The 57,671-nt window shown below is 54.3% G+C and carries 57 protein-coding genes, 2 tRNA genes and 2 rRNA genes (1 of these 61 running past the window's edge); 53 read left to right on the top strand and 8 right to left on the bottom strand.

Going from position 1 to position 57,671, the window contains the following annotated elements:
- From rplS to VHE10_01565, 3 genes are all read left to right on the top strand, one after another.
- Positions 1-93: the end of a 50S ribosomal protein L19 gene (rplS, locus tag VHE10_01575; protein ID HVU06461.1), read on the top strand. 324 nt of this gene lie to the left of the window's left edge; 93 of the gene's 417 nt are visible here — the last part of the coding sequence; the start codon falls outside the window, past its left edge; the stop codon is at positions 91-93.
- A 72-nt stretch (positions 94-165) separates the two neighbouring features.
- A tRNA-Leu gene (locus tag VHE10_01570) sits at positions 166-247 on the top strand.
- A 52-nt stretch (positions 248-299) separates the two neighbouring features.
- Positions 300-370, top strand: a tRNA-His gene (locus VHE10_01565).
- A gap of 79 nt (positions 371-449) precedes the next feature.
- On the opposite strand, the gene VHE10_01560 is transcribed toward VHE10_01565, so the two are convergent.
- Complete coding sequence (locus VHE10_01560; protein ID HVU06460.1) at positions 450-1,076, bottom strand: hypothetical protein; 627 nt, start codon at positions 1,074-1,076, stop codon at positions 450-452.
- Between the two features lie 264 nt (positions 1,077-1,340).
- Here VHE10_01560 and VHE10_01555 point away from each other — a divergent pair, with 264 nt between their 5' ends.
- A complete protein-coding gene (locus VHE10_01555) occupies positions 1,341-1,889 on the top strand; it encodes a hypothetical protein (GenBank protein HVU06459.1) in 549 nt (182 codons plus the stop codon).
- A 77-nt stretch (positions 1,890-1,966) separates the two neighbouring features.
- Here VHE10_01555 and VHE10_01550 read toward each other — a convergent pair whose 3' ends face one another.
- Positions 1,967-2,272: a hypothetical protein gene (locus VHE10_01550; GenBank protein HVU06458.1), complete on the bottom strand. Its 306-nt coding sequence runs from the start codon at positions 2,270-2,272 to the stop codon at positions 1,967-1,969.
- A 70-nt stretch (positions 2,273-2,342) separates the two neighbouring features.
- Here VHE10_01550 and VHE10_01545 point away from each other — a divergent pair, with 70 nt between their 5' ends.
- The 18 genes from VHE10_01545 to VHE10_01460 all read left to right on the top strand — a co-directional run bounded on the left by VHE10_01545 (position 2,343) and on the right by VHE10_01460 (position 14,584).
- Positions 2,343-3,338, top strand: a complete 996-nt coding sequence (locus VHE10_01545) for a hypothetical protein (GenBank protein ID HVU06457.1) — start codon at positions 2,343-2,345, stop codon at positions 3,336-3,338.
- On the top strand, positions 3,335-4,705 hold the full coding sequence (locus tag VHE10_01540; protein ID HVU06456.1) for a hypothetical protein: 1,371 nt from the start codon (positions 3,335-3,337) through the stop codon (positions 4,703-4,705). Before VHE10_01545 ends, VHE10_01540 begins: the two co-directional genes overlap by 4 nt.
- Before the next feature lie 102 nt (positions 4,706-4,807).
- Complete coding sequence (locus VHE10_01535; protein ID HVU06455.1) at positions 4,808-5,578, top strand: DUF817 family protein; 771 nt, start codon at positions 4,808-4,810, stop codon at positions 5,576-5,578.
- 65 nt (positions 5,579-5,643) lie between these two features.
- Positions 5,644-6,108, top strand: a complete 465-nt coding sequence (locus tag VHE10_01530; GenBank protein ID HVU06454.1) for a hypothetical protein — start codon at positions 5,644-5,646, stop codon at positions 6,106-6,108.
- A 264-nt stretch (positions 6,109-6,372) separates the two neighbouring features.
- Positions 6,373-6,561, top strand: coding sequence for a DUF6496 domain-containing protein (locus VHE10_01525; GenBank protein HVU06453.1), 189 nt, complete (start codon positions 6,373-6,375; stop codon positions 6,559-6,561).
- Positions 6,561-7,019 (top strand): hypothetical protein, encoded by a 459-nt coding sequence (locus VHE10_01520; protein ID HVU06452.1) that lies wholly within the window; start codon positions 6,561-6,563, stop codon positions 7,017-7,019. Before VHE10_01525 ends, VHE10_01520 begins: the two co-directional genes overlap by 1 nt.
- A complete protein-coding gene (locus VHE10_01515) occupies positions 7,003-7,485 on the top strand; it encodes a peptidoglycan-binding domain-containing protein (GenBank protein ID HVU06451.1) in 483 nt (160 codons plus the stop codon). The genes VHE10_01520 and VHE10_01515 overlap by 17 nt, the downstream gene beginning before the upstream one ends.
- Positions 7,486-7,488: 3 nt before the next feature.
- The gene (locus VHE10_01510; GenBank protein HVU06450.1) at positions 7,489-8,580 is read left to right on the top strand and encodes a DUF2914 domain-containing protein; all 1,092 of its coding nucleotides are present in this window, start codon (positions 7,489-7,491) and stop codon (positions 8,578-8,580) included.
- A 41-nt stretch (positions 8,581-8,621) separates the two neighbouring features.
- The gene (locus VHE10_01505; GenBank protein ID HVU06449.1) at positions 8,622-9,221 is read left to right on the top strand and encodes a hypothetical protein; all 600 of its coding nucleotides are present in this window, start codon (positions 8,622-8,624) and stop codon (positions 9,219-9,221) included.
- Between the two features lie 91 nt (positions 9,222-9,312).
- Positions 9,313-10,368, top strand: a complete 1,056-nt coding sequence (queA, locus tag VHE10_01500) for a tRNA preQ1(34) S-adenosylmethionine ribosyltransferase-isomerase QueA (GenBank protein ID HVU06448.1) — start codon at positions 9,313-9,315, stop codon at positions 10,366-10,368.
- A gap of 12 nt (positions 10,369-10,380) precedes the next feature.
- A complete protein-coding gene (locus VHE10_01495) occupies positions 10,381-11,256 on the top strand; it encodes a bifunctional 5,10-methylenetetrahydrofolate dehydrogenase/5,10-methenyltetrahydrofolate cyclohydrolase (protein HVU06447.1) in 876 nt (291 codons plus the stop codon).
- A gap of 10 nt (positions 11,257-11,266) precedes the next feature.
- Positions 11,267-12,052, top strand: a complete 786-nt coding sequence (locus tag VHE10_01490) for an SIMPL domain-containing protein (GenBank protein HVU06446.1) — start codon at positions 11,267-11,269, stop codon at positions 12,050-12,052.
- A gap of 91 nt (positions 12,053-12,143) precedes the next feature.
- Positions 12,144-12,329, top strand: a complete 186-nt coding sequence (gene secE, locus VHE10_01485) for a preprotein translocase subunit SecE (GenBank protein ID HVU06445.1) — start codon at positions 12,144-12,146, stop codon at positions 12,327-12,329.
- Position 12,330: 1 nt separating this feature from the next.
- On the top strand, positions 12,331-12,876 hold the full coding sequence (nusG, locus tag VHE10_01480) for a transcription termination/antitermination protein NusG (GenBank protein ID HVU06444.1): 546 nt from the start codon (positions 12,331-12,333) through the stop codon (positions 12,874-12,876).
- A 19-nt stretch (positions 12,877-12,895) separates the two neighbouring features.
- A complete protein-coding gene (gene rplK, locus VHE10_01475; protein ID HVU06443.1) occupies positions 12,896-13,318 on the top strand; it encodes a 50S ribosomal protein L11 in 423 nt (140 codons plus the stop codon).
- Positions 13,319-13,434: 116 nt separating this feature from the next.
- A complete protein-coding gene (locus VHE10_01470; GenBank protein ID HVU06442.1) occupies positions 13,435-13,707 on the top strand; it encodes a hypothetical protein in 273 nt (90 codons plus the stop codon).
- 85 nt (positions 13,708-13,792) lie between these two features.
- Positions 13,793-13,969, top strand: a complete 177-nt coding sequence (locus tag VHE10_01465) for a hypothetical protein (protein ID HVU06441.1) — start codon at positions 13,793-13,795, stop codon at positions 13,967-13,969.
- Positions 13,970-14,062: 93 nt separating this feature from the next.
- The gene (locus VHE10_01460) at positions 14,063-14,584 is read left to right on the top strand and encodes a cytidine/deoxycytidylate deaminase family protein (protein HVU06440.1); all 522 of its coding nucleotides are present in this window, start codon (positions 14,063-14,065) and stop codon (positions 14,582-14,584) included.
- Between the two features lie 41 nt (positions 14,585-14,625).
- On the opposite strand, the gene VHE10_01455 is transcribed toward VHE10_01460, so the two are convergent.
- Both VHE10_01455 and VHE10_01450 read right to left on the bottom strand, forming a co-directional pair.
- Positions 14,626-15,069, bottom strand: a complete 444-nt coding sequence (locus VHE10_01455; protein HVU06439.1) for a hypothetical protein — start codon at positions 15,067-15,069, stop codon at positions 14,626-14,628.
- 60 nt (positions 15,070-15,129) lie between these two features.
- Positions 15,130-16,425 (bottom strand): FAD-dependent thymidylate synthase, encoded by a 1,296-nt coding sequence (locus tag VHE10_01450; protein ID HVU06438.1) that lies wholly within the window; start codon positions 16,423-16,425, stop codon positions 15,130-15,132.
- A gap of 26 nt (positions 16,426-16,451) precedes the next feature.
- Here VHE10_01450 and glyA point away from each other — a divergent pair, with 26 nt between their 5' ends.
- The 16 genes from glyA to rpsR all read left to right on the top strand — a co-directional run bounded on the left by glyA (position 16,452) and on the right by rpsR (position 34,514).
- Complete coding sequence (gene glyA / locus VHE10_01445; GenBank protein ID HVU06437.1) at positions 16,452-17,621, top strand: serine hydroxymethyltransferase; 1,170 nt, start codon at positions 16,452-16,454, stop codon at positions 17,619-17,621.
- 1 nt (position 17,622) lies between these two features.
- Positions 17,623-18,324 carry a dTMP kinase gene (gene tmk, locus VHE10_01440; protein HVU06436.1) on the top strand — a complete coding sequence of 234 codons (702 nt, stop codon included), beginning with the start codon at positions 17,623-17,625 and terminating at the stop codon, positions 18,322-18,324.
- A complete protein-coding gene (dut, locus tag VHE10_01435; protein HVU06435.1) occupies positions 18,324-18,758 on the top strand; it encodes a dUTP diphosphatase in 435 nt (144 codons plus the stop codon). Before tmk ends, dut begins: the two co-directional genes overlap by 1 nt.
- Position 18,759: 1 nt before the next feature.
- A complete protein-coding gene (gene argS, locus VHE10_01430) occupies positions 18,760-20,481 on the top strand; it encodes an arginine--tRNA ligase (GenBank protein HVU06434.1) in 1,722 nt (573 codons plus the stop codon).
- Positions 20,482-20,519: 38 nt separating this feature from the next.
- Positions 20,520-21,053, top strand: coding sequence for a hypothetical protein (locus VHE10_01425; protein ID HVU06433.1), 534 nt, complete (start codon positions 20,520-20,522; stop codon positions 21,051-21,053).
- A gap of 54 nt (positions 21,054-21,107) precedes the next feature.
- On the top strand, positions 21,108-24,632 hold the full coding sequence (locus VHE10_01420; GenBank protein ID HVU06432.1) for a class I tRNA ligase family protein: 3,525 nt from the start codon (positions 21,108-21,110) through the stop codon (positions 24,630-24,632).
- Between the two features lie 12 nt (positions 24,633-24,644).
- Positions 24,645-25,145, top strand: a complete 501-nt coding sequence (locus tag VHE10_01415) for a recombination protein O N-terminal domain-containing protein (protein ID HVU06431.1) — start codon at positions 24,645-24,647, stop codon at positions 25,143-25,145.
- Positions 25,146-25,165: 20 nt separating this feature from the next.
- Positions 25,166-27,085 carry a hypothetical protein gene (locus VHE10_01410; GenBank protein HVU06430.1) on the top strand — a complete coding sequence of 640 codons (1,920 nt, stop codon included), beginning with the start codon at positions 25,166-25,168 and terminating at the stop codon, positions 27,083-27,085.
- 13 nt (positions 27,086-27,098) lie between these two features.
- Positions 27,099-28,448, top strand: a complete 1,350-nt coding sequence (locus VHE10_01405; protein HVU06429.1) for a glycine--tRNA ligase — start codon at positions 27,099-27,101, stop codon at positions 28,446-28,448.
- Positions 28,449-28,471: 23 nt separating this feature from the next.
- Positions 28,472-29,740: a pitrilysin family protein gene (locus VHE10_01400; protein HVU06428.1), complete on the top strand. Its 1,269-nt coding sequence runs from the start codon at positions 28,472-28,474 to the stop codon at positions 29,738-29,740.
- A gap of 12 nt (positions 29,741-29,752) precedes the next feature.
- Positions 29,753-30,880, top strand: a complete 1,128-nt coding sequence (locus VHE10_01395; GenBank protein HVU06427.1) for an AI-2E family transporter — start codon at positions 29,753-29,755, stop codon at positions 30,878-30,880.
- A 12-nt stretch (positions 30,881-30,892) separates the two neighbouring features.
- Positions 30,893-32,338 (top strand): methionine--tRNA ligase, encoded by a 1,446-nt coding sequence (metG, locus tag VHE10_01390; GenBank protein HVU06426.1) that lies wholly within the window; start codon positions 30,893-30,895, stop codon positions 32,336-32,338.
- A 7-nt stretch (positions 32,339-32,345) separates the two neighbouring features.
- Complete coding sequence (locus VHE10_01385; GenBank protein ID HVU06425.1) at positions 32,346-33,143, top strand: TatD family hydrolase; 798 nt, start codon at positions 32,346-32,348, stop codon at positions 33,141-33,143.
- 147 nt (positions 33,144-33,290) lie between these two features.
- A complete protein-coding gene (gene rpsF / locus VHE10_01380) occupies positions 33,291-33,752 on the top strand; it encodes a 30S ribosomal protein S6 (GenBank protein HVU06424.1) in 462 nt (153 codons plus the stop codon).
- 56 nt (positions 33,753-33,808) lie between these two features.
- Positions 33,809-34,279, top strand: coding sequence for a single-stranded DNA-binding protein (ssb, locus tag VHE10_01375; protein ID HVU06423.1), 471 nt, complete (start codon positions 33,809-33,811; stop codon positions 34,277-34,279).
- A gap of 31 nt (positions 34,280-34,310) precedes the next feature.
- On the top strand, positions 34,311-34,514 hold the full coding sequence (rpsR, locus tag VHE10_01370; protein ID HVU06422.1) for a 30S ribosomal protein S18: 204 nt from the start codon (positions 34,311-34,313) through the stop codon (positions 34,512-34,514).
- 31 nt (positions 34,515-34,545) lie between these two features.
- Here rpsR and VHE10_01365 read toward each other — a convergent pair whose 3' ends face one another.
- From VHE10_01365 to VHE10_01350, 4 genes are all read right to left on the bottom strand, one after another.
- A complete protein-coding gene (locus tag VHE10_01365) occupies positions 34,546-35,136 on the bottom strand; it encodes a hypothetical protein (GenBank protein HVU06421.1) in 591 nt (196 codons plus the stop codon).
- A 234-nt stretch (positions 35,137-35,370) separates the two neighbouring features.
- Positions 35,371-36,432 carry a recombinase RecA gene (gene recA / locus VHE10_01360; GenBank protein ID HVU06420.1) on the bottom strand — a complete coding sequence of 354 codons (1,062 nt, stop codon included), beginning with the start codon at positions 36,430-36,432 and terminating at the stop codon, positions 35,371-35,373.
- A gap of 1 nt (position 36,433) precedes the next feature.
- Positions 36,434-36,757, bottom strand: coding sequence for a hypothetical protein (locus tag VHE10_01355; GenBank protein HVU06419.1), 324 nt, complete (start codon positions 36,755-36,757; stop codon positions 36,434-36,436).
- A 66-nt stretch (positions 36,758-36,823) separates the two neighbouring features.
- Positions 36,824-39,163, bottom strand: coding sequence for a DNA translocase FtsK 4TM domain-containing protein (locus VHE10_01350; protein ID HVU06418.1), 2,340 nt, complete (start codon positions 39,161-39,163; stop codon positions 36,824-36,826).
- A 233-nt stretch (positions 39,164-39,396) separates the two neighbouring features.
- Here VHE10_01350 and VHE10_01345 point away from each other — a divergent pair, with 233 nt between their 5' ends.
- From VHE10_01345 to rrf, 15 genes are all read left to right on the top strand, one after another.
- Complete coding sequence (locus tag VHE10_01345; protein ID HVU06417.1) at positions 39,397-40,251, top strand: hypothetical protein; 855 nt, start codon at positions 39,397-39,399, stop codon at positions 40,249-40,251.
- 563 nt (positions 40,252-40,814) lie between these two features.
- Positions 40,815-42,701, top strand: coding sequence for a peptidoglycan-binding domain-containing protein (locus VHE10_01340; protein HVU06416.1), 1,887 nt, complete (start codon positions 40,815-40,817; stop codon positions 42,699-42,701).
- Positions 42,702-42,804: 103 nt separating this feature from the next.
- Positions 42,805-43,806: a hypothetical protein gene (locus VHE10_01335; GenBank protein ID HVU06415.1), complete on the top strand. Its 1,002-nt coding sequence runs from the start codon at positions 42,805-42,807 to the stop codon at positions 43,804-43,806.
- A gap of 45 nt (positions 43,807-43,851) precedes the next feature.
- Positions 43,852-45,126 (top strand): lamin tail domain-containing protein, encoded by a 1,275-nt coding sequence (locus VHE10_01330; GenBank protein ID HVU06414.1) that lies wholly within the window; start codon positions 43,852-43,854, stop codon positions 45,124-45,126.
- A gap of 35 nt (positions 45,127-45,161) precedes the next feature.
- Positions 45,162-45,293, top strand: a complete 132-nt coding sequence (locus VHE10_01325) for a hypothetical protein (GenBank protein ID HVU06413.1) — start codon at positions 45,162-45,164, stop codon at positions 45,291-45,293.
- Positions 45,294-45,492: 199 nt separating this feature from the next.
- Positions 45,493-47,739, top strand: coding sequence for a hypothetical protein (locus tag VHE10_01320; GenBank protein HVU06412.1), 2,247 nt, complete (start codon positions 45,493-45,495; stop codon positions 47,737-47,739).
- A complete protein-coding gene (locus VHE10_01315) occupies positions 47,730-49,028 on the top strand; it encodes a S41 family peptidase (GenBank protein HVU06411.1) in 1,299 nt (432 codons plus the stop codon). Before VHE10_01320 ends, VHE10_01315 begins: the two co-directional genes overlap by 10 nt.
- A 213-nt stretch (positions 49,029-49,241) precedes the next feature.
- Entirely contained in the window at positions 49,242-49,760 is a 519-nt protein-coding gene (gene rplJ, locus VHE10_01310; protein HVU06410.1) for a 50S ribosomal protein L10, read from the top strand.
- Between the two features lie 22 nt (positions 49,761-49,782).
- Positions 49,783-50,163: a 50S ribosomal protein L7/L12 gene (gene rplL, locus VHE10_01305; protein ID HVU06409.1), complete on the top strand. Its 381-nt coding sequence runs from the start codon at positions 49,783-49,785 to the stop codon at positions 50,161-50,163.
- Between the two features lie 112 nt (positions 50,164-50,275).
- Positions 50,276-50,899, top strand: a complete 624-nt coding sequence (locus tag VHE10_01300; GenBank protein ID HVU06408.1) for a hypothetical protein — start codon at positions 50,276-50,278, stop codon at positions 50,897-50,899.
- Positions 50,900-51,005: 106 nt separating this feature from the next.
- Complete coding sequence (locus tag VHE10_01295) at positions 51,006-51,695, top strand: hypothetical protein (GenBank protein HVU06407.1); 690 nt, start codon at positions 51,006-51,008, stop codon at positions 51,693-51,695.
- 99 nt (positions 51,696-51,794) lie between these two features.
- Positions 51,795-52,196 carry a DoxX family protein gene (locus VHE10_01290; protein ID HVU06406.1) on the top strand — a complete coding sequence of 134 codons (402 nt, stop codon included), beginning with the start codon at positions 51,795-51,797 and terminating at the stop codon, positions 52,194-52,196.
- A gap of 86 nt (positions 52,197-52,282) precedes the next feature.
- Positions 52,283-53,581: a hypothetical protein gene (locus tag VHE10_01285; GenBank protein HVU06405.1), complete on the top strand. Its 1,299-nt coding sequence runs from the start codon at positions 52,283-52,285 to the stop codon at positions 53,579-53,581.
- Positions 53,582-54,005: 424 nt separating this feature from the next.
- Positions 54,006-57,308, top strand: a 23S ribosomal RNA gene (locus VHE10_01280).
- Between the two features lie 63 nt (positions 57,309-57,371).
- Positions 57,372-57,486 (top strand): 5S ribosomal RNA (gene rrf, locus VHE10_01275).
- Positions 57,487-57,671: the final 185 nt, after the last annotated feature.

The following is a 57,671-nucleotide window of genomic DNA, read 5'->3' as shown; positions in this document are numbered from 1 at the left end:
GTCCGTCGCCAGATGCGAAACCTCCGTACGGCAAAGGAAGAGCCTGTGCCTCTTGCAGAGGCTCCGAAGGCGGAAGCGGTTCCGGCAAAGTAACAAAATCCCGCGCATCGCGCGGGATTTGATTTTGAGGACGCTCTCGGCTATTATGGCCACGCGGTCATAGATGCGCGGATGGTGGAATTGGCAGACACACTACCTTGAGGTGGTAGCGCCGCAAGGCATGGAGGTTCAAGTCCTCTTCCGCGCACACGGAAAAAGCACCGAGCGGTACGTCCGTTCGGTGCTTTTCCAAAAGAATGGTGCCTATAGTTTAGTGGTAAAACGCTGGATTGTGGTCCCGGCGTCATGGGTTCGATTCCCATTAGGCACCCAACTAATAAGAAGGTTTAGGAGGGGGGTGATACGCTATTCCGATATAAAAAAGATCGACCGAAGTCGATCTTGAGACGCTAGGACGATGTTGTCGCGTATTTCGTGGCGAACGCGGCGTGTTCCTTTATCCATTCAACGGGAGGGACGAATATCTCGTAGGAGCTTTTGTCGGGATTTGCGGCTTTCCAAGAACGCTTGATCACAAGCTTCAGCCGCCAATCTCTCACGGGAATGTTGAACCAATGGGTTCCGAATTCGCCGCGGCATCTTCCCGCATAGAGATCTCGGATAGTTTTCAAGAGTTCCGTCACAGACACATCGCTCTTTATGGCCGTGAAGTGGGCATCCATTCGCTGGGCGTGGCAGACTTGCCCGAACTCCTGGTCTCCTATGAGCATGAACATGCTGCCGTCGCTTACGAACTTTGGGGCGAAGCAGGTGTGCTTCATGTAGGCTGGCTCGAGCTCCCCTGAGAAGAGTTCCTTTGACGGTTCATCCAGTGTCCACCGCCCTTTCTCCTCAAGATCGAGGGAGGCGAAGGGTCGGGGAGCCACGAAGTCGATTTCTCTTGAGATGATCTCAAAATAGTCCTCACCTGGCTTGATTAGATGGCTTACGAATCCATACGGACCGCCGAGCCGGGGGTTAATCAAACCGCCGATTTGGAACTTGGCGTGATATTCAACGAGCTTTTGTCTTTTCATCTGCAATCCTTTCGTATAGAGAGGTTTTGGACCCAGGATATACCTGGTACGAATCCGAGGTAGAAACTACTCCTTTAGCGCTTTTTATGCAAATAAGTCGATGAAACTCAGCTTCTCTTTCAAAACACTCAAATATCTAACATCATTGAATATTCCCAGAATAGCCGACCTGTCTCCACCAATGTTTTATACCTTTACAGGTAGGCATATTTTATGATATAAATCTGCCGAGACAGCAAACCAAAACTCCAGAAGCCCTTTGTTATGAAGATCAAAAAAGTCGTTAGCTTGATCGCTCTGGCGATTAGCCAGTTCGTAGTCGTGACTCTATCGCGGGCTGATACTCTGGCTTCCGAGACGGAGGCCATCGCATTCAAGATCGGTAAGACCTTCGGAATTCCCGGCACGGTCGATAATTGGAAGTCCGCAGGCGACGAGCTCTGTCGGTGGCAGGATGAAAAAAAGCTCGCGATCGACAAGATCGAAGCGGTCTACGCAAGGGAAGCAACCGACAAAGCCTCTATCATAGTCGTGACTGGCTTCAAAGTGTTCTATCAAAAGAACGTTAGTCAGCCGACTCAGATCAGGCAACTGATCATACCGCTAGACCAGCCGTACCAAATCGACAAGAAGCTGAATCTCGGCAAAGCCCTGCAGTTTGTCGAGAACGGTTACATGGAATGGCTTGCTTCGGTGCAAAAGCATAATCCGATCCGGCCTCTGGTCCACGCCCCGATCATCGATCGGGACAGCCGCCTTCTCGCCATGTGGACCTTATCCGTCGTCGGCGAAGGCGGTTCTGCCCGAAAATAGGCCTGAGCCTTTCGAACTCCCGTATAGCGCGGGAGTTTTTTAATCCACTTTCCATTTGAGAGTGGGACGAATTATACTTAGTAAAGCTCTAAGCCGTTAAAGCGCATGATGATATCACAAAGATCAGCCTCTTTTCTCTCGATACTTCTTGCATGCGCCTCTGCTGTCGGCTTAGCGGTCGGGATTGTTGCGTATCCAGTTTCGGGCGCCACATTGCCGGCAAATAATGATATTTTCATCTCAAGGTCTTGTATCATCTCAAAAAGTCCCGTAACAGTGACGCTCCTGCCTATCCATTCCCTTGTTTCAGGAGATTCGGCGATATTCTCAGGAAGCATCCGCAATTCGGCGCTTGCCCCTGTAACGGACGGTTCTCTTGTCATTCGAATAGAAAAGATAGCCCAGAGCCAGGGATCTTTCTACGCCAAGACCCCGGATGTCGTGTATAGGGCGGTGCCCTTTACGAATATCCAGGTTCTTGGCGGAGCATCGATCCCTTTCTCTTTCGCGTGGAAAGTCCCTGCGGAGCTCGTCAGCGGGACGTATAAGGCGAGCACTTTCCTCATATCAAGCGGCGAGTTGGAGCTTGCCGGAGCGGAGCAGAGCGATAGGGAAACGGGCGCCAGCACGCTCTTTACCGTTACCTCTTCGGCTTCCCGAGCTTCCTTCATCGATCCTTCATCGATACGGGTGAATGAAAAGCCTCTTGATCCCAATCGCATGCTTTCTCTTTCCGCATCCCGTTCAGCGACGACGACGCTTAGCCTGATATCGACCGATATGACGACGCACGGCGCCTCGATTTCTTGGAAGGTCTATCGATCGAACGTCATCGACGATTCTCAGCTTGTAAGCTCTGTCGATCAAGACATCCGATTCGTATCCGGAAAAGCCGCAGCCTCGTTCGCGATCCCGGCCTTGGCGGATCCTCTCTACCATGTTCTTGTCGAAATGAAGGACGGCGGCAAGAATTCGTACTACTCATACCGGATCTTTAACAGAGATGCGCCGTATGCGACGTTTATCTCTTTGAGCCTCGGTTCTTTCCCTCTCGAAAAAGGCAAAGTCGTAAAGGTATCGGGATGCGCTTTCACCGACCATGCCATCGCGGAGGATCGCGATTATTTGGTGCATCTCTCGCTTTTAAAGCCTGACGGCAGCGTCTTTGCCGATATTGGCACGCTCAGCGGCATCTCCGTGAGCGGCTTTTCCGGTTTTTTGACGCCTGACGCGGACTATAGCGGAGACCTTATATTAAAGGGTGATATCCTGAAAGCATCGAGCACCATCGAAAACGCGCGCGTGCTTTACTCGCTCTCTCGGCACGGCGAAGCCGGTTCCGTGCCGAGCACGGCGGCCTTGTCCTTTATCGTTATCGTCTCGGCGACCCTAGTCTATGCGCTCTCGGTACGGATATCTCGGACTAAAGCGCATATTAAAAAGATATGACACGAAAATTTCAAGAGAGGCGTTCGTTGAGGGCGGCCCTGATCATCTTCACCCTCTTTTTCTTCAATGTGGCCATTCTGCGGGTGAATGCTCAATACTCAAGCAGTGATTTCCATCTCGACGGATTTGATAGCGACACTTCCGAAGGTTGCAGGAGTTTTGACGATGAGTGGAGACCTATCGGAACGGGAACCCTCGACTGCGGCAGCTATTCTGGCATCACCGATTTTTACTATGAGTACTCTGGCGAACCCGCAAATCCAGAAGTCGGCTCTGGCGGAGGTTCCGGCAATCCCGTCGACATATGCCCTAACGTTTCAGGAAATCAGGATTCCGTGCCTCCTGGTATGGTCAAAGACGCTGCGGGCAACTGCGTAGATCAGCCGCCGGTCACTCATACCGATCCTAATAATCCTCAAGGCTGGCTCGATTCCGCATCGTGCGATTCGTTCAATGGCTGGGCATCGGATGCTGACGACCCTAATGCCGCCATCGATGTCCACTTTTATTCAGACGGCGCATTCGTGGGAGCGGCTCATGCCGACGGCTATAGGGGAGACGTCGGCAATCACGCCTTTTCTTTCCCGACCCCGGTGTCCGTCAAAGACGGCTCGGCCCACGCGATCGACGCATACGGGATCAATATAGGCGACGGCGGTAACGCCGCTCTTTCCGGAAGCGGGAAATCTTTGAATTGCGCTCTTGTGGTGCAACCGCCTGCCGTCTGTTCCGATCCCGCGGCGATTAATTATGGAGAGGCGGTCAATTGCGCCTATCCTCTATCGGCTTGTCAGGATTCGAATGCTTTAAATTACGGCGGTCTTCTTCCGTGCTCGTATCCTCCCGTAAATGTCTGCCAGGATGCGGCTGCGGTTAATGTCGGCGGTCTTCTTCCGTGTGACTATGCTCCTGGCGGGAATGGTAGTGACAATACCGATGGCGGAGGCGCCAATGATGGCGGTAACGTCTCGAGCGGGTTCACGCTCGATGGAGACGCGTCTGTTTCGGCGAAATTCTCTTCGAATCTGGACGGCACGAGCCCAGTGAAGGATCTAGAGGTCAACCCGTTCGGCTCTTTTGATCAGAGTGTCGTTGTCAGGGTCGATTCGACCACATGCTCGAACGTCTCTTATTCATTCGACGGAGCGGATTTTGAGGCGGCGCCCCAGGCTGTCATGACGTTCGACTCGGCGGGGAACTACAGAGCTCCTTCCGGAAGGATAGGCCTCTCCGTTCAGCTCAAATTCTCGGCAGGGGTCAACGCATCCTGTTCGGTTATATTCATCGCGTCGGGCGGAGGGCAGACAGATAGCCATACCCTTTGGGTCTCTTCTCAGACTCTCATCCCTAATTTCCAGGAGTTCTAGAGGCCAAGAGATGTGCCGCCGCTCTCGCAAGTCCTAGAGCGACGTGCTCTATTGAATATTTCCAATGGACACTTTGTCTCTTCAGCGGTGGTTATAGATTCTGTGATTTCCGAGTTTTTTATCTTCATAAGGAAACAAGCCTCATGCTCGCTCTTCGGCGGGCTGATGCTGTTTTTCCTTTTAGCCACGAAATACGCGTCGGTGCCGGGGATAGAGAGGTATGACCTCTTGTTCATATTGGCCGTCGTCACGCAGGTCGTCCTCATCGTCGCGAAACTGGAAACGCCCCGCGAAGTCATCGCCATCATCGTCTTCCATATCTGCGCCATGTGCATGGAGATATTCAAGACGTCGCCCGGAGTGGGGTCGTGGGCATATCCCGAACATGCCGTGCTCGCGATCGGCACGGTGCCGCTCTTCACGGGCTTTCTCTACTCAGCCGTCGGCTCGTACATGGCACGAGCGTGGAGGATAAACGAATTCGTATTCACCGATATGCCGAGCAAGATCGTGCTGTCGCTGGCTGGTCTTCTTATCTATATCAATTTCTTCACGAACCATTACGTCCATGACGTCCGTTGGCTCATCTTCGCTCTGCTCATAGTCATTTTTTGGAGAACCAAGCTCCGCGTCGAGCTCACGGATAGGCGATACACGTTCCATCCTCTCTTCACTAACGCCTTGCTCGCGCTGTTCGTATGGCTCGCCGAACAGATCGGCACCTTCGCGCGCGTCTGGGTGTATCCGAATCAGGCTGTCAGCTGGAACCCTGTTTCATTCCAGAAATTCACGTCGTGGTACATGCTCCTGATCTTCTCTTTCATCCTCATCATGCTTTTGCACAAGGAGGCGCGTATAGGAGACGGGAAGTAATATTGACTTTATATATGTTTATGTTATAATGCAAACCAGATAGTCAATTCAACGAAAGGCTCTCTTTGAAAGGAAAAACGGTCAGATACGAATCGTCGGGAGGTTTTCTTCCTCTCAACGAAGTCGTGTATGTGATATATGGTCGGCAGATCGTGTTCAGCGGTCTGCATTCGGCTAAAGAGGGACGGGTCGGGTCTACCATCAATTTCGCCGAGCAGATCATTGCTGCTATCGCGAAGGCGGAGAAGCTCGATCCGAGGCGGCACCAGTTCCTCGATCTCCAGACCCATAAGGGGTATGGACGCTACAAGCCGGGGAATTTTGCGTTCAATCTCCTTAAGCCAATCTGGCAAAAGGGGTGTGAGCTCCCTGTCGGAATGAGTTGGTGCGAAGGCCATCCTGATCTCAAGGTGATAGAGGATTTCTCGGAATGCATTTGGGGCGACAACTCCAGATCAACGCCGAGGAACCTGCCTGTTGCTTTTGGAAGCTTGAAGTCGTTTCGCGAGTCATGTCCTGTAATTAAATAATCCTGCCCGTGCGCGAATGCGCACGGGCTTTTTTTCGGAAAGAAATTCTTTCCCCATGCGTATAGATATACAAGAGCCGATCATCGCAACACCCTCATGTCGGCTCTTCTTAACCTTAAACCCAATCAATATGAACGATAAGGACACAGAGAAGAATTAGCTTGATGGTAATCAAATAGCGCATCGTGAGTAAAAAGCCGCTGAGCACCCCTCGTGCGGCTTTTTACGTACTATCTTCGGTTACTGGGTAATCCGAAAACGAGTATGGCACGAAAATACGGCAAAAAATCGCAGGCAAAAGTGAAAAAGGCTATGCTTGAATACAAGCGCAGCGACCTGAAATCGGGGCGAAGCGGCAAAAAGGTGACCAGCAGGAAGCAGGCGATAGCGATCGGCCTCTCCGAAGCCCGCAAAGCGGGAGCCAAAGTGCCGAAAAATCCGCATCAGAAATAGTGAACAGGGACAAACGCGCATTTATCATGACTGGCGGGGTATTCATTGCGGCTTTTGCGTTGAGCCTTCGATATTCGTTGATGCGCGACGGCCTGTGTCTGCCGTATTTCGGCTGCAATGCAGGCATATTCGGATATGACGGATTCCTCCATATACTGAACGGTCTCGCTCTGCCGTTCGGATTCGCATGGCTCGGCAAGGGCCGGGTCAGAAGCCCGCTCTATCTATTATCTCTGGTCGCGCTCGTCGCCGTCGGATGGGAAGCGGCTGAATTCGCGTATGACCATATCCGTATAGTCCTTTTCCATATAAATCTAACGGATCCGAATCAAATGGCGCAGCCGACTAATACCGATACCATGGGCGATCTTATTCTTGAAACCTTAGGGGCGATTCCGGCGATTATCTCTCTAAAAGCGGGAAATCTGCTAGAATGCCTTCATGGAAAAGAAGAATAAGATATTCAGGAATTCGGTCATCGCAGCTAGCGTCGTCATTCTTATAGGTGCCGCGTTCCTGTATTTTGGCCCGCATATGGCGCAGGCTCCGTTCTGTTTCGATTTCGTTCACGATACCCAGTTCGGCGATAGGAAAGTCGAGCACCCATCGAATATCGGCTTCGGCGGTCCCGGCGGCGTCATGTATTATCTCCCCGAAGTCCCGGCCCTTCAGAAGGCTCTCGAAAAGCAGGGCTTCTATATCGATCCGTATGAGACGACCGGAGGGAAAGTCTACGCCGGCGCGTTCTTCGGTCCGTCCACTCGCGCCGCCGTCATGGAGTTCCAGAAAGATCACGGCCTCTCGGAGACGGGCGAAGCGACGAACGATGTCATCGATATCCTCGCGCCTCTCTATGCATGCCCGAAGGCCGCGGCGACCTCGACCGAAACCTATACGCTCGGGACAACGACCCCGAAAAAGTAATCAATGTTCGAACGAACCAGGGCATTTTTCAAGAAGTACGAAAGGTACGTTTCGCCCGTCACCTTGGTCATCGGCTTTACCTTCGACAGCCTTACCCTGCGCAGGATAGACGTCTTCTATAGCAACTTCCTCCTCATCAGCTATCTGGTCCTGTCGGCGGGTTCGATCATGCTCCTCAATTTCCACGAGCATCGCCGCATGACCCGCGGGCAGATGGAGAGGTCGGAGACGATCCACATGCTGTCGGTGTTCACCATGCAGTTCTGCCTCGGCGGTCTCTTCAGCGCGTCCTTCCTGTTCTATTCGCGGTCAGGCTCGATCATAGCGAGCTGGCCCTTCCTCCTCATGATCGCGGGCTACGTCATCGGCAACGAACTGCTCCGCAAGAACTATATCCGCCTCGGCTTCCAGATCGCCGTCTTCTTCACGGCGCTCTTCTCGTACCTCATATTCTTCCTTCCGGTCATATTCGGAAAGATGGGCGATGCGATGTTCCTCCTGTCGGGCATAGCCAGTCTTATTATTACCGGCGTGTTCGTATACGTGCTCTCGTGGTTCGCTCCGGCCCGCACGTCCAAGAGCGCTCCGTTGCTCATAGTCTCCCTTGGAGGGCTTTTTGCCCTTATAAACGGGCTTTATTTCACCAATCTGATGCCGCCGATACCTTTGGCGCTGAAAGAGGCGGGCGTGTACCGGTCTATCGAGAGGCTCCCTGACGGCACCTATCGCACGGTGGGCGAGAAGCAGCAATGGTTCAATATTCTCACCCCTGACCCAGTCATCCACGTGGATCCGAATGGGGCGCTCTTCGCGCTCACGGCGGTATTCGCGCCGACGAACCTCGCGACCGATATTATCCACGAATGGCAGAAATACGATCCGGAGAAAAGGGATTGGGCCACGGTGAGCGACATCGGCCTCTCTATAACCGGCGGGAGGGAGAAGGGTTTCCGCACGTTCTCGCGCATGGAGGACGTCACGCCAGGGCTCTGGAGGGTGAACGTCGAGACCCCGCGCGGCCAATTGATCGGCCGTATGACGTTCTCGGTCGCGGAATCGACGGGCGGCGAGACTCTCTTTACGGAAGTCAATTAAGCTGTTAGGTTGTGCTATACTTAGGATTCAAGATTAATTTTATGAATAAAAAAGGAATAATCGCAGTCATCGTTATTATCATCCTCGCCGTCGCGGGCTATATGGTCTGGGGCGGCAAGGGATCTTCGACCGTCTCGAACCCGGTCGTTACGACCCCCGTCGAAGTCCCTGAAGGCGTGACGAAGGACACTTTCGCTCCCGTCACAGCCGACACCGCCGACACGTCCCTTCTCGGCAGGCTCAAGAACGTATCGGTTTCGGCTGCCGAAACCGGCAGCCGCGTCGCTCTCGTGAACGGCAAGGCTAGCTTCAATGCCGACGGCGTCAAAGGCTCGATCGCTCTCGGCGACACCGCAGTCGAGGCGTCCATGGGCGGCTCGAAGTACGTATTCACCACGATCGGCGTCACCACGGGTCCTACGACCTATCAATACGCGGTGCTCTTCACCGACAACGGCACGCTCGCTGACCAGTCGTACAACCTTATCGGTTCTAACGTGACCGTCACCGGCATCCGCGCCGACGAGGTATCGGGCGGCCTCGTTGTGACCGTGGCCTACAAGCAGGGCGGCACGGCAAAGAACAAGATCATGGTCGTAGAGAACGGCGCCTTCAACCCGGCGAAGGATATAAACTTCTAATCCTCTAGCAAATATATAAAAACCACCCCAGGCCTGGCGGGGTGGTTTTTATATATTTGCTACGGTACTAAAAATAGATAAGCTTAGAGCCATGAAATCAGGCTCGAAATCGTCCGAAGATATCCTTCCCGAATACGCTTATGAGTTGCCGCCGGAATTAGTGGCGAATGCGCCTGCGGAGCCGAGGGATTCGGCGCGCCTCCTCGTATATGGCGTAGGATCGGATATGGTGGCGGACGCTGTTTTCCGTGATCTCGCCGACTACATCCCGAAGGGCGCGCTTCTCGTCATGAACGAGACCAAGGTCGTCCCTGCGCGCGTCGTACTGTCTAAAAAGACGGGAGGCAAGGTCGAGATACTCTTCTCTGTGAACGAATGGGATAAGGCTTCAGACGAAGTGTCGGGCATTTCCGACCGCAAGCTCGTCGCGGGCGACTCGCTCTTCTTTGACGGGTGCCAGATCTGTTCTGTCGTCGGGCAGGATGAAAATATATTCGCGTTCAAGCTCGCGCTCGCACCCGCGGGATTTCTACGATTCCTGGAAAGTTCGGGCGTCATGCCGGTCCCGAAATACATAAAGGATTCGCCTCTTTCTGAAACGGAGATCAAGGAGCGATATCAGACCACGTTCGCCAAAAACCCCGGCTCCATAGCCGCGCCGACGGCATCGCTCCATTTCACCGATGCCGTATTCAAAAAGCTTCGGGTAAAAGGTGTTGAGACCGCGTTCCTCACGCTCCATGTCGGCGCGGGAACGTTCGCGCCTGTGACTGATCGTGAGATCGGCAGCGGCAAGCTCCACGAAGAATTTTTTACAGTTCCCGAAGATGTCCGTGCCGCGATCAAGAAAGCCAAAAGGGAGGGGCGGCCCGTCATCGCCGTCGGCACGACCGCTCTGCGCGCTCTCGAATCGTCCGCTCGCGGCGCGGAGATATCGACCGACATATTCATTAAAAAGCCTTTCGCCTTCAAGGTCGCGGACGGCCTCATCACCAATTTCCACGTTCCGCGGTCGTCTCTCATGTGCCTCGTGGACGCATTCCTTGATTTCAAGGAATCTCCGAAAGGTATCCTCGATATCTATCGTCATGCCATAGAGGGGCGCTATCGCTTCTATTCTTTCGGAGACGCGATGTTCATTCTGTAGTATATTCAGCCCATGCCATTACTCCTCGACGGAAAAAAAGCCCGCGATTTTCACAAGGCGAAGCTCGCCGAAAGGGTTACCGCGTTCGAAAGAAAGCGCCATATCAAGCCATGTCTCGCCATAATCCAGATCGGCGACAATCCGGAATCGAGCATATATATAGAGCAAAAGAAGAAATTCGCCGCGGCCATAGGCGTATCGGTCGAGCACGTTCGATTCTCTGAAGATGCATCGCAGGACGGCGTCTTGGAGGAGATCGTCGCTCTTAATGCCGACAAAAAGATCCACGGCATCATCGTCCAGCTCCCGGTGCCTGCGCATATCAATAAGCTTGCCCTTATAAATGCGATAGATCCGAAAAAAGACGTTGACGGGCTCACGGACGAGAACCAAAAGCTTCTCGAACAGGGCAATCCGCGTTTTATTCCCGCTACCGCGAAGGGCGTCATGATGCTCCTCGATTTCTATAACATCTCCGTAAGAGGGAAGAATGCCGCTGTATTCGGCCGATCGCGCCTCGTCGGCGGCCCTATAGCGTCACTTTTTCAATCGAGGGGCGCGAGGGTATCCGTCATCCATTCTCAAACAGCCGAGCCTCAGAGGATAAGCCGCGAAGCCGATATCGTCGCCGTCGCCATCGGCAAGCCTTCGTACGTCACCAAAGATTTCATAAAAAAGAGCGCCATCGTCGTCGATGTCGGCATCAACAGCGTCGCCGGAGCGAAATCGGAAGAAGGGATCCCGAAGCGATCTCTCGCTGGCGACGTCGATTTCGCGGCCGTATCGGATATCGTTTCAGTCATCTCTCCCGTGCCCGGCGGCGTCGGACCGATGACTGTTCTGGCATTATTTGATAATCTTATGGTCTCGGCGGAAAAACCCGAGTAAAATAACAATTATGGAAAATCTCTTCAGTCAGAAGCAGTTCAAGAATCTCGCATATGCGCTCCTCGCTCTCCTTATCGCATTCGTCGCCGCTAAAACGGTGTCGGAGCTCAAGGGAATGAGCTATATCGGCGCAGGCGTTCCGTCTTCCGATACCATCACCGTTTCGGGCACGGGCGAGGTCGTGACCGCTCCGGATATCGCGACGTTCACGTTCGCGGTCGAAAAAGAAGGCGCTTCGGTCCCTGAAGCCCAGAAAAAGTCGGCTGACGGCATGAATGCCATCCTCGATTACCTTAAGAAAGCGGGCATCGAAGACAAGGACATCAAGACCGAGTCGTACAACATCTATCCTCGTTACGACTATGTCCAGACCTCGATGTATGGCGGCGGCAAGCAGGTTCTCGCGGCATACGTCGTATCGCAGAACGTGACCGTAAAGGTGCGCGACCTCGACAAGGCAGGCGAGCTCCTTTCGGGCATCGGCGAGTACGGCGCCACGAATATATCGGGCCTTACGTTCTCGGTCGACGACCATGTCAAAGTCGAGCGCCAGGCTCGCGACGCGGCTATCGCCGACGCGCGAGAGCAGGCGGAGATCCTCGCGAAATCCCTCGGCGTAAAGATCGTCAGGCTCGTAAGCTTTAACGAATCGAACTACGGCTATCCGACGCCGATCTACTACGCAAAGGATATGGCGTACGGCATGGGCGGTGCGGCTAACCAGTCCGCGCCTTCCATTCCTACGGGAGAGAACAAGATCACGTCGAACGTCTCGCTCACGTACGAGATCCGATAGGCTTGCTTTTTCCGAAAGACGCGATACCATATAAAAACCTAGCCCTCCGGGGCGGTTTTTATTAACAAAAAGGGGCGAAAGCCCTTATACCATGAAACTCACCGAATATATCAAAGAGACCCGCGGCGAAATGAAGCACGTCAATTGGCCGACCCGAAGCCAGGCGATGAACTATACGCTCCTCGTCATCGGCGTCTCGGTCGCGACGATGGTCGTCCTTTCGATCGCGGACTACGTCTTCTCTCTCGGCCTCGAGAAATTCATTCTCAACAAATAATATGTCGAAACAGCAAACAGGCGGTGAACGCCACTGGTACGCGATCCATACGTACGCAGGATACGAGAACGCCGTCGCGCGAAACCTCCGCCAGCGCATAGACTCGCTCAACATGACGGACAAGATCTTCAACGTCCTCGTCCCTACAGAGAAGAAGATCAAGGTCAAGGGCGGCAAGCGCGTCGAGGAAGAGGAGAAGGTCTATCCGGGCTATATCCTCGTGGATATGATCGTGACCGACGATTCATGGTTCGTCGTCCGAAACACGCCTCGCGTTACCGGCTTCGTCGGTTCGGGCGTGCATCCGGTGCCTTTGACCCAGAAGGAGATGGACCATCTCATGGGCCGTATGGACACTAGCTCGGTCAAGCACGAGATCAATCTCGCTACCGACGACGCGGTCAAGATCGCCGACGGTCCGTTCAAGGACCTCGAAGGCAAGGTCGCGGAAGTGGATACCGAGCGCGGCAAAGTAAAGGTCCTCGTCTCGATGTTCGGCCGCGAAACCCCGGTCGAACTCGATTTCTTGCAAGTTAAGAAGCTTTAATATAATCTAGGCACTCTATATGGCAAAGAAAGTAACCAAAGTATTGAAGCTCCAGATTCCGGGCGGCAAGGCCGTTCCCGGCCAGGCTCTCGGCCCTGCGCTCGGCGGCGCCGGCATCAACATCGGCGAATTCGTGAAGCGATTCAACGACGAGACCAAGACCCGCGTAGGCGAGACCGTCCCTACCATCATCGAGGTATACGATGACCGAACCTACAAGATGATCTACAAGACCGAGCCTGCTTCCCAAATGATCCTCAAGACGCTCAAGAAGGAGCTGGGATCGGGCAAGCCGAACTCGGTAAAGGTAGGCACGCTCACCAAGGCCCAGGTCAAAGCTATCGCCGAGAAGAAGCTCCCTGACCTCAATACCGCGGATGTGAACGCCGCGATGAAGATGATCGAAGGCACTGCCCGGAACATGGGCGTAGACGTTAAATAAAAAACAAGAGGGCTCCGGAAGATCCACTCGGATGTAGAGGATCCTCCGGAGCCCTCTTGTCTTCATCAACACGGCCTGGCTTGCAAGAAACGGGGAAGAGGCGTATTCTCCCTTTTGTGATTGCTCCTCGACTGCTGTTCTTGCTTCTCGCAGGCACGCCTCTCGTTGCCGCCCCGTCTGTAGCGGCGACAAAGGAGAAGGTGATCGCCCGCGCGGTGAGCGAGCATCGCTCGATGCCCGCGATGATCGCCCCCGACCGTCTGACGGTCGAGGTCTTCGTCGCTGCGAGCGATGTCTCCGGGCCGTCTTGGCCCCGACAATCGGAACGCAGGACGGGCAGCGGACGGCGCTTTGCTGTGCCGTTCGATTGGCTCGATCCGGCGAACTAACCAAAAAGCCGCGGATCACGGAAGTGACCCGCGGCTTTTTACTGTGCTTTCGGCGATGATATACTTTCATCGAATGATCCTCTTTATGAATGAAACACATGCCCCTTTGCACGATTCCCCGGCGAAACCGCTTCTCTCGGTGATGAACAAAAGCGCGCTCGAAGGCTTGGCGGCTCTTGCCGCGTGGGAGATGGGCGGGCACGTTCCGCCCATAGCTCCGTCGCCGCCGCTTCGCGCCGATTCTGTCACGGCCCCCAAATAACCTTTTCTCGAGCCTGCTCTCCGGAGCAGGCTTTTTTCTTTATCCAAACAAAGGTATGATTCGGGCATGGCAAAAAGCTCCAAAGCGAAAACCATGAAAAAAGCCGCGGCGATTCCTTCTCCGGTCACTGCGAAACATGTCCGTCCGTCGTGGGACGGATATTTTATCAAGATATCCGACGTGGTAGGCGAGAGGGCAACCTGCGATCGCGGCCGTTCCGGTTGCGTCATCGTCAAAGACAAGCGCATACTCGTCACCGGCTATGTCGGCGCTCCGGCAGGCGTCGCTCACTGCGACGAAGCCGGGCACGAGATGCACACGGTCGTCCATGAAGACGGCTCGCAGTCGAAACACTGCATCAGGACGACCCATGCCGAGCAGAACGCTATCGCCAATGCCGCGCGCGACGGCGTCCCGGTGAACGGCGCGACGCTCTATTGCCATATGACGCCCTGCTATACCTGCGCGAAGATCCTGATAAATTCAGGCATCATCCGCGTTGTGGCCGCTAAAGACTATCATGCATCGAAGCGCTCCAAGGAGGTCTTTAAGGAGGCGGGCGTAAAGCTCGATATCGTCGATCCGTCGGTAGAGACCTATCCGAATATGAAATAATAAAAAGCCGCCCTCGAAAGGGCGGCTTCGCATTCCGGATATCATCGGCGGAGGCGATCGAGGGCTTCGGAAATGGCAGGTCCCGTTTCCGAGAACTCCTTGAAAGTCCGGATAGGCGTTCCGGCTCCCTTCAGGCAGTCGGCCGCATAGCGGCTCACTCTCACGCCTTCCCGGGCAAAGCCGAGGACAGGCTTTCCGCCGCCGTTCTCGACCCGATTGACGACTTCGCCGCCGCGGCCGTCCGAACCGTCGTTCGAAAGATACAGGACGATCATGAGGTCCGCGGCCTTTACGCGCTCGGTGTCGTATGCGTAGATGTCCGCAACGGGTTGGGGCTCCCAGCGTTCGAGGTCGAACGCCCATTTCAGGATCTCGACGTCGAATGTCGCCGGGAGCCATTTCATGAATGCTCGAACCTCGTCTTTCTCCGCTTCCGTCTTCACATGGGTCAGAGACAGGGCGACGTAGACTTTCAGTTTTTCCATTTCAAACCTCCTTTGGTTTAATTCTCACTGCACCCTACAGGAGGCTTTGAATCCAGTCAATTATTTCTTCACGATATCGTGATTGCCGCGCTTGATGTTCCAGGTGCCAGGCGTCAGATCGTGATGCATGGCGATGCCGGGAACGGCTTCCTTGATCGCGTCACCCATCCTCTGCGCTTGGACGCGAAGCGTCGGGTGTACGGTGTCCGACGAGCGTAATTCGGCGGTATAGACGGCTGCGGGAAGCGGCGCGGTCATCTTTACGGCAACGGTGTATCCCATGGCGATGTAATATTGCCTGATCTCGGGCGTCGCATCGAGTCTCGCGATGCGATCTTCCTGTTCCTTTAATACCTTTACGGCTTCGCCGCGCAGGTCTTCAGGGAGCTGTTCGAGATACCACGGATAGAAGCCGTGACGGGTAGAGAGAAGGGGCATCTCCTGGATGCAGCTTCGGTGGCGCTGAAGGTCGCGGTACGAGCCGAAATCGAGAGGGAAAGCGAATACTATATTGCCGTACTGGCGCATGCGCTGATGCAATTCTGCCTTCGCAGGCCTCTCGGCGAGGAGCTTCTGGTGCTTTGCGAGGCCGTTCAGGTCGAGCATGCGCGCGTCATATGAGAACCCTTTGACAGCTTCCGCATCGTCGAAGAACGCGAATTGCCTCATGCTCTCCTCGACATATGCTTCTTCCATCGGATATTCCTTGTGGGAGAAGCTCGACGCATATTTTTTCTTGAGCTCGTCATGGATCAAAGCGGCAGTCTCGCGCACTTCGGCCAATGGATGGTGGCGCATCTCTTTGATGTGATCGTATGCCTGGCGGAGGTTGGTGTGCCATGCGGCGTACGTCGTTACGCCGGCAGGCAGGAAGCCGCGGGCGATGTCGAATGCGCGAGCTTTGACCGCTTTCTCATATACTGTCTCCTTCTGTTCGGGCTGGATAGGGAAGCGCTGTTTCAGGACAGGCACGAGCTTGTCGAGGGCATAGCGATAGAATCGCATCCATTCGTCCTGGATAGCCTTGCTGTCAGGGGTGCCGACAGGATCGACGACTTCTTGCGCAGCCATATCGAGATATCGCGTCGAGGCTTCCTGGCCGTTATACAAAGGCCAATCCTGGATAGCCTTGGCGACGAGCATCGAAACGTTCTCGGCGAATATAGACGTCGTGCCGCAGTCGCCGATGGACTTGTGCCCATAGCCGACGTAATACGATGACATGAATTTCTCGGCGCCTTTCTCGCGGACTTGGACCAAATGGTCTTTGACGCTGCGGGGATCGCGGGAATAAAGCGCTTGCACCATCGCTCCAGGCTCCGGTGAAAGGTCGTCTACGATGATGATTTCTCTCATGCTGCTTATTGTAATAGAATGGGCTTATGAAAGACAAACAGGCAGAAAAGCTGATCAAGGCGGAGCAGAAGAGGCAGAAATCGGTCGTCAATCTCATCGCGTCGGAGAACTATGTGTCGAAGGACGTACTCGACGCTCTCGGTTCCGAGCTCACGAATAAATATGCCGAAGGTTATTCGGGTAAGCGCTATTACGGCGGCAATGCGATCGTGGATAAGGTAGAGGACATGGCCGCTGAACGTGCTCTCAAGTTATTCGGCCTTAACCCGGAGGAATGGCATGTAAACACGCAGGCATTATCCGGTTCGCCGGCGAATCTCTCTGTATACGTCGCGCTTTTGGAAAAAGGAGAAAAGGTCATGGGCATGTCTTTGGATCAAGGCGGACATCTGACTCACGGCCATAAAGTCTCTGCCACGGGCAAATTCTGGACCCAGGTGCCATATGGCGTTTCGAAAGAAACCGAAGTCCTCGACTATGCGGAGTTGCGCGATATCGCTCTGCGCGAAAAGCCGAAGATGATCATCGCCGGCTTCACGGCGTATCCGCGTATCGTCGACTGGAAGAGATTTCGCGAGATCGCCGATGCGTGCGGCGCATATCTCATGGTCGACATGTCCCATATCGCGGGTCTCGTCGCGGGCAAGGCATATCCGTCGCCATTCCCGTTTGCCGACATTGTCACGACCACGACCCATAAGACGCTCCGCGGCCCGCGCGGCGCTCTCGTCTTCGCGAAAAAGGACGCCCGCGAGCTCAACAAGAAGATAGACAAGGCTATATTCCCGGGTCTCCAGGGCGGCCCTCATATGAATCAGACGGCCGCCATCGCCGTGGCCCTGAGAGAAGCTGCGTCTCCCGCATTCAAAAAATATGCCGCGCAAGTCATTAAAAACGCGCGGACGCTGGCTGCAGAGCTCGTAAAGCTCGGCTGGAGGGTCATTTCAGGCGGCACTGACAGCCATCTGATACTTCTCGACGTGGCATCACAGGGTGTCAGCGGCAGGGAAGCGTCCGATAAGCTCGAAAAGGCCGGCATAATCGTGAACAAGAACGCCATTCCGTTCGATGCGCGACCGCCTGTTGATCCATCAGGTATCAGACTCGGTACTGCTGGTGAGACCACGCGCGGCAAGAAAGAGAAAGACATGATCGTCCTCGCGAAGCAGATAGATAGGGTCTTGCGGGCGAAATAACATGAGAACGGCGTTTCTCTACTCGAAAGTCTTTTTAACGAACGCCATATCCAAGGCATTCAAGAGGCATGATCCCTCGGAAGGCTATTTCATCGTTATAGACGGAGGCGAAGGATCGGGAAAGGGCACGGTCATAGAGAGGCTCAAGGGAAAATATCCCGCGATCGAATTCTCGCGAGAGCCTGGCGGCACGCCGTATGCTGAAGAGATTCGCGCCGTGATGCTCCAGTCGAAATATGCGAAAGAAGCCAATGCGATCACGCAATTCCTGCTCGTATCCGCCGGTCGCGCCGATCATATGGCAAGAAAAGCCGAGGAGGTCATCGCTTCCGGAAGACATTTCGTCACCGACCGATCCGATTCGACGTCATGGGGCTATCAGATAGGCGGGCAGGAGGGCGGATATAACGTCAAAAAACTTTTCTTCGCAGTGCGAAAGGCCGTGTATAAAAATATCCGTCCCGATCTTCATATAATCCTAGAAGTCGATCCGAAGGAAGGCGCCCGCCGCGTTGCCGCACGAAAGGGCGAGATAAACCATTTCGACGAGCGTAAGCGCGATTTTCACGAGCGAGTCATGAAAGCGTATCGAACCTTCGGAAAGCTTTTCCCCGGAGAGGTCAGGTTCGTTGACGCGAATCGCTCGAAAGACGAAGTCTTCGCGGAGGTTGATTCGATGCTCTCGTCCTATATACTGAAATAATGAAAAAGACCCTCAAAATAATCCTCATGCGCGAGGGCGTGCCGGTGCCTCGATACGCGCTTCCGGGCGATGCGGGCTTCGACCTTTACGTAGGCGAAAAGATCACGCTCGCGCCTATGGAACGCGCTTCCATCAATACGGGGCTCAAAATGGAGATTCCAAAGGGTTGCGTCGGGATCATATATGAAAAATCGGGCCTTTCGTTCAAACACGGTATCATCACATATGGAAACGTAATAGATTCGGGCTACAGGGGCGAAGTAAAGGTCGGCGTCATGAATCTCGGCAAAGAGACCCATATATTCGAGCCGGGCGACAAGGTAGCGCAGATGATCATCCATTCGTATGAAGAGGTTGAGTTCAAGGAAGTGAAGGAAGGCGGGCTCTCCGAATCCGCGCGCGGCGAGCGAGGCTTCGGAAGCACCGGAAAATAATATGGATATAGAGACTAAGATACGGACGGGAATAGAGGGCGCTCTGAAATCTCTCGGCATGTCCGCCGGCGAGATCGTCATCGAGCATCCTGCCGACGCCGCGAACGGCGATTTTGCGACGAACGTGGCGATGGCTCTCGCGAAGCAGGCCAAACAGAATCCGCGCGAGCTCGGCATGAAGCTCGCAGAGGCTTTGCGCGCCCAGCACATCGAATCGGTCGAAAGGATAGACGTCGCCGGTCCCGGCTTCGTCAATTTCTATTTGGCGTCGAGTTTCTATACGAAAGAGCTCGAAACGATACTCAAGCGTAAAGATCTCTACGGCAATTCGAACGAATGGAGAGGCAGGAAAGTGCTCATCGAATACACCGATCCGAATCCGTTCAAGGAATTCCATATCGGTCACCTCATGTCGAACGCTATCGGCGAATCGATCGCGCGCCTCACTGCGTCGCAGGGCGCCAAGATCCGCCGCATGTGCTATCAGGGCGATTTCGGCATGCACGTAGCCAAGGCTCTTTGGGCGATGCAGAAGAACGAGGCGAGTATGCCATCGAAGCGCGCTCCTCTAGAGGAGCGCATCGCATTCCTCGGCGCTTCATACGTCGAAGGCTCGCGCGCGTTCGAAGACGATCCCGCGGCAAAAGAGGTGATCGAAGCGATCAACAAGAAAGTCTTCGAAGGAAAGGAGCGCAAGCTCATGAAGCTCTATAAGCTCGGCAAGAAATGGAGCCTCGATCATTTCGACGGCATATATGAAAAGCTCGGCACCAAATTCGACTATTTCTATCTCGAATCCGAGGTCGCGCATGACGGCGTGGCGCTCGTCGAAGAGTGGCTGGGCAAAGGCGTATTCGAAAAATCTGACGGCGCGACGGTATTTAAGGGCGAGAGATACGATCCAAAGCTCCACACCCGCGTATTCATAAACTCGCAGGGCATTCCGACGTATGAAACGAAAGAGCTCGGCCTCAATACCAAAAAATGGAAGAAGGTCAGGCCTGACGAGTCTATCATCATCACCGCGAACGAGCAGAGCGATTATTTCCGCGTCGTCCTGAAGGCGCTCGAGATCATCGAGCCTGAAGCCGCCCGGGTAACCAAGCACATCGCCCACGGCATGCTCCGCTTCGCCGAAGGCAAGATGTCGTCGCGAAAGGGCAACGTCATCACGGGCGAGTCGCTCATCGCCGACGTCGAAAAGATGGTCACGGAAAAGCTCGCGGCCCGCGAAATGACCGACAAGCAAAAGGCCGAGGCGACCGAGGCCGTCGCCGTCGCCGCCATCAAATATTCGATCCTGCGACAGGTCACGTCGTCGGATATCATCTATGATTTTGATAAGTCCATATCGTTCGAAGGCGATTCGGGCCCGTATCTCCTCTATACCGCCGTCCGCGCTCAATCCGTTTTGGATAAAGCGAAGAAAGAGGGCGTGAAACCGAGGATCGAAAGAAAGGGAGTCATTGTCGGTCCTCTCGAAAAGGCGCTTGCCCGATTCCCTGAAGTCGTCGGCCGATCGGCGCGCGAAGAGGCGCCGCACCACATCGCGACGTATCTCATCGAGCTCTCGTCGGTATTCAATTCCTGGTATGCGAACGTGCCTATCGTCGGCAAAGATGACGGCGAATCGCCGTACAAGGTCGCTCTGACCCAGGCCGTACGCATCGTGCTCGTGAACGGCGCGAAGCTCCTCGGCATGAAGGTGCCGGAGAGGATGTAGTTGACTTTTATCCCTTCAAGATGAGAATGGAAGGGAATATGATCTCTTTACATTCTTCCGCTCAAGATTCCTTTCATAACGTCGGAGAGCTGCTCGATAGAGCTTTAAAGGCGAAAGCCGCCCGGGAATACCAGAGCGTCAATCCAAGAACCGATAATTTTCCGGCGCTCCTCGATCAGTCCGGCGTCGAAGATCCGGATGAATATCTTAAGGCCTGGATCCGCCAGGATTTCGAGAAATCGGGAGGATATTCCGAGTATTCGCGCTATAGGCTCTTCACGGCCATGCCCGGCACCGACGAGATCGTCGTCCCGATCAGGTCTCCGCGGGAATACGCGACGGTTCGCGAGCTCCTCGGCGTCTATCTCGCCAATCGCGCCGCGCTCAGGAGGTTCCTCCGCTTTCACAGGATCGTCGCTTATGGCCGCGACCAGCTCAATCAGTCAGGAGCGTTCGCGGCAGTCTTGTCGCTCGAAAGAGGGAAGCTGTTCCTCCGAAAAATAAGCACTCCTCTCGACGATAAGCTGCTTCTCTCGGACGCGATAATGGTCCGATACAAGGGTTCCGCATAGGCGGGACCTTTTTCTTTCAAAAATCCCTGAAAATTGATACTCTGAAGGCCACGTATGGCAGACGCTCCCAAAACCCAACCGGAAACCAAGCCGAAGACCAAACTGGTCGAAATAGAGGAAAAGATACTTTCTTTTTGGAACGAAAAGGAGATCTTCCAGAAATCTCTCGACAAAAAAGGCAAGGAATTCGTCTTTTATGACGGCCCGCCGTTCGCGAACGGCCTTCCACATTACGGCCACATGCTGGCTTCGTTCATCAAAGACGCCGTTCCGCGCTACAAGACTATGCGCGGGTATCATGTCGCGCGGCGCTGGGGCTGGGACTGTCACGGCCTGCCGGTAGAGAACTTGGTCGAAAAGGAGCTCGGCCTCAGATCGCGAAAAGACATCGTCGATTACGGCATGGAGAGATTCAATGCCGTGGCGGAAGAGAGCGTCCTTCGATACGCCCATGACTGGAGAAAGATCATACCCCGCATCGGCCGCTGGGTAGACATGGATGACGACTATCGCACCATGGACGCGGCATACACCCAGTCCGTCTGGTGGGCGTTCAAGACGCTCTTCGACAAAGGTCTCGTCTACGAAGGCTTCAAGTCTATGCAGATATGTCCGCGATGCGAGACGACGCTCGCCAATTTCGAGGTGAATCAGGGATACAAGGACATCACCGACATATCCGTATTCGTCAAAATGAAGAGGAAGGGGACTCCTCCGAATGAATACTTCATCGCCTGGACCACGACGCCGTGGACGCTTCCCGGAAACGTCGCCTTGGCCGTAGGCGCTGATATCGATTACGCCCGCGTATCGTACGAGAATGCGACATATATCGTCGCGCGCGACCGCGTCGCCGACGTATTCGCGGGCAAGGAGCACGCGCTCGTCTCCGTCATAAAGGGCCGCGAGCTCGTCGGCGACGGATACGAGCCGGCGTTCTCATACTATCTCGACGGCTCTCTCAAGGATGAAAAGAACGGATTCAAGGTATATGCCGCCGATTTCGTCACGACCGAAGACGGTACCGGCATCGTGCATATAGCGCCGGCGTTCGGCGACGATGACATGAAGCTCGGCCAGGCGAACGACCTGCCTTTCATCCAGCACGTGGCTATGAACGGAACGTTCAAGCCGGAAGTCGCCGATTTCGCGGGTCAGCCGGTCAAGCCCAAGTCTGATGAAAAGGACGGTCATCAGAAGACCGATATCGAGATTGTCAAATGGCTCGCTCATCACGGCCTTCTCTTCGACAAGAAGAAGATCGTCCACTCGTACCCCCACTGCTGGCGCTGCGACACGCCGCTCCTCAATTACGCTGCGTCATCGTGGTTCGTCCGCGTCACGTTGTTCAAGGACAAGCTCGTCGCTGCGAACAAAAAAGTCTCTTGGACGCCGGACGATATCCGCGACGGGCGCTTCGGCAAATGGCTCGAAGGCGCCCGCGACTGGGCCATATCGCGCTCGCGCTTCTGGGGCGCCCCTATCCCTGTCTGGAAGGGAGTCGATTCGGGCAAGCTCTATCCGATCGGGGGTATATCCGATCTGGCGAAGCTCATACAGCGATCAGGCAATTCATATACGCTCATCCGCCACGGCGAATCGAAGGCGAACGCTCTCGGCGTTTCGAATTCGAACATAAGTCTCTCCAAAAATTACGGCCTCACCGAAAAGGGCAGACAGCAGATCGCTGAAGCCGCCAAAAAGATCGCCGCGCAAGGCGTCGACGTCATCGTCGCGTCCGATTTCGAGCGCACCAAAGAGACGGCGCGCATGATAGCCGATGCCTGCGGCATACCGGAGAACGAGATCGTCTATGACGTCCGCCTCCGCGAATACAACGTCGGTCCCGACAGGGAAGGCAAGCTGTGGGCCGAGACGGATCGTCACGTCCGCACGCACGGGCTCTTCCCGGGTATGGAAACGCCGGTGGATTTGAAGAAGCGCGTCTTCGAAGCGATGTTCGATATAGATAGAAAATATTCGGGCAAGAAGATCCTCATCGTGAGCCACGGCTCGCCTCTGAACACGATCCTTCATGGGATAGGCGAGACCGCGTCCGAGGACAAGATCCTCCACGACGAGCGCCGCTATTTCCAAAAAACGGGCGAATGCCATCCGTTCGACTTTGTTCGCTTGCCGCATAACAGGGGATTCGATCTCGACCTCCATAGGCCGTATATAGATACGGTCGAATGCGTCGCGCCGGACGGCGAAAAGCTTGTCCGCGTAGCGGAAGTATTCGACTGTTGGTTCGAATCGGGCTCGATGCCGTACGGCGAATCGAACTATCGCGGCAAGGCTTTGGAGCATTTCGATCCGAACGGCAGGCTTGGAGGTCTTTTGGGCGGCGTAAAGGGCTATCCCGCCGATTTCATCGCCGAAGGCCTAGACCAGACTCGCGGCTGGTTCTATTCCATGATGGTCCTCGGCGTCGGTCTCTTCGGAAAGAGCCCGTACAAGAACGTCGTCGTGAACGGCATCATCTTGGCTGAAGACGGCGAGAAGATGTCCAAGCGCCTCAATAACTATCCCGACCCGCTCGAAGTCATCGGCAAATATGGCGCCGACTCTCTCCGCTATTATCTGCTTTCCTCTCCGGTCGTGGCCGCTCAGGACCTCTGCTTCTCTGAAAAAGGCGTAGACGAAGTGTCCAAGAAGCTCATCCAGCGCCTCGACAACGTCCTCGCTTTCTATGAGATGTACGCGAACAGGGGAGAGAGCGAAAAGGCATCGAGAACCGATTCAAAGAGCGTTCTTGACCTCTGGATACGCGCGCGCCTCAATGAGACAAGAAACGAGATGACCGAATATCTCGATTTCTATCAGCTCGATAAGGCCGCGCGACCGTTGATGTCGTTCGTAGACGACCTTTCGACGTGGTACCTGCGCCGATCGCGCGACCGATTCAAATCTGACAACCGCGCCGACAAAGAGGCGGCTCTTTCCACGACCCGATTCGTCCTCGCCGAATTCGCGAAAATAGCCGCGCCCTTCATTCCTTTCTACGCCGACTATCTCTTCAGCCGTATCAGGCGTTCGAACGATCCCGAAAGCGTACACCTCGCAGATTGGCCGGCAGAAGCCTCCGTCGATGGAAAAATCGTGAAGGCGATGGAAGAGACGCGGAAGATCGTGACGATCGCTCTCCAGGAACGATCGAAGGCGAACATCAAGGTCCGCCAGCCTCTCGCCAAGCTGGTCATCAAGAACGCCTCGCTGGGCGCCGACCTCATCGACCTCATCAAAGACGAAGTGAACGTCAAAGCCGTCGGCGTGGACCATACGATAGCCGCTGAAACGGCTCTCGATACGGACGTGACTGAAGGGCTCCGCAAGGAGGGCGTGATCCGAGACCTCATACGCTCGGTCCAGGAGCTTCGCAAGAAAGAGAATCTGACCGTGGACGACAAGGTCTCCCTTGCCCTTGATTCGGATGAGAAGGGCAAAGAGCTCGCGCATGCGTTCCTTCACGATATAAAGAGGATAACGCTCGTCACGGGCATAGAGCATGCCCATCTCCCGCAGGCTGAAGAAATGAAGGTGGAAGAATACTCGTTTCGCATAGCTTTGCGCCGCTAATTGCAGCCTGTCATGTCATACGCGGTCTACAGCACGAGGGGTTTCATCGTCGGGAGCGGTCCTTCCGGCGAAGCGTCCAAGATATATTCGGTCTATACCGAAGACTTCGGCCTCATACGCGCCAAGGCCCAGGGAGTGCGCCTCGCGCAGTCGAAACTGCGCTATAACCTTGACGACTACGCCTTTTGTACCCTTTCGCTCGTAAAAGGAAAGGAGGTCTGGAGGCTTACGGGCGCCGAAAACCTCGACATCTCGCGAAAAGACGCCGATTCGTTCCGCGCTCGCGCGAGGGTGCTGTCGCTCGTCCGACGCCTCGTCCAAGGCCAAGAACGCAACGATGCCCTCTTTCAGGCTCTTATCGCCCTTACTTCCGACGTTCCGCCTAAAGAAACCAATGTTCTTTCCGGCATACTTTCCTCTCTCGGCTATCTCGACCTCGCCGCTCTCGAAGGCAAGGCCGAAAGGGAGGTCATTCAGGCTATAAATAAAGCACTCCAGGAAACGCAGCTCTAACGAGTGCTATAATTCAATCCATGTTCGAATCCGACAAGAAAAGCCCGCTCGACCGGCTCAAGAAAGGCCTCTATTCGCGCAATGTCTCCCAGACGGAGGCTCCGCGCCACGATATACATGCGGGCGGCGAAGCGGTCCCTGAATCATGGGATCGACCTGAAGACCATTCGGCCGAAGTCCCGACGCTCACTTCCGAGCGCCGCTATGCCTACAAGATAGTCTTCGTCTGCTCGGCGCTCTTTCTTTTCGCCGCTCTTATCATAGCGGCCTACACCTTCCTTTCCGGAGGGAATTTCGTATCGGTGGACAACGTAGACATCCTCGTCGAGGGTCCGGCGACCGTTTCCGGAGGGGAGGAGCTCCGTCTGGGCGTCACCGTCGCGAACAAGAACCAGACAGCGATCCAGCTCGTAGACCTCATCGCCGAATATCCTGACGGCACCAAAGATCCCGCTGACCCTTCGAAAGACCTGACCCAGACGCGCGTATCCATGGGAGACGTAGATTCCCAGTCGGTCGCCCAGAAGAGCCTTTCTGCCCTCCTCTATGGCCAGGAAGGCGATGTCAAAGACATCAAATTCACCGCCGAATACCGGACCGCGGGATCGAACGCGATCTTCTTCAAGGAGAAGGTATATCATGTCACTATTTCTTCCTCTCCGATCGTCGTCGCCATAGATACGCTCGACAAGGTGCTTGGCGGCGAGTCGTTCGACATGACCATAACCGTTTCCTCGAATACGGCATCCCCGGTCAAGGATCTCTTGCTCTCCCTCGACTATCCGTTCGGATTCTCCGTCGTCTCGTCGAATCCTGCCGCCGCGTACGGCGACAATACGTGGCGCATCGGCGACCTTGCTCCGGGCAGCAAGCGCGTCATCACGCTTCGCGCGACCGCTTCGGGAACGGACGGGGAAGAAAAAGCCGTCCATGCCGATGTCGGCATCCAGAGCGCGACGAACGAGCGCGAGATAGCGACGACGATCGTCACCCAGGACCACACGTTCATCATCGAAAAGCCGTTCCTCGGCGTCGATCTTGCTCTCGACGGCAATCGCGCCGATATCGCTTCGGCCGCAGGCCGCACCGTTCATGCCGACGTGCTGTGGACGAATAACAGCGCGAGCCAGATAACCAATGCCCGCATCGTCGCTAAGCTTTCCGGTCCGGTGCTCGACCGCAATTCCGTGACCGTGAGCGACGGCGGCTATTATGATTCGCTCACTGATTCGGTCATCTGGGAAGCGGGAAGGGCGGGTAGCCTTACGACCATAGCTCCGGGCGCAGACGGCAGGGTAAGCTTTACCGTCTCGTCGCTTTTGCCGTCGCTCGGCCAATCTACGTCCGATCCTCGCATCACGATCTCTGTGTCGGCGCAGGGCAGCCGCGTGGACGAGACTGGCGCCCCGCAGTCCGTGAACACTGCCGTTTCGCGCGCGATCAGGCTTGTCTCGAACCTCTCCCTTTCTGCTCGCGCCGTGCATTCCCAGGGTCCCATCAGTAACAGCGGCCCTGTACCGCCGCGCGTAGACCAGCCGACGACCTATACCGTTATCTGGACAGTAACGAATACTTCGAATACCATCACGGGAGCGAAGGTAACGGCCGTATTGCCTCCCTATGTGACCTGGACGGGTACGGTGAGCCCCGCAGACGCCAATATCAGCTATGACGACCAGGCCGACACCATAACCTGGGATGTGGGCGATGTGCCGCGAAACGCCGATGTCGGATCGGGGGCAAAGCAGGTGGCGTTCCAGATATCGCTTCGCCCGTCGGCGAATCAGTCAGGCATGGTGCCTACGCTCATACTTCAGCAAGCGATTACGGGTACGGACGTATTCACGAGCTCGAGCCTTAAGAATACGAGCCCTGACCTTTCGACCAGGATAACGAGCGACCTCTTCTACAAGAACGGCGACGAGACGGTGCAAAAATAGTCAGGAAATCACAATGGCAACTAAGAAAAAAGAGCAGACGAATCAGGTAATGGAGAGCATCATCTCTCTCGCAAAGAGGCGCGGATATATATTCCAGGGCTCTGAGATATACGGCGGCCTGGCCGGTACCTGGGACTACGGCCCTCTCGGCGTCGCCCTGAAGAACAACGTGAAAAACCTCTGGTGGAAGCGCTTCGTCACCGACAGGGAAGACATGTACGGCATGGACGCTGCAATCCTTATGAATCAGACGGCATGGAAGGCGTCGGGACATGTCGCGGGATTCTCGGACCCTCTCGTCGAATGCTCGAAATGCAAGAGGCGTTTCCGCGCCGATCAGCTCCCTGAAGAGAATCGAGCCAAGAGCCTATGCCCTGAATGCGGCGGCAAATTGGGCGCGGAAAAGCAGTTCAACATGATGTTCAAGACCTACGTCGGCGCTACTGAAGACGAAGCAGCGGTCTCGTACCTCCGCCCGGAGACGGCGCAGGGCATGTTCGTCAATTTCAAAAACGTCATAGACACCTTTCACCCGAAGCTTCCGTTCGGCATGGCGCAGATAGGCAAGGCGTTCCGAAACGAGATCGCTCCGCGAGATTTCATATTCCGCGTCCGCGAATTTGAACAGATGGAGATCGAGTATTTCGTCGACCCGAAGGATTGGAAGCCGACGTTCGAGCATTTCGTCGAACAGGTCCACGCGTTCACGGACGACGTCGGCCTTTCGAAGGAAAAGGTCCACGAGCTCGAAGTGCCGGCTGATTCTTTGGCTCACTATTCCAAGCGCACGATCGATTTCGAATACGACTATCCGTTCGGCAGGAAAGAGCTCTACGGCCTCGCATACCGCACCGATTTCGATTTGAAGGCCCATGCCGCCATGTCGAACGTAGACCTCTCGTATTTCGATGAAGAGGCGAAGGTTCGCTTCGTGCCGCACGTCATCGAGCCTTCGTTCGGCGTCGATCGGACCATCCTCGCCATCCTCGCCGACGCATACCGCGAAGACGAGCTCGGCGGCGAGAAGCGCGTCTATCTGAAGCTTTCCCCGAACGTCGCTCCGGTCAAAGTCGCCGTATTCCCGCTCCTTAAAAACAAGGAAGCCCTCACGGAAAAGGCGCGCGAAATTTACAAGGTCCTCCGCACCGAATTCGGCGCTGTCGAGTACGACGAAGCCGGTTCGATAGGCAAGAGGTACCGCCGCCAGGACGAGATCGGCACGCCGTTCTGCGTCACGGTCGATTTCGATACCATCGAAAAGGACGGCAGTCCTCTCACAATCCGCGACCGCGACACGGGCAATCAGGAGAAGATCGCCCTCAAGGACCTCGTCTCGTATCTCGCCCAGAAATTGAATAAATAGCCGTTCGCCTATACACTAGGCGCATGCTATTCAAGAAAACCATACTGCCGAACGGAGTCAGGGTCGTCACGGCTCCGATGAAAGACAATCCGACCGTCACGGTGATGGTTTCCGTGAATACGGGCTCGTTCTACGAGCTTCCCGATCAGGCGGGCCTCTCTCATTTTCTCGAGCATATGTGCTTCAAAGGCACGGTCAAACGCCCGTCGGCACGCATGATAACGACGGAGCTCGATTCCATCGGAGCCGTCTACAATGCCTATACGTCCCAGGAGGTGACGGGATACTGGGCCAAGGCCGATACCAGGCATTTCAGCCGCATTGCCGACATCGTCGCCGACATATTCAAGAACTCGACCTTCCCTGAAAAGGAGATCGAGGTAGAGAAGGGCGTCGTCATGGGCGAGATAGACATGTACAAGGACGATCCGCAGGAAAAGATCGGCCGCGCCGTCGCCGAGCATATGTTCAAAGGCCAGCCTGCCGAGCGCGATATCTTGGGAACTAAAGAGAGCGTACAGGCCATCACGCGCGAGGCGCTCGTCGCATACAGGACTTCGCAGTATACAGCCCCGAACGTCGTCGTGACCATCGCCGGAGGCGTCAACGAATCCGATATGCTCGCATGGGCGACTGAGAGCTTCTCCAGCCTTTCGTCCGAAAAGCCGCGACCGGAATTCCTGACGATGAACAAAGACCAGAAGGCGCCCGAATCTGTCTTCGTGGACAAAGACACCGATCAGGCGCATATCGTCATGGTCTGGAGGACGTTCGACAGGAAGCATCCCGACCGTGACATAGCCCGTATCATAAAGAATATCCTCAAGAGCGGCATGAGCTCGCGCCTCTTCATGCGCCTGCGCGATGAGATGGGATCGGGATACTACATATCTGCCGCGCAGGCGCTTCATACCAGCTTCGGCTTCTTCGCTATCACGACGGGCACGACGCACGCTCGTGTCCCGGAGATAGTCGCTGCCATCGTCGCGGAGACGGAAAAGCTCAAAAACGAGCCGATTACTAAGGACGAGCTCGATAAGGTCAAAGAATTCACCCGTGCCCACCGATTGATGTCGCTCGAAACCTCTGACGACGTGGCGTCATATTGTGGCGACCAGGAAGCATATGACGGCGAGATACTCACTCCCGAAGAATTTGAGGCGATCGCGAACAAGATAACGGCCGAAGACATTATGCGCGTCGCAAAGGTCGTCTTTGACAAGGACAGGCTCACTGTCGCGGCGATAGGAAAAGGAATAGACAGAGAGGCTGTTATCAAGGCCGTATCGTAGTATCATTACGTCATGAAGAATCCGGGAACGAGGATCGAAATAACGACCGGCACCATAGCCAGGGCAATACTTCTCGCGCTCCTCACGATAGCGATGTTCGCCCTCAAAGACATCATCCTCGTCGTCTTGACGGCAGTCGTCATCGCGTCAGCGATCGAGCCGGGCATCCACTGGCTCATGGACAAGAAGATCCCGCGCATCTTTTCGGCGCTTATTATCTATGGAGCCGTCGCGGCCCTCGTCGTCAGCGCGTTCTATACCGTTATCCCTCGGCTTCTCGAGGATACGTCGGAATTCTTGAGCTCGGTGCCGCAATACATCGAATCTTCGTCCCTTTGGAATCCTCTCGGCAATCCCGCGAACGAGCCTACTTCTGTGGTCGCAGCGAATATCTCCCATGGCGTCCAGACAACGGCCCAGAATAAGCTCCTTATCACCGCTACCGGAGTCCAGCCGGACGAATACTCCATCCAGGGCGTTCTCCAGTCCATCGATGAAGCTATAAGCTCGGTCTCCGCAGGATTCGTGCATTCGGCGAGCTCGGTGTTCGGCGGCGTGCTGTCGTTCATCCTCATCGTCGTGCTCTCGTTCTATCTCGCCGTCCAGGAAGACGGCGTTGAAAAATTGATGCGCGTCATAATCCCTGATCCGGACGAATCGTATGCCATAAACCTCTGGAGGAGGGTCCGTACCAAGATCGGCCTCTGGATGCAGGGTCAGATCGTGCTCGCGCTTCTGGTCGGCATTCTGGTGTATCTCGGTCTTCTCGTCCTTGGCGTCAAGAACGCGCTCCTCTTCGCCGTTCTTGCGGCCGCGCTCGAGATGATCCCTCTCTTCGGCCCGATACTTGCCGCCGTCCCTGCGGTAGCAGCGTCGTATAACGATGGGGGGACGTCGTCGGCCCTCATCGTCGCAGGCCTGTATCTGATCGTCCATCAGTTCGAAAATCATCTCATATATCCTCTCGTCGTGAAGAAGATCGTGGGCGTCCATCCGATCCTCGTCATCATATCGCTCCTCGTCGGCTACAAGCTCGCTGGATTCCTTGGTATCATCCTCTCTGTCCCGGCTTCGACCCTTCTCGTCGAGCTTATAGACGATATGGAGCGAGGCCGCACCAAAAAGCAGCCTAAGACCTAAAGGCTCATTTCTATGTCCAAGACTTTCTATATAACGACGACCCTGCCATATGTGAACGCAGAGCCTCATATGGGACACGCGCTCGAATTCGTGCGCGCCGACATCATAGCCCGCTGGAAGAAGCTTTCCGGCTATGAGGTCTTCTTCAATACCGGCACCGACGAGCACGGACAGAAGCTCTTTAAGGCCGCCGAAAAGGCCGGCATGCCCGTCCAGGAATTCGTCGACCAGAGCGCGGTGAGCTTCAAGACCCTTTTGCCCGCGCTCGGCATATCTGAAGACGTCCATTTTATCCGCACGACCGATCCTCATCATGAAACGGCGGCGCAGGAGTTCTGGAAGAGGGTCGCGAAGAACGGCTTTATCTACAAAAAGAACTATCAATCGAAATACTGCATAGGCTGCGAAGAGACCAAGACCGATTCAGAGCTCGTAGACGGCAAATGCCCGATCCATCCGAATCTCGAGATCGAGACTATAAGCGAAGAGAACTATTTCTTCAGATTCAGCGCGTTCAGCGACAAGCTTTTAGCGCTGTACGATGCCAAAGACGATGCAAAGCGTCATCATATCGTCCCTGATTTCCGCATGAACGAGATGCGCGAATTCGTCAAGCGCGGCCTGGAAGATTTCAGCATATCGCGCCTTAAATCAAAGATGTCCTGGGGCGTTCCCGTGCCGGACGACGACAGCCACGTGATGTATGTCTGGTTCGATGCGCTCGTGAACTATATTTCGACGCTCGGCTGGCCTGAAGACGCGAAGGATTTCGAAAGATTCTGGGCAAAAGGCACGCCGACCCAGTACTGCGGCAAAGACAATACCCGATTCCAGTCCGTCATGTGGCAGGCGATGCTTCTGGCCGCTGGATTGCCGCCGACCCATACCGTCGTCGTGAACGGCTTCGTCACGGGCGAAGGGGGCATAAAGATGTCCAAATCTCTCGGCAACGTCGTGAATCCCGTCGACGTCGTAAAAGAGTACGGAACCGATGCCCTGCGCTATTTCGTCGCACGCGAGATCAGCTCGTTCGAAGACTCTCCATTCACTATGGAGCGATTTAAGAACGCGTACAACACCAATCTAGCAAACGGCCTCGGTAACCTCGTCTCGCGCGTCATGAAGATGAGGAAGACGTATGACGTAAAACCAGGCGATTGGCTTTTAGAGAAGTCATACGCCTCGAAAGCACTTGAAAGATTCGATATAAAAGCGGCGATCGATGAGATATGGGGCCGAATTGATGATCTCAATAAATTCATTCAGGAGAATCGCCCTTTCGAAAAGGTAAAGACAGATAAGGAAGGAGCCGAAAAAGATCTTCAGTACCTGGGTAAGGAGGTCTTGAAGATAGGCATCGAGCTCGAGCCGTTCATGCCGGCGGCCGCCAAGGCTATTCAGGAACTCGTCCGAGAGCATAAGATGCCCGATACGCCGCTTTTCTTGAGGAAAGACTAAAAGACCCATGCGCCCGCGATTCGTAGACATTCACGCTCACACGAACTTCGCTGTTTTCGATGCCGACCGGGGCGAGGTCATAAAACGCGCCCTCGATGCCGGCGTGTGGATGATCAATATCGGCATAGGGGAGGAGTCGTCCAAAAAGGCTGTATACATGACGGCTGAAAATCCTGTCGGCGTATACGCCATCATCGGCCTTCATCCGATGCATGCGAACGAAGAGGCTTTCAACGCCGATTTCTATCGCTCTCTCGCAAAAAACGGCGCCAAGGTCGTGGGCATAGGCGAATGCGGCCTCGATTACTATCGCAATCCAAGCGACGAAGAGCGCGCCCGCCAGAAAGCGGCGTTTGTCGGTCAGATCGAATTGGCTCTCGAGCTCGACCTGCCGCTCATGCTCCATATCCGTTCGGGCGAGGGTGGAAATGCCTATGAGGACGTCATAAATATGCTGAAGCCATACAAGGAAAAGTACGGAGACAAGCTCCGCGGCGACGCGCATTTCTTTGCGGGCAGCGTCAAGGATGCAAAAGAATTTCTCGGCTTCGGTTTCTGTCTTTCCTATACAGGTGTCGTGACATTTGCAAGTCAATACAAAGAACTCGTCGCAGCTACGCCGATCGACCGCATCATGTCCGAAACAGACTGCCCTTATGTCGCGCCTGTTCCCGAGCGCGGCAAGCGCAATGAGCCGTCGTTCGTGATCCATACCGCTGATCATCTTATCGGAATGAAGGGTCTCGGTCTCGAAGAGGGCAGGAAACAGCTCGTAGACAACGCTTTCAGGCTTTGGAGGCTCTAATCGTGCCTTTTCCTCGCATAACGTTGCAAATCGGCCGTTTTCAGGTAGTATGGCTGGTACTTGCTTTGGAATGTTTTCTGCCAAGGAAACGGCTTATAGCAAGGACGGTTCGCCTCAAAAGGGCTTTATAAGCTAGTCATAACAACAATGACAGAGACAGCTAAGACGGCAGGCACCGTCTACGAAGTGGGCTTCCACATCGTCCCCACTGTTTCTCCAGAGAATCTCCCTAAGGAGGTAGACGCCATCAAGGCCGTCCTCGGAGCGCAGCAGGCAACGATCATATCGGAAGAATTCCCCAAGCTTCGCAATCTTGCCTATACCATGATCAAGCCGATCGGACCGGCTCGACATAGGTTCGATACGGCCTATTTCGGCTGGATCAAGTTCGAGGCTCCGACCGACGCGGTCGCGGAGCTCGACAAGGCGATGAAGGGTTCGGAGAAAGTGCTCCGCCACCTCATCGTAAAGACGGTCCGCGAGAATACGCTCTACGGAGCAAAGATCCTCGCCGAAGAGAAGAAGGAGGCAAAGGCTGACGCCGTGAAGGACGGCAAGCCGGCATCCGCAGAGGACCTCGACAAGTCTATCGACAAGCTCGTCGCCTAAGATACAATAGGGGAAACTTGGTTCTCATCGATTAATCAACCAACTCTCCAAATAACATGTATCTCAACAAAGCACTCATCGTAGGAAACCTCACCCGAGACCCGGAGCTCCGCGCATTGCCTTCGGGCATGCAGGTGGTATCGCTCTCGGTCGCGACGAACAGCGTCTGGCGCGACAAGGACGGCAACAAGAAGGAAGACACTCAGTTCCATAATATAGTCGTCTTCGGCCGCCAGGCAGAGACCTCGGCGCAGTACCTTAAAAAGGGCCAACAGGTGATGGTGGAAGGCCGTATCCAGACCCGATCATGGGACGACAAGACTTCGGGCGAGAAGAAATACCGCACCGAGATCGTCGCAGACCGCGTCCAGTTTGGCGCGAAGGCCGGAGGATTCAGCGGCGGGGCAGGCGCGGGAACCTCTGAAGCTCCGACGGGCGGCAAGTCCGGTAGCGCTTCCAAAGCAGCAGCCGTAGACACGATCGAATATCCGAGCGAAGATATCAACCCGGAGGACATCCCATTCTAAAGCCAGTTACCAAGCAATTAAAGCAACCATTATGAGCAAACAGTGTTTCTTCAAGCAGCACAACATCGAGCACATCGACTATAAGGACACGGATATCCTCAAGAAATTCTTGAACCCTCATGCCCGCATCCAGGGCAAGAAGCGTACCAACGTTTCTGCGACGAACCAGCGCAAGCTCGCTCTCGCCGTTAAGAGGGCAAGGTTCATGGGGCTCCTCCCGTATGTAGCTCGATAAACAAAAAACCGCCCAAAGGCGGTTTTTTGCTCTATTTGGTGACACGCTCGCGGTATTCGCCGGTCTCGGTATTGATGCGGATAGTCTCGCCTTCGTTCACGAAGAGGGGAGCGGAGATCATGGCGCCGGTCTCTACCTTGACCAATTTGTTGCCGCCGCGGGCGGTGTCGCCTTTGATGCCCGGAGGGGCCTCGACGACCTTCAAATCGACGGTAGGAGGGAGCTTCACGCCGAATATGGTCTTTTCCTCGGTCTCAGGGTCTACGAAGATCTTGGTCTCGTATATCGTGTTCGCCTTGAGGAAAAGCGCCTGGTTGCCGAGCACCTCGGTAGATATCTTGAAGCGCTTCGACGGATCCTCTGCGTCGCAGAACCAGTATTCGCCCTTGTTGGCGTAGAGGTGCTTCGCTTCCTCGCTCGTGATCTCGGCTTCCTCGACCTTGTCGGATGCGTGGAACGTCGCCTCGACGACGCGGCCGTTCAGAAGATTCTTGATCTTCGTCTTGTTCTGCGGCTTGCGCTGCTGCATGCGGAAGATATTGTTCTCGACGACTTCGTAGGGCTCGCCTTCGAAGATGATGTACTTTCGCGCGGTTACTTCGTTGTATTCAAGGAGTGCCATGGCAGGGGATTAAAAAAGAGGCTTAATTTCTAAATACGGCTTAATAGGGCTTTATCCTAGCTCATGAACAGCAGGTTGTCCACAGATGCCGGAAAATCTTCATTATTTCTTAACTACCGCTTTTTTATCCTCTTCTACGGAGGAGCTCTTTTCCAAGATGAAGTAACCAAGTGCAGAAAAGCCGCCCCGGCGATGTCCGAAGGCGGCTTTTCTGTGGAAGGAACGAATGGGCGATTATATCTCCTTCAGCTTCGTCCTGATCTTCTTCAGGATCTCGTTCGTGATCTTGGCATTCTCCTTGAGGAACTGGCGCGTAGCGTCATAGCCTCGGCCCAGGGCTATCTTTTCGCTTCCTTCAGGCTGATATGAATACGAAGCGCCGGACTTCGAGATGATGCCGTGGACTTCGCCCAATGCGATGATCTCGCCCTCGCGGCTGATGCCTTCGTTGTACATGAGGTCGAATTCGGTCTGCTTGAAAGGCGCTCCGACTTTATTCTTGACCACTTTGACGCGCACGCGGCCGCCGACGACCTCTTCTCCTTTTTTAATTTGAGCGATTCGGCGTATGTCGAGGCGTACCGACGTATAGAATTTAAGCGCCTTGCCGCCCGGGGTAGTCTCTGGATTGCCGAACATGACGCCGATCTGCATACGGATCTGGTTTATGAATATGACGACGGTCTTCGATTTCGCCGTGATGGCAGTTAGTTTGCGCAATGCCTGGGACATCAGACGTGCTTGCTTGCCGACGTGCATGGCGCCCATATCGCCCTCGATCTCGTCCTTCGGGGTGAGGGCGGCCACCGAGTCTATCACGATCACGTCGAGCTTGCCCGATCGGACGAGCGATTCGACGATCTCGAGAGCCTGTTCGCCCGTATCAGGCTGGGAGATAAGGAGCTCGTCGGTCTTTACGCCGATGCGTTTGGCGTATTCGGGGTCCATAGCATGCTCTGCATCTATGAATGCGCATATGCCGCCCGTTTTCTGGGCTTCCGCGATGATATGGAGAGAAAGAGTAGTCTTGCCTGACGATTCAGGGCCGAAGATCTCGATAATGCGTCCGCGCGGCACGCCGCCGATGCCGAGGGCCGCATCGAGGCCGATCGAGCCGGTCTGAATGGCGTTCACGTTCACTTTCGGCTTTTCGCCGAGCTTCATGATGGCTTCGTCGCCGAATTTGGTCTTGATGGCGTTGAGCGTGTCGTCTATGTTCGCGCGCTCCTTGGGGGCGGGGGCCGTTTCGATCGCTTCCGCCGCTTCCTTTACCGCGTCTTTCTTCTTTGCTGGCATGCTAGTTGTAGGTTAATTGTAATGTCTTTCTGGCTATTCTCCCGAATCGGTCGCGGGCTTCAAGCGTAATTGTATTATACCCGGGAGCGACGAGGATCTTCTCGCGATAGGCGCCTGATTCGTCCGTAAATATCTTGTCCCCGTTCAGCGTCAAAAAGGCGATATTTTTAGCCGTTCCGCCGATCTCTACGAGCGAATCGGACACCCTGGCGCCGTTCGCGGGAAATTCGACGGAAAGCATCGGTCCTTCGGCGAGATCCTTGGCTCGGAAAGCTCCATAGCCCACGACGATAGCGATCGCGCCTATAGCAATCCATATGCTCATGAGTCTTTTTACTTTCCTCCTGTCAGTCATAGCCGTTTATCAGAATATAAGACCGAGATTAAATAATTATGAAGGCTCTTCGTTGCCCATCGTTCCAGCCGGAGCTCCTTCAGGCGCGTTGTCGCCGCCGATGACCGTTCGCGGTTTCGATCCGTCCGCAGGGCCGATGACGCCTTTCTCTTCGAGGAGGTCCATCAATCGCGCCGCACGGGAATAGCCGACGCGGAGCTTGCGTTGGATATACGACGTGGACGCCTTGCCGGCTTCGATCACGACGCGCTTGGCCTCTTCGTACATATCATCATCGCCGCCGTCTCCGCCGCCTTCGTCCATAGAGCCGAGAGGGTCGGACAGGGAATCGTCGAGCGTGGCCGAGAATATGGCGTTGTCATTCTTTACGGCGTTCTCCGAGAGGTTTATCTCGTCAGAGAGTTCTTCGATATGGCTGTCAGCAAGGAACTTCGCCACTTTCTTTACCTCGCTTTCAGAGATGTATGCGCATTGGATACGGGTCGGCTTGGACATCTCGCCTGAGAGATACAACATATCGCCGGCGCCGAGGAGCTTTTCCGCGCCCGGCTGGTCTAAAATGGTGCGCGAGTCTATCTGCGAAGCCACCTGGAGGGCGAGGCGGGCAGGGATATTCGCCTTGATAAGGCCGGTGATGACGTTGACCGACGGCCTCTGGGTCGAAAGCATCAGATGGATGCCGACGGCGCGGCTCATCTGGGCGAGGCGCACGATGCCGGCTTCCAATTCGCGCGGATATGTCTGCATGATATCGGCGAGCTCGTCTATGATGACGACGATATACGGCATCGGGTCCAAAGGCTTTTCAGCTCCTTCTTCGCCGTCTTTCTTAACTTTTACCTTTTTCTGGGCGGGCTCGAATACGTTCTTGTGGTACGACTCTATATCGCGCACGCCGTGGCCCTGAAGGATATCATAGCGCCTGTCCATTTCCTTTGCGGCCCATTTCAGGGACAGGATGGCTTTCTTGGCGTCGGTGATAACAGGCGTCAAAAGGTGAGGGATCTTGTTATAAAGGGTAAGCTCGACGCGCTTCGGGTCTATCATGATGAATTTGAGCTTGTCCGGGCCGAGGCGATAGAGCAGGGAAACGATGAGGGCGTGGATCGTCACCGATTTACCAGAACCGGTAGCGCCGGCGATCAAGAGATGGGGCATTTTAGCCACGTTGGCGAAATGCGATTTGCCCGAAATGCCCTTGCCGAGCGACACGAGGAGCGGTTTTTCCGAGGTCTGAAACTCTTCCGTGCTGAAAAGGGTGCCCAAACCGACGGTGGTCTTTGTGGTATTCGGTATTTCGATGCCCACGAGCGATTTTCCGGGGATAGGAGCTTCGATACGAAGGGGATGAGCCGCCAGAGCGAGGGAAAGGTCGTTCTGAAGGGCGACGATGCGCGAGAGCTTCACGCCCTCGGCGGGCTTAAGGGCATATCGCGTGACCGAAGGGCCGATGGACACCTCGTCCATCTCGACGTCTATGCCGAAATTCGAAAGCGTTCTCTTTATGATGTTGGCATTGGCTTTGACGTCGCCCACTTCAGGCTTGCCCTTGTCGCGCTCGAGGAGCGAAAGAGGGGGAGGGGTATATGGCCCGGCGTCTTTTTTAGGCGCGGTACGGATGAAATCCTTCGATTCTTCTTCCGGAGCAAAGACCTTGAGGTCTTTCGCCCTCTTCTCCTCCTTCGGCTTTTCGGTGGCCTTGTCTCTCTTGATCACGGACGGCTCTTCAAGAGGAAGGGCCAATTTCACCTCTACCTCTTCCTCATATTCTTTGTCCTCATCCTCGTCTTTCCCCTCATTCCTTCGGCTGAAGCTTACGAGCGATTTGAGGTCCAATTCGTCATTGAAGGCGACGAGCACCGATATGACGACGAGCGCCGACAGGAAGATAAGCGACGCCGACGTATCGAACAATTTAACGAAAGGCCATGCGACGCCTATGCCGATATAGCCGCCGTTCGGAAGGCTGCCTGCCGTCGCGGGGGCGACGATGTGGATGATACCAAGGATGGATATTAGGAAAAGGAGCGATCCGTATATCTTTGCGGTGTCGAAATGCCTGTGAAGGTTGCGGAGGAAGGTGAGGCCGAGGACCACGAACATGAGAGGGAGGAGGTAGTAGCCCACGCCGAGGAGGTGATAGAAAGCCCAGAATATCCAGTGGCCGGCGCGGCCGGCTTTATCCCATATAGTGAGGCTCACGAAAATAGCGAGGACAAAGAATACCACCGCCGATATGCCCTGGACGGTCTCGTCGGGAAGGCTTCGGAGGAAGCCCCTCTTCTCTTTCTTTGCCTGCTTCTTCGGGCGTTTTTCAGGCTTCTCCGTTTCTTCGGTTTCTTCGATGTCAGACTCCTCGTTTTTTCGTTTGGCCATGATGATGAATTATATCATCTGCCGCGCGCTTCTACTGATCGCCGCCGCGCAACATCCCGCGCGCGGCTCCCGGTCTTTACGTCCTTTATGGCGAGCATATAATGGACAGCGTCCCCCTTGACGGATTTCTTAAAAGACATTATTATAAAAGACACTTTTTTCGACCGGACGAAGACCGAAATTAAAGGACAAGATTATAAAAGACACCAAAATAAACCTTATTTTACAAGCATATGGAAGGGACGCCGCACAATCAGGATAAAAGCCTCGAACCGCGGGCTACCGAAAGGGGGCTCAATGCCGGTATCGTCTTTGGGCCGAATCGCCACTTCGCTTTTATATACAAAAAGACAGAAAAGCTCGTCACGGCGATCTATATGATCACCAATTTCATAAAGGATAACGAGCCTCTGAAATGGAAGATCCGCGAGGCGGCTCTTTCTCTCATGGAGCTTAATCTGGACTGGGTTTCGGTATCGCTCGCCGAGCGCCGCGAGCTTCTCCGCGAATACCGCGCGCTTGCTCTCGAGATCGTATCGCTTTCGAGCGTCGCATCCCACGCAGGCCTTATTTCCGAGATGAATTTCCATATCCTTTCCCGCGAATTCAACGGCCTTGTCTCCGTCATAGAAAAGGATGAGAACAAGCAGGCGAACGAAGAGACCGTCATACTCGACCCGTCGTTCTTCGCCGCGGGCGAACCGGAGCCTCTCCGAACCGCTCCGCGCGCCCCGGAAGCCGTTCCCGAGCCGCTGTCCGCTCATAAAGGACAGACGGTGTCGCAATCAAGGACACAGGCTCCTTCGGCCGAGGCTCCGGTCCCGGCCCGAAAGCACGAACATCTTCTCCCAAAAGACACCGAGGCACGGACGTCAAAGACATATGACTCTAAAGACAGTCGCCAGGCCATCATTATCAAGCTCCTTTCCAAGAAAAGCGGCCTTGGCGTAAAGGACTTCGTAGGCAACATCAAGGGCGTGAGCGAAAAGACCATCCAGCGCGAGCTTCTCGCTATGGTCGCTTCGGGAGTCCTTAAAAAAGAGGGGGAGAGGCGTTGGAGCACCTATTCTTTGGCCCAAAACCCCTAGTATCGGTCCCTTGCCGGCCCTATCGAGGATGACTTGCTTTTTGGCCTTTTTTCGTATAATATATAGAAGTGGCATATATCCAGGAAAAAGGCCTTATATAAGGCCCCGTCCCGCTTTATCCACATCGTTATAGGTGGTGCCCTTAAGGGAACCATCATATAATTGACAGGCTACAGAACCGCAGCTTCTTTCCGTCTTCTCGACCATTGAAAACCGCATAGCGATCAAAAAAGTTTCAGGCGATCCGTTCGTCCCGGACGGTCTACAGAATTTCAGCCGCACCTCATCACCCTTATAACTATGCCTTTGGGGTCGAGTCGACCCAGCGTTCTGAACTCGAGCCGGTCTGTTCATCCAGATGGTTCGAAGCCAGAGCGCTGGGAAAATAAATCCCAGGGGAATAGTCGAGGACCGCGGGCGAAAGCTCTTGGTCCGCATTTCCTCCCCACGAAGTCGAAATCGGGGGAGGGAGTGAAAGATTATTCAGTCGGTTAATCAGGAAGCGAAGCATCGTTTATCAATCAAAGCCTTCGTTTCCTCATTACTAGAAGTACACACAAATCATGCAAATTAAAACAACTTCGAAGGTTGTTGCAGCAGTCATCGGTTTCACGATGGCTCTCACGGTCTTCGCAGCAGTAGGGGCTTCGGCAGCTTCGGCACAGGCAATGACCTTGACGCAGCTCGTCAACCTCTTTATCCAGATGGGTATCATCTCTCCTGACAAGGCCCAGGCCGCGTTGGCAGCAGTGAACTCGTCGTCGTCGGTTTCGTTCACGAAGGACCTCACGGTCGGTTCGTCGGGCGCTGACGTCACCGCTCTCCAGAACGCTCTCGGAGTATCGCCAGCAACTGGCTACTTCGGTTCGATCACGAAGGCGGCTGTCGTCGCGTACCAGTCGGCACACGGCATCCCAGCAACGGGTTACGTAGGCCCTCTCACCCGCGCATCGCTCAACGGCACCTCGTCGACCGGCACCACCGGCGGTTCCTCTAACCCAGTAGTAAACTCTGGCGTTGAAGGCATCCTCACCGTTGACCAGGGTTCGATCTCGAACATCACGGTCTACGAAGGACAGACGATGATCCCTGTCGTTTCTCTCAAGCTCCAGTCGAAGCTCTCGGACATCAACGTCCAGCGCGTTCAGCTCGATCTTGGCACGAACACGACTATCTACACCAAGGTCTTCAAGACCATGTATGTAGTAGACGACTCGGGTAAGGTTCTCGCGCAGGCTGACCTCAACAGCAACACTGTTGTTAAGTCTGGTACCGACTACCTCCTCACCCTCGGCGGCTTCAGCTACAATGTTCCAAAGGACTCTACGAAGTACTTGACCATCAAGGCTGACCTCTACTCGTCGATCAAGTCTGGCGACCTCGGTTCTCGAACCATCACGGTTCCTTCGAACGCGGTTCGCGGTACGGACGGCGCTGGCATCGACCAGTACGGTCCTATCTCGCAGTTCTCGCAGACGGTCACCGTCTCGGGTTCGCTCACCGATAACGCTCAGCTCCTCGTCTCGACTGACGCTGCTAACTTCCTCGCTTCGGATGTCGTAGCTTCTGCTGGTGCAAACAACAACCAGTACGACAAGCTCCCTCTCCTCGCGTTCGACGTTCGCGCTCAGAAGGACCAGGTTGAGATCACCGACCTCACGGCAACCGTCAACGGTACCGGCGCTGCTACTGCAACCGCTGCTTACCTCTATGACGGTTCGACCTTGATCGGCTCGGCATCGGTCAACACCTCGACGGGTAAGGCTGTATTCTCGAACATCAACTACTGGGTACCTCAGGACACCACTAAGGTCCTCACGATCAAGGCTGATATTCAGAACGCAGGCACCTCGAACTCTACGTTCAACGCCACTGTCGCCGCTAACGGCCCAGTCGCTCAGAACACTCAGGGCTCGACGGTCAACCCATCGGGTACTGCTACGGGTAACACCTTCAACGTCCGAAGCGTAGGCCCTGTCTTCACGCTCAACTCGGCTACGATCACGAAGTCGGCGACTGCATCTCAGAACAACTTCTCGACCTCGACCGCAGATGCAACGTTCAACCTCACGATCACCGCAGTCGGCGGCGACATCGTCTTCGCAGACCAGGCTCCTAACAACACCTTCACCTTCGGTATCTACCAGAACGGTGCTAAGACCAGCTTGAGCAACAACACCAGCGTTGCATGGTCTACGCCATCGTCGGGTGTTACGGATCTCGCAGGCCCTCAGGCATTCAAGCTCGCTCAGAACAACTCGGTCACTATCCCTGTAGACTTCGTCTTCGAGGGTAGGACGACCGCTGGTTCTCTCCTTTCGACCGGTTCCTACGCCGTAGGTCTCGAGTCGGTTGCGTGGAGCAAGAACACTGACGGTACTGGTACGACCACTTCGAACTTCATGGCAGGCCAGACGGCTTGGAGGACGGCAGCTGTATCGCTCCCTTAACGGTAGCGTACAGAGCCTACTTCAACCGAAAGGTTTGACGTAAGTTTCGGCAAAAGCCGCATCGCAAGATGCGGCTTTTGTGTTGTATGGATATAATGAATCCATGAAGAACAGGCTTTCCGCGCAGAGAGGATTCATCATGAAGATCGCACTCATCGTCGTCATGGTCTGCGTCATTTTCATCGTCCTCGCATCGGCAGCGAAATACGTGCCGACGAATATCGGCGGAGGAGGCAGCATCAATTCGCCGGGCGGATACGGCCAGACGAGCGGCGGCAACAACCCGCTTCTGGGCTTCCTCGACGGCGGGTCGGGGGGCACGGGCGGCGGATCGAGTTACGGCTCCGGAGGCAATTCGGACGACATCCCCGCGGGGCAGCGATCGGCATACGCGGGCAGAGTGTCGCTCGGCATGGGAAATGCGAGCTATTCTATACAGCCGTTCGAAGAATACGTGACGCTCCAGAACTACGGCCAGACGTCGGTTGACATCACGGGTTGGACGCTGACCAACGGCAAGGGAACCCGTCCGATCCAGACAAGCCAGAACAGCTACATATATCCGACGGCGGATTCGGCGACGATCGGGCAGGGCACGCAGTTCCTCGATCCGTCGGGATCGTTCCAGGTCGGGCATATCCTTTTGGCGGCGGGCGATACGGCCGTCGTTACGACGGGTCAGGCTTTTTCCCAATTCCCTTATTCCATTTCTACCTCGTTCCGCGAGAATATCTGCGAAGGATACCTGAAGAACTATCCATTCGAGCCGGCCCTCGAGCAGCGCTGCCCGTATCCGACGAACGACCCGGCTATAAACACGGTGACGAGCGAATGCTATGACTATATGCAGTCTTTGAACCGTTGCGAGGATCCGTACAAATACGACAAGACCAATTATGACCTGCAGACGGCGCAGTGCAGGGCATTCATGGCGGGGCGATTAAGCTATCCCGCCTGCGTGGCGGTCCACAGGAACGACGCGGGCTTTTCCCTGAAAAAGTGGCGCATATTCTTGGGCAAAGGGAGGGAATTGTGGGCGGCGAACAAAGAGACTATTACTTTGTATGATGTTTCCGGTTTGATTGTCGACCGTATAAGTTATTAAATTTCCCTCACTCTCTCTTAAGAGTCCGCATGCGAACATGTTTCCATGCGGACTCTTTCTTATCGTAAAAAATATCCGGCGAAATTTTCCGACACGGCGGCGTGGAGACTCATGCTTTTCGTTTGGCTTTTTGCGTCTATACCTCTAGGTGTTTCAGCGGCCGCGGCGATAACCGAAATCATGTATGACGCGCCGGGAACCGATTCCGGCAGGGAATGGGTCGAAGTACAGAATACCGGATCGGAATCCGTAGACCTTTCAACATGGAGATTCGTCGAGGGCGGCGTAAATCACAAGATTTCCGTGATCGGCGAATCGCTTCTCCCGGCAGGCGGATTCGCAGTCATCGCTGACAATCCTGATAAGTTCAAGATCGATAATCCGGGATTTTCAGGACTTCTTTTCGACAGCGCTTTTTCCTTGAGCAATGAAGGCGAGACGATCAGCATTGATGATGATACGGGCGTATCTATGGATAGCGTCTCTTATGATCCAATGATTGGCGCTGCCGGTGACGGAAATACCTTGCAGAAAACAGGAACAGGAGAGTGGATCGCCGCTGCCGTATCGGTCGGATCGGTGACGATCGCAACGGAATCCGCGGCTCCTCCCGCTGAAGAAGGCGGAAGTACCGATGATCAATCAGGCGATTCCATGGGCTCAGACAGCGGAAGCTCTTCATCGTCTGGTGATTCGGATACCTCGGCTCATAGCAGTCAGGAGGTCGCCAACACTTCCTATGACGCTCCTCAATTCGAAGTGACCGCAGGAAGACCGCGCATAGGCTTCGTCGGCGCGCCGCTCTCCTTTGAAGCAAAGGTAAAGAAGTCGAAAGACGTTGCCGTCGGTTCTGGCCTGCGAAGCGTATGGACGATGGGGGACGGGTCGCTTCTCATCGGACAGATCGTTTCGCATGCATATCAGTATCCTGGCGATTATATCGTGATTACGAATACTGATTATGGAGGATTCCACGCTGTCGCCAAGGTGAAGGTCAGGATAATCGAACCCTCCATAGCGCTATCCCTTTTACCTGGACGGATGCTGCTGTCGAATCAAGGTAAAGGAGAAGTGAATATCGGCGGATTTATCCTTGAAGACTCTGAAAAGAGGTTCGCATTCCCTCAAGACACGATTATTCTCCCGCTTTCATCCATTGAGATCCCTCTCGATATGGTCAATATCGACTCACCCAAGGATTTCATCCGCATAGCAAATCCGTCAGGAAAAGTGATCGCCCAGACGTCGGTTCAACCTTATGCAGGAGATCTCACTCTCGAAGAGGTGAGATCCCGTCTCATAAGAGCGCTCGAGAAATGATTTATAAGCCTTACCAAGAATGCTACTATGAAGCCATGTTCGACAAAGATTTCTTTAGATTCGCTCTCGGCCTCGGCGCTATCATCCTGGCGTCTCTCGGTATCCTCTATATCACCGGACATTTTCAGGAAAAAGGAGAATCAGCGCAGACTGCGACCGTACGGTAGTCATTTTCTCCGTCCCCTCCTTCTTATTATATGTGCTTGGTCATGGGCCGATTTTGCTCATGCTTCGACAGTAATCGCTGACGAGACTCTCGCTTCTTCCACTTCATGGATAAAGGAGGGAAGTCCTTATATATTAGATCGAGGCCTCAATATCCCGGAGGACTTAACGCTCTCAATCGAACCCGGAGTCGAGGTCCGTATGGCCGACGGCTTTTTCCTCGATGCGCTCGGCAATATCGAGGCTCGTGGAACTGCCGAAGAGCCGATTGTCTTTACATCGAATTCTCAAAATCCCATTGCCGGGGATTGGGAAGATCCGATCATCATAGACGCAGGTTCCCAAAGCATCTTTTCTCACGTGGTCGTCGAATATGGAGGCGAGCATTCCTGTCATACCGGCTGCACTGATCTGCCGATGATCCTTGTGAGGGGCAATCTGTCGGTAACGTATTCTACATTCAACGCGCCCGCATGGGCAGCTCTGTCCGTAGAATCTACGGGAGTCCTTAGAATCACCGATTCGCTCTTTCTTAATGGAAAAGAAGGGGTGCATATCGAAGGAGGCGATATCTCTATACAGAACTCGAGTTTCATCGGTATAGAGAATGGGGTCGATGTGCTCTCTGCCTACGCTGGAACTGTTACGGCAATTAACAATTGGTGGGGAGACCAGTCAGGGCCGAGATATAGCGATAATATTGCAGGCATAGGGTCATGGATCTTTCCGCGAACCGATTTTTTCCCATGGCTCACATATTCTCCCGATGTCGGAGCGACTTCAACCGAAAAAACGGCTGCGTTAGAGCAGAATCTCGGAGAGTCCTCTCTTAAAAGGCCGGTCGTCATCGTTCCTGGTATCCTCGGCTCATTTCAATTAGGAACTAAATGGATTTTAGATCCCGTCTTCCATACATACGACGGACTCGTGACCGTGCTTGAGAGGGTCGGCTACGGGACCTCGACCCTTTTTACCTTTCCGTATGATTGGAGAAGATCGAACGTGGATACAGGCAATGCTCTAAAAGATAGGATCGAGGAGATAAAACATATCTGCGGCTGCCCGAAAGTAGACGTCGTCGCTCACTCGATGGGAGGTCTCGCGGTCAGATCGTACATAGAATCCGTCGATTACAGAAACGACGTGGCCGATCTTATATTCCTTGGCACTCCCCAGCACGGCGCTCCTTTGGCATATCTTATGGCTGAAGGAGGGGAGATGGGCAGTAATTCTCTGTGGGACAGGGTGCTTAAAATCCTCATCGATCTCTATGCCCGGGCACATGGATATAAGGGTGCTTTGAGCTATATGCGAAGCGGCGAAGTTCCTTCCGTAAGTGAGCTTCTGCCCATATACGGATATATCGATACGACTGATTACAATAAGCCGGCCTTCTATCCTGACGGCTATCCGGCGAATCTTTTCCTTGAGAATCTCGATCGAAATAAAAACTCTTTAAGCAATCCATCATTGAGGGTAGGCAATATCGTCGGGAATAGCGGTACGAATACTCTTTCGATCATCACCGCGGACAAGGGCGCGACGACCTCTGAAAAATGGATGCATGGAACGCCGATCGGTTTTGAATATGATCTCGGCGATGGCACGGTGCCTATGCGGAGCGCCTTTCTTTATATGGGGTCAGATACGCCGATCGCATCGACTCATTCTGAATTGCCTGACAAGGCGGCATCGCTCGTCTTGGATATGCTCGGCGCGACGACTACGCCTATCTCTTCATCAGGTCCGTTTTTTATGCCTCGAGATATCCTCATTATATCTATGCATTCTCCGGCGAAGATGAGCGTCCTATCTCCGGTAGGAGAAGATGCCCTCGATACTCCGGGAGTATTTTATTCAGGCGATGACGCTGAAATCCACTTCATATCTATCCCTGATCCAATAGACGGAACATATGAAATCGAAGTTCAAGGCACTGGATATGGTGAATATACCGTCGAGACCGAGTCTGTCTCCGATGCAACCTCGTCTTTTTCAAGTTTTACTGATCAGATCACGCCCAGCGAAAGTAGAAGCCTGGAATTGAAAATTATTGATGGTGCGGTGCAGGGAATTGAAGAAAGAGGGACCTCGGCGGAAGCGCCTGCTCCGCCAGTCCCAACGGATACGGAGCCAGGTGCGGCGTTGAGGCCTATGCCACCAAGCAGAAAAGCTCTTGTCGCTATGCCTAGCGCAACTTCTGATACTATTCACGACAATTCTCACGAAAAGGTCGTGATTTTTACCAACGACGTGGAAGAAGATAATGAAAAGCCTGCGAATGCATCCATTTCCGCGGCCATAATTTCAAGGACCGCGCCGTCTTTCTGGTATACTGAAGCCTATAAGCTCGCGTGCACAATACTGACTAAACTCTTTTCTTCGCTCCGGGCCATATGCTTCTGCCTCCTTCGAGGAATTACTAATGCCCCCTCTACATGTCATTGAAACGTATCGTCGTTATTGTCCTTTCTCTCGCACTTGCCGGCGGTGCCGTGTTCGCAACGCTCCACAGCCTGAATTCTCGCGCCGCTGAAGCGACATATAAAACTCCTGAAGAATCCGACCCATACGTGCGTTTCGGTATGGAAGCGTACGACAAGATCCGCGAGAATTACTGGGCTTCGACGACGGAAGAGCAGGTGGCGGACCATTTCCAGCTTTCGCTCCAGAAAGCCCTGAATAGCCCCGTCGTGCCGCTTCTCGCGACTCGCAACCGCGTCGGGACGGCAGAAATGCTCAAGACCGCGATCGATGCCGCGACGTCCACTGCCGCAAAAAAGCAGATGGTCGTGGATACGCTCATCATCGCTCTCTATAACCTGCAGCCCGTGGGGCATGGGCAGCTCCTTTCCGCCGTACAGGAAACCGAACTGCGCCAGGGGGTAAGCAATATCCATCCGGAGAAGAATCTCTATCAGGACCTCGGCTTGGCCGCAGGCGCGAGCGCCGAAGACGTGAACAAAGCAGCAGAGGAAAAGCAGAAGGTCCTTGCCGCAGAAGCCAAGACATCGTCCGAAGCGCGAAAGGAGCTCGAACAGGTGTCGTATGCAAAGGAGGTGCTCGCCAATCCGAATACCAAAGACCTCTATGACGCGGGCGGTATAGAGCCGACGGTCAAAAGCAAAGCGGTAGGGAAGACGCTTTACGTGAGCATTTCAAGCATATCGCCGACGACGTTCATCGAATTCGGTAGGACGATCCTGTCAGCGACGACTACGCCCGGCCTATCGAGTATGATCATAGACCTTCGCGGCAATCTGGGCGGATCGCTCGACTTCGCGGCCGCATTCGTCGGGCTTTTCATAGGAGAGAATCAGTACGCATATGACCTGTACCATCAGGGCGAATACAAGCCGCAGCGCACGACCGCGCCGAAATTCGCCGAGCTCGGACGATACAAAGAGATCGCCATATTGACCGATGGGGCGAGCCAGTCGACGGCTGAAGTGACGACCGCCGCCATGAAGCGCCTCGGCCTCGCGCATTCGGTCGGGGAAACGACGCGCGGATGGGGCACCGTCGAGAATACGTTTCCGATCGAGACCGTCATCGATCCGAGCGAGAGATACTCGATGCTCCTCGTTCACAGCCTTACGCTCCGCGACGACAATCAGCCTGTCGAATCGAACGGCGTCGTGCCCGACGTTTCCATAAAAGATCCGAATTGGAAGAGCGAGCTTTCGACCTATTTCCGTTCGACGGATCTGATCGCGGCCGTAAAATCCGTATTTTGACAGAATCGCCGATTTTGGTAGTATGGATTCCGAAAGGCCGGAGAAAGCGCGGCGGCTCGAAAGAGCCATAATCCTAGGGGCGAAAGCCCGGGCAAGCCCGCTCGAGGTCGAATTCAGCGTCGCGCTCTGCGCGCGCTGATCTCAACTCCTCCGCCATAGTTCATGGGAACTTCCGGCGGCCTTTTATTTATAAGCAGGTAAAGCATTGAAATAATGCCAATCACCAAAGACAAGAAGAAGGAGCTCGTCAAAGAGCTCGAAGCTGTCTTGAAGGATTCTAAGGGCGCGGTCTTCGTAGGCTTCAAAGGCCTCAAGGTGAACGACGCTAACAAGATGCGCTTGGCTTTCAAAGCCCAGGGCGTCGGTTACATCGTAGCCAAGAAGACTCTCCTCAACCGAGCTCTCGACGCGGCAAAGATCGAAGGCGCAAAGCCTGACATGGCCGGCGAAGTCGCAGTCGCATACGCGACCGAAAATCTCGCTTCGTCCCGAGAAGTCGGCGGATTCCTCAAGAAGAACAAGGGCATGCTCTCCATCCTCGGCGGTATTTTCGAAGGAAAGTACATCTCGAAGGACGAGGTCGTGACCTACAGCTCGATCCCAAGCAGGGAGACGCTCTATGCCCAGATCGTCAATCTCTTCAATTCTCCTATCCAGCGCAGCGTCATCGCGATCAGCGAGATAGCGAAGAAGAAGGGAACGGCGGCTCCGGCAGAGACCCCGGCGGCATAATTACTCAAATTATAAAAATCATATGGCAGACACCCCAGCAAAGTTCAAGGCAATCGTCGACGGTCTCGAGACGATGTCGGTTCTCGACCTTCACGAGCTCGTGAAGCACCTCGAGGAGAAGTTCGGCGTATCCGCAGCGGCGGTAGCGGCAGCTCCGGCAGCCGGCGCAGCAGCAGCGGGCGGCGAAGAGAAGTCTACGTTCACCGTAGAGCTCAAGGACGGCGGCGCTTCGAAGATCAACGTCATCAAGGTCGTTAAGGAGGCCCTCGGCCTCGGCCTCAAGGAGGCTAAGGATCTCGTCGACGGCGCTCCGAAGGTTCTCAAGGAAGGCGTCAAAAAAGAGGACGCAGAGAAGCTCAAGAAGGATATCGAGGCGGCAGGCGGAAAGGTCGAACTTAAGTAAGACCGCGCACAATATAAAATCACCCCGCTGAGTGCTGGGTGATTTTATATTGTGCGGGGGTTCTCTGTTGAGGTATACTTCGTCCGTACTAACCGCTTAACTCCACGACCTCATGACCATACTCTCAAACCTTCTCGGCAGCGAGCTCCGCGTACGGATGATGAGGCTTTTCCTCTTTAATCCGGACAGGGAATTCGATGCGAGCGAGATCGTCGCGAAGACGGGCGAGAAGCCGAGGGACATAGAAAAAGAGGCGGCGGCATTCGTGAAAATGGGCCTCTTGAAGAAAGTCCGCGCCGTCCGCATCATAAAAATAAAGAAGGGCAGGCAGGTAATAGAGAAAAGGGCCAAAGTCCGTGCATTCGCCCTCGATCATCGCTTTAAATATCGCGAAGCGCTTGCGGATTTCCTCCTCAAGACCCATTCGCTCGAAAACAGAGCCGTCATCAAGAGGCTCGAGAAAGCCGGCCGCATCAAAGCCGTCGTCGTGTCGGGGATATTCACGGGAAATACGGACAGCCGCCTCGACCTCTTCGTCGTGGGCGATAACGTCAAGAATTCCTCTATGGACCGGATCGTAAAGGGGATAGAGTCCGATATGGGCAAGGATATACGCTATACGGTGCTTTCAGGCCCTGATTATGCATACCGCGTATCCATGAATGATAAGCTCGTGCGCGACGTCATCGATTTTCCGCATATGGTCTTGCTCGACAAGATCGGAATAGCCCGCTAAACAAGGCCGTTTCTTTATCCCCAAGCCTTGCGCTTGCGGGATTTTTAATTGCTATAATTATTGAGGTTAAATTATTAGGCATTATTCCGTTAATCTTTTAAGTTTTATGGTACTTCAAGCATGGGGAAACTCGGTTACGGGCGCTTTCCAGGGCATCTGGGCAGGCACCGCTTCCATTCTTCCTAATCTGCTCGCGGCCATCGTCATTTTCGTCATTGGCTGGATCGTCGGCGCTCTCATCGGTCGCCTCATCGCTCATCTCATCCGCTCGATAAAGCTCGACGCGGCCCTTGAGCAGGCCGGCTTTGGATCGGTAGTAAAGAGGGCGGGCTTCTCGCTCAACTCGGGCGCCTTCATCGGCGGCCTCGTCGAGTGGTTCATCATCGTAGCCTTCCTCGTCGCTTCGTTCGAAGTCCTCGGCCTCAATCAGGTCAACGTCTTCCTCCAGAGCGTCGTATTGCTCTATCTCCCGCAGGTGATAGTGGCGGTCCTCATCCTCCTCGTCTCCGTCGTCATCGCTGACGCGCTTTCGAAGGTCGTCTCCGGCTCGGCTCGCGCTACCGGCGTGAGGTCGGCCAACTTCCTCGGTGCCGTCACGAAATGGGCTATCTGGATCTTCGGCCTCCTTACCGCGCTCGTGCAGCTCGGCATCGCGGTCACCTTCATCCAGACGCTCTTCACCGGAGTCGTCGTAGCGCTCTCGCTCGCATTCGGTCTCGCATTCGGTCTGGGCGGCCAGAACGCCGCGGCTCACTGGATCGAGAGGACGCGCGAGGAGATCAAGTCCCGCGAATAGTCTCTGCTTGAGAAGGGGAATAAGGCGCCGCTCCTGTCAGGAGCGGCGCCTTTCCTTTTCTGATATCATATATGCATTACAAGCAGCTTATTTTTGTCTATGAACAGCAAGCGCGCGGATATTATCAGCCTCATTGTACGCCTCATCATCGGCGGTATATTCATTTTCGCGGGATGGGTGAAGGCCTCGGATATGACTATGACCTTGGGCTTCTTCAGCCAGCTCGGCCTTCCTTCGTTCCTCGCGTACGTGATCTCGTATGCTGAGATCCTCGGCGGCATCGCCCTCGTTATAGGCCTTTGGACCGAGCTCGCTTCTACGGGCCTGGCCATCATCATGATCGGCGCGACGTATTACAGCTACCAGATGGCTCCTGCTATGAATATGCCCGTATCCCAGGCCATTATGCCGACTATCGCCATATTCGCGGCCGCGCTCTCGCTTATCGCGACCGGAGCAGGCCGTTTTTCGGTTGCCGGACGTACTAACAAGGGGGTATAGACAATCCCCTATAGAGGAGTAGAGTTTGGATGAAGGCTCTTTAATACCAAAGGGTCACAAACCATACATAACAAAGGAGGTTAGTCGTGAATTCGCAATTTCGCGTCCTTACGGCAGTCCTCTGGGCTGTCTTCGGACTCTCTGCCGCGAAAGCGGCGGACGCTCTCAAGGGGGCGGTCGTACAGCTGCCCCCTTTCATTGTCTGGGAATCCGCGGGAGAAAAGCCGTGGCTCTATGTTTCCACTGACGACTTCGAGGTTATCTCGAACTGCAATAAGCGCCTGACGGAAAGCTTCGTTGAACAGATCGCCCGCAAGGTGAAGATGCTCGACGAATTTATCCCTAAAGGCCTTCAGACGAGATCCCCGGTCCGATCTATCATCATCCTCGTCGACGAGTCGTTCGAAAAGACGATGGCTCGCGAGATGGTGAAGGACCTGGAGTCGGGATCGAGGCCTGACGGGGGAAACAGCCGCTTGCTGCAGATGCCCCAGATGACGCTTTTCGACGGAGACGTCTCCGCCATGATCTGCGTCATCGATAGCGACATCGTCACCTACGGCAACCTCGGCCTTACTCCGGAATACGTCCTGAACGCGCTCCGGTTCCGCAAGCCTGCGCTCCCGCTCTGGTACGCCTACGGGTCTTACAGCCTGTTCGGCCGCATCAACTGGAACGCGGCGTCGTCCGTCACCCTGCCTCCGATGGTCTGGACGGCGAAGGCGCGGGAGCTCATGCCTTTGAGGGATTTCTTCGCCTGCTCTCCCGAGCCGGGAACCGACCGCGCCGCGATGTGGCTGCTCGAGTCCGAGCTCTTCATCCACTGGGCGTTCGACGGGCCGCAGGCGCGACGCGAGTCGCTCTGGCGATTCATCGACCTCTCTTCGAAGGAGCCTCTTACCGAGAGCTTGTTCGCGCAGTGCTTCGGCAAGGGTTACGACGAGATGAACTCGGAGCTCGCGCTCTATCGCAAGAAAGCGATGTCGTCTGCGGCTACGATCGTCCGGTCCGGATCGGTCTATGGGTTCGCAAGGTCCCGTCCCGCGACGCCGGAGGAAGTCTTTCGCGTCAAAGGCGAATGGGGCCGGCTCGAAACGGCCTATGTCAGGTCGGTATATCCGGATCTGGCGGACCGGTATGTCGCGACGACGAGCTCGATGCTCGACCGAGCGTACGAAAACGGGGTGCGCAGCCCCGAGTTCGCCGCGGTATCGGGACTCTACCGGTTCGAGAACGGCGATTTCCTCGCGGCACGGCCTCTTCTGGAGGCTGCGGCCGCCGCCGAAATCTCTCGGCCGAGCGTTTACCGCGCTCTTGCCGAGATCGCCCGGAGACAGGCCGGCACCAGGCTCGGAGGGTCTGAGATAACGTTGGTACAACCTTAGCCCGGTTTATAGGGCTTAACAGGGCTTCTGAATTATTCAGAAGCCCTTTTTGCTCGAAGATGCTTGACTCTTTTAAGGCCGTGAGTATACTTAGCCTTACCTCTGAATATGTTGATTACCCTTATGAAAGCGCGCGTCGAGTAGGCCATTCATTTGGCCCTGTTCCGATGCCGCTCTCACCGAGCGGTTTTTCTTTTCAGGGGGCGCTGTTTTTTGAAAACATAGTGGAGGATTTTAAAGAATCCTTCCGAATTCCGTCCGTGACGCAAGGGTCAGGTCGACCCGTCAATCAAGACACGAGGCGGTTCCCTCTATTTGTTAGCTCAATTAGAGGGATAAACCATCTCTTTACCAAAAGAGATGGGCAACAGGTAAAAATGAATTGTAATTCATTGAGAGAAAGTTAAGTGGTTTTTAAATTTCCTAATAGGAAATTTAAGGGCGTATGGTGGATGCCTTGGCTTCTGAGAAGCGATGAAGGACGTTGTGTAGCGACGATATGATCGGGGAGCCGCTGAACAGGCTTCGATCCGGTCGTTTCCGAATGAGGAAACTCCTCTTATAGAGATATAGGAGACGCATGCGCTTGACGCATGCGAGCGCACCCTGGGAAGTAAAACATTTCAGTACCAGGAGGAAGAGAAAACAATTCTGACGTATGTCAGAAACATTTCCTTAGTAGTGGCGAGCGAAAGGGAAACAGCCCAAACTCGATCTTAATCGCGATACGTATCGCAAGATGCGCAGCGCGATTAAGATCGGGGGTAGTAAGGTGATGATGCGGCTATTTATAGTCGAAAGAGTTACAAAGTTTTTTGGTAGCGTAATCGTCTGGAAAGACGGACCCCAGAGGGTGATAGTCCCGTGCGCGAAATCAAAAGATCTCTTTTATCGTCATTCTTGAGTACCTCAGGACACGAATAGCTTGAGGGAATCCGGCGGAACTAACCGCTAAGGCTAAATATTCCAGAAGACCGATAGTGAACTAGTACCGTGAGGGAAAGGTGAAAAGCATCCCGGAGAGGGAGGTGAAATAGAACTGAAACCATACGCTTACAAGGAGTGGGAGCGGTAGCAATACCGTCACCGCGTGCCTATTGAAGAATGAGCCAACGAGTTTTAGCGTGCTGCAAGGCTAAGGGCTTGAATGCCCGGAGCCGCAGGGAAACCGAGTGTGAATAGCGCGACAAAGTAGTACGTTAAAGACCCGAAGCCGGGTGAGCTTGCCATGTGCAGGTTGAACCTCGTGGAAACACGAGGGGAGGACCGAACGCTAGAGACGTGCAATACTCTGCGATGACATGTGGTACGGAGTGATAAGCTCATCGAACTCGGTAATAGCTGGTTCTCTCCGAAATATGTTTAGGCATAGCGTCGTATGTTCCCAGAGGGGGTAGAGCACTGGAAGATCTCGACAGGTCGAAAGATCGCGAGACCTATCAAACTCCGAATACCTCTGGTTAAAAATACGGCAGTAAGTCCGTGGGGGCTAAGCTCCATTGGACAAAAGGGAAACAGCCCGAATCTCAATTTAAGGTCCCAAAATTCATGCTAAGTACAAGGGAGGTGGTGGATCTTCTCTGACGGTGAGGATGTTGGCTTAGAAGCAGCCATCATTTAAAGAAAGCGTAACAGCTCACTCACTTAGAGGGTCTGCGCCGCAGATGATCGGGGTTAAAGCATGATACCGAAACTGAGGGCTTAACGTTGCTTCGGCATCGTTATGCGGTAGGAGAGTATTCTCTTCAGCGACGAAGGCAAAGGGGCGACCCATGCTGGAGCGTAGAGAAGTAAGAATGTTGGCACAAGTAACCACAATGCGGATGAGATATCCGCACGCCGAAAGATTAAGGTTTCCTTCGCAATGGACTTCAGCGAAGGGTTAGTCGGGCCTAAGGGGATGGCGAAAGCCGTACCTGATGGACACAGGGTTAATATTCCCTGACTCACAGCCGGTGCGACGGGATGACGGAGCACAGTATGCGTAGCCCCTTATTGGATTGGGGTCTTTGGTCAGAGGGCGATTGCCAGGAAAATCCGGCAGTCTGCGTTTAATCGCGAGCCTAAGGACAGGAGAGAAGGCATGGCTTGCCATGTTGAATTACGCAAAGCGGGCTTTCAAGAAAAGTCTCTAAGCACAACCGGAGGTGATCCGTACCGAAAACCGAAACAGGTGATCACGTCGAGAAGACGAAGGCGAACGAGTGAAGGTAGTTCAAGGAACTCGGCAAAAAAGCAGCCGTAAGTTAGCAATAAGGCTTGCCTCATATTCATTTATGAGGCCGCAGCTAAAGTCTGCCTGGCGACTGTTTATCAAAAACACAGCTCCCTGCGAACTCGTAAGAGGATGTATAGGGGGTGACACTTGACCAATGCCAGAAGGTCAACCATCGGCGGTGCGATCATATCAAGCTGACTGGTGTAAGCCCTGGTGAATGTCGGCGGTAACTATAACCGTCCTAAGGTAGCGCAATTCCTTGTCAGGTAAGTTCTGACGCGTTGAATAGTGTAACGTCTGGGCAACTGTCTCGAACTACAGCTCGGTGAAAATACAATACCGGTGAAGATGCCGGTTACCTGCAGTTAGACGAAAAGACCCTAGAAGCTTTACTACAGCTTGATATTGAGCATACGATTGCGATGCGTAGCGTAGCGGTGAGGGATTGAAGGGCGCTTTCGGGCAGCCTGGACCCAACAATGAAACAGCCGTCTTCGCCGTTGTATGTTCTAACCCCGAGGGCAAAAACCGCGGGAGACAGTATCTGGTGGGTAGTTTTAGTGGGGCGCTATCCTCCTAAAAAGTAACGGAGGAGCCTATTAAGGTAAGTTAGCCGCGAATGGAAACCGTGGCGATAGTGTATGGGCATAAACTTGCTTAACTGTAAGACGTACTTGTCGAGCAGATGCGAAAGCAGAGCTAAGTGAACCGACGGATCGCATTAGATGCGGCCGGAGATTATCGGACAAAAGCTACTCTAGGGATAACAGGCTCGTTCCGCCTAAGAGTTCATATCGACGGCGGAGTTCGGCACCTTAACAAATCGGGGTGCCATGGAAGCAATTTCATGAGTCGTATTGCCATAACGGGTGTAGGAGCCCGCGGCGATATAAAAAATTTGGCTTATATCGGTGGACTCCATGTAAATCGAACAGGTTACATGGACAATACCGAGGGAAGTCCGGCTTGCAAGAGCCGTGACCCCGTAGAGACTTGCTCCTTTAGGGAGCGGAGCGGTCGCGCGGAGCGACTGCTAAGACGCCAACTCCTCTCGAAAGAGGGGATGAAGATATAGTCCAATCCTTCCGGTAACGGAAGAAAGTGTCGGTACAATGACAGCGATGTCGGCTCGTCTTATCCTGGGGCTGGAGAAGGTCCCAAGGGTTTGGCTGTTCGCCAATTAAAGCGGTACGCGAGTTGGGTTCAAAACGTCGTGAGACAGTTTGGTCCCTATCTGTTGCGGGCGTAGGAATTTTGAGAGGAGTTGCTTCTAGTACGAGAGGACCGAAGTGAACGAACCAATGGTGTGCCGGTTGTAGCGCCAGCTGCATAGCCGGGTAGCTATGTTCGGAAAGGATAAGCGTTGAAAGCATCTAAACGCCAAGCCTCCCTCAAGATAAGAATTCCCAATGAGACCCCATGAAGATCACATGGTTGATAGGTTGGGTGTGTAAGTGCAGTGATGCATTTAGCTAAACAATACTAATCGGTCCACTGACTTAACTTATTTTTTCTAGTCATCTTTAAGAGCCGATTCAAATGAATAAGAAATGCCTGTAATTGAAAATCTTTTCTGGTGGCCATAGAGAGGGGGAAATACCTGATCCCATCCCGAACTCAGAAGTCAAGACCCTCGTCGCCGATGGTACTAGTCGCAAGAGACTGGGAGAGTAGGTAGCTGCCAGATTTTTCCTTCGCCCTGGTTAGACCAATCTAATCAGGGCTTTTTTATTTCCCTTATTCTCTGTTGTTGGGGCGTGTTGCATAACCTTTATACATCTTAAGAGATCGAAATTGAATATTTAACCACTGAAGTTTTAGAAATACAGAGTCATTTTTCCCGTGTCTTTTCAAAACAGGATATTTCTCCAC

The sequence above is a fragment of the Candidatus Paceibacterota bacterium genome (genome assembly GCA_035546035.1).
GTDB lineage: Bacteria > Patescibacteriota > Minisyncoccia > Phycocordibacterales > UBA6065 > UBA6065.
The sequence above is the reverse complement of the archived record's forward strand: the minus strand, read 5'-3'. Positions and strand labels throughout refer to the sequence as shown.

Bases quoted from the DNA above. Each gene is read 5' to 3' on its own strand.
- rplL (HVU06409.1), top strand. From the start codon at position 49,783: ATGGCAGACACCCCAGCAAAGTTCAAGGCAATCGTCGACGGTCTCGAG.
- VHE10_01395 (HVU06427.1), top strand. From the start codon at position 29,753: ATGAAGAATCCGGGAACGAGGATCGAAATAACGACCGGCACCATAGCC.
- queA (HVU06448.1), top strand. From the start codon at position 9,313: ATGAAATCAGGCTCGAAATCGTCCGAAGATATCCTTCCCGAATACGCT.
- VHE10_01315 (HVU06411.1), top strand. From the start codon at position 47,730: ATGTCATTGAAACGTATCGTCGTTATTGTCCTTTCTCTCGCACTTGCC.
- dut (HVU06435.1), top strand. From the start codon at position 18,324: ATGAAAAAGACCCTCAAAATAATCCTCATGCGCGAGGGCGTGCCGGTG.
- glyA (HVU06437.1), top strand. From the start codon at position 16,452: ATGAAAGACAAACAGGCAGAAAAGCTGATCAAGGCGGAGCAGAAGAGG.
- metG (HVU06426.1), top strand. From the start codon at position 30,893: ATGTCCAAGACTTTCTATATAACGACGACCCTGCCATATGTGAACGCA.
- ssb (HVU06423.1), top strand. From the start codon at position 33,809: ATGTATCTCAACAAAGCACTCATCGTAGGAAACCTCACCCGAGACCCG.
- VHE10_01550 (HVU06458.1), bottom strand. From the start codon at position 2,272: ATGACAAGAGAACCGTCCGTTACAGGGGCAAGCGCCGAATTGCGGATG.
- VHE10_01345 (HVU06417.1), top strand. From the start codon at position 39,397: ATGGAAGGGACGCCGCACAATCAGGATAAAAGCCTCGAACCGCGGGCT.
- recA (HVU06420.1), bottom strand. From the start codon at position 36,432: ATGCCAGCAAAGAAGAAAGACGCGGTAAAGGAAGCGGCGGAAGCGATC.
- rplK (HVU06443.1), top strand. From the start codon at position 12,896: ATGGCAAAGAAAGTAACCAAAGTATTGAAGCTCCAGATTCCGGGCGGC.
- VHE10_01385 (HVU06425.1), top strand. From the start codon at position 32,346: ATGCGCCCGCGATTCGTAGACATTCACGCTCACACGAACTTCGCTGTT.
- rpsR (HVU06422.1), top strand. From the start codon at position 34,311: ATGAGCAAACAGTGTTTCTTCAAGCAGCACAACATCGAGCACATCGAC.
- VHE10_01495 (HVU06447.1), top strand. From the start codon at position 10,381: ATGCCATTACTCCTCGACGGAAAAAAAGCCCGCGATTTTCACAAGGCG.
- VHE10_01455 (HVU06439.1), bottom strand. From the start codon at position 15,069: ATGGAAAAACTGAAAGTCTACGTCGCCCTGTCTCTGACCCATGTGAAG.
- VHE10_01510 (HVU06450.1), top strand. From the start codon at position 7,489: ATGTTCGAACGAACCAGGGCATTTTTCAAGAAGTACGAAAGGTACGTT.
- VHE10_01505 (HVU06449.1), top strand. From the start codon at position 8,622: ATGAATAAAAAAGGAATAATCGCAGTCATCGTTATTATCATCCTCGCC.
- VHE10_01490 (HVU06446.1), top strand. From the start codon at position 11,267: ATGGAAAATCTCTTCAGTCAGAAGCAGTTCAAGAATCTCGCATATGCG.
- VHE10_01555 (HVU06459.1), top strand. From the start codon at position 1,341: ATGAAGATCAAAAAAGTCGTTAGCTTGATCGCTCTGGCGATTAGCCAG.
- rplJ (HVU06410.1), top strand. From the start codon at position 49,242: ATGCCAATCACCAAAGACAAGAAGAAGGAGCTCGTCAAAGAGCTCGAA.
- VHE10_01450 (HVU06438.1), bottom strand. From the start codon at position 16,425: ATGAGAGAAATCATCATCGTAGACGACCTTTCACCGGAGCCTGGAGCG.
- secE (HVU06445.1), top strand. From the start codon at position 12,144: ATGAAACTCACCGAATATATCAAAGAGACCCGCGGCGAAATGAAGCAC.
- VHE10_01350 (HVU06418.1), bottom strand. From the start codon at position 39,163: ATGGCCAAACGAAAAAACGAGGAGTCTGACATCGAAGAAACCGAAGAA.
- VHE10_01415 (HVU06431.1), top strand. From the start codon at position 24,645: ATGTCATACGCGGTCTACAGCACGAGGGGTTTCATCGTCGGGAGCGGT.
- VHE10_01410 (HVU06430.1), top strand. From the start codon at position 25,166: ATGTTCGAATCCGACAAGAAAAGCCCGCTCGACCGGCTCAAGAAAGGC.
- VHE10_01540 (HVU06456.1), top strand. From the start codon at position 3,335: ATGACACGAAAATTTCAAGAGAGGCGTTCGTTGAGGGCGGCCCTGATC.
- VHE10_01325 (HVU06413.1), top strand. From the start codon at position 45,162: ATGTTCGACAAAGATTTCTTTAGATTCGCTCTCGGCCTCGGCGCTATC.
- VHE10_01330 (HVU06414.1), top strand. From the start codon at position 43,852: ATGCGGACTCTTTCTTATCGTAAAAAATATCCGGCGAAATTTTCCGAC.
- VHE10_01460 (HVU06440.1), top strand. From the start codon at position 14,063: ATGAAAAAAGCCGCGGCGATTCCTTCTCCGGTCACTGCGAAACATGTC.
- rpsF (HVU06424.1), top strand. From the start codon at position 33,291: ATGACAGAGACAGCTAAGACGGCAGGCACCGTCTACGAAGTGGGCTTC.
- VHE10_01420 (HVU06432.1), top strand. From the start codon at position 21,108: ATGGCAGACGCTCCCAAAACCCAACCGGAAACCAAGCCGAAGACCAAA.
- VHE10_01365 (HVU06421.1), bottom strand. From the start codon at position 35,136: ATGGCACTCCTTGAATACAACGAAGTAACCGCGCGAAAGTACATCATC.
- VHE10_01465 (HVU06441.1), top strand. From the start codon at position 13,793: ATGAATGAAACACATGCCCCTTTGCACGATTCCCCGGCGAAACCGCTT.
- VHE10_01320 (HVU06412.1), top strand. From the start codon at position 45,493: ATGGCCGACGGCTTTTTCCTCGATGCGCTCGGCAATATCGAGGCTCGT.
- VHE10_01400 (HVU06428.1), top strand. From the start codon at position 28,472: ATGCTATTCAAGAAAACCATACTGCCGAACGGAGTCAGGGTCGTCACG.
- VHE10_01290 (HVU06406.1), top strand. From the start codon at position 51,795: ATGAACAGCAAGCGCGCGGATATTATCAGCCTCATTGTACGCCTCATC.
- VHE10_01340 (HVU06416.1), top strand. From the start codon at position 40,815: ATGCAAATTAAAACAACTTCGAAGGTTGTTGCAGCAGTCATCGGTTTC.
- argS (HVU06434.1), top strand. From the start codon at position 18,760: ATGGATATAGAGACTAAGATACGGACGGGAATAGAGGGCGCTCTGAAA.
- VHE10_01295 (HVU06407.1), top strand. From the start codon at position 51,006: ATGGTACTTCAAGCATGGGGAAACTCGGTTACGGGCGCTTTCCAGGGC.
- VHE10_01355 (HVU06419.1), bottom strand. From the start codon at position 36,757: ATGAGCATATGGATTGCTATAGGCGCGATCGCTATCGTCGTGGGCTAT.
- VHE10_01425 (HVU06433.1), top strand. From the start codon at position 20,520: ATGATCTCTTTACATTCTTCCGCTCAAGATTCCTTTCATAACGTCGGA.
- VHE10_01560 (HVU06460.1), bottom strand. From the start codon at position 1,076: ATGAAAAGACAAAAGCTCGTTGAATATCACGCCAAGTTCCAAATCGGC.
- VHE10_01300 (HVU06408.1), top strand. From the start codon at position 50,276: ATGACCATACTCTCAAACCTTCTCGGCAGCGAGCTCCGCGTACGGATG.
- nusG (HVU06444.1), top strand. From the start codon at position 12,331: ATGTCGAAACAGCAAACAGGCGGTGAACGCCACTGGTACGCGATCCAT.
- VHE10_01525 (HVU06453.1), top strand. From the start codon at position 6,373: ATGGCACGAAAATACGGCAAAAAATCGCAGGCAAAAGTGAAAAAGGCT.
- tmk (HVU06436.1), top strand. From the start codon at position 17,623: ATGAGAACGGCGTTTCTCTACTCGAAAGTCTTTTTAACGAACGCCATA.
- VHE10_01515 (HVU06451.1), top strand. From the start codon at position 7,003: ATGGAAAAGAAGAATAAGATATTCAGGAATTCGGTCATCGCAGCTAGC.
- VHE10_01335 (HVU06415.1), top strand. From the start codon at position 42,805: ATGAAGAACAGGCTTTCCGCGCAGAGAGGATTCATCATGAAGATCGCA.
- VHE10_01405 (HVU06429.1), top strand. From the start codon at position 27,099: ATGGCAACTAAGAAAAAAGAGCAGACGAATCAGGTAATGGAGAGCATC.